This is a genomic window from Eubacterium sp. AF19-12LB (genome assembly GCF_003479125.1).
Lineage (GTDB): Bacteria > Bacillota > Clostridia > Lachnospirales > Lachnospiraceae > Eubacterium_U > Eubacterium_U album.
The window spans coordinates 57,672-115,342 of sequence record NZ_QUGP01000010.1 but is presented as its reverse complement, the minus strand read 5'-3'; the positions used below and the strand labels follow the sequence as shown (position 1 = coordinate 115,342).

The window sequence follows — 57,671 nt, the reverse complement described above, 5'->3', positions numbered from 1 at the left end:
TCTAATTCTTTAGCAGAATCAACAATCGCTATCGCTCCATGTTCAAGCATTTCTTTACTATTGCCAAAACCATATGATACACCTATTGTATCCAAGCCGACTTTCTTTGCTCCATCAACATCAAAGCATGTATCACCAATCATTACAGCATTATCATTATTTATGTGTAAACCGGATTCTTCAATTAAGACATTAAGAACCGCTTCTTTACTTTGTCTGTTTCCCTTGGTTTCTGCACCCATCACGTAATCAAAATACTCATATATTTCTAAATATTTAAGTACTTCTATTGCCATTTCGAGAGGTTTAGAAGTTGCAATAGCCAACTTCTTTCCTGCTTTTTTTAAAGAACTTAACATTTCTTTTGTACCTGGATAAATAGTTGTTTCATATATTCCTATCGGAAGATATCTTTCTCTATATACCTCTTTTAAATGAGCTGCCTCTTCAACCGTCATTCCGTAACTTCTCACAAACTCATCAATAAGCGGAGGCCCAATGAAATGTTCTAGCGAATCTAAATTTTCCTCTTCTATTCCTACACTCTTTAAAGCATACTGCACTGATTTAGTAATTCCTTCTTTTGAATTACTTAATGTACCATCTAAGTCGAATATCATTATATTATATTTACTCATATGTGTATGACCTTTCTGTGTTTTTTATCTATTATTTATTGCACACATACAACTTACTATATATTTCTTAATTCAAATATATTCTTTCTACACTTCTATATTTATATTCATTAATTACTTCTATAAACACATTCTATCAGCAATAAAAAGAATATTTGCCATTCCTCTTTGTGGATTATACCATAAATCGCTCTTGTTTTACATATGTTTTTGTTTTATAATAATTAAGATAAAATTAAATTTGTGAGGTACATATTAATGAGTCAGCAGAAGGTAGACAATCGCAAGAAAGAGAAATACAACCGTAAGGCAGCACCTAAAAAAGCTCAGATAAAAACAATCTTGGGGTATGTGGCAATCGCATTAATCGGAATTGCCATTTTAGTATATTTAGGATATTCAATCGCTGTTTCTACAGGTATGTACACTCCACCTGAAACAACTACTACATATGCCAGTGAAGTTTCAGCTTCTGATTTGCGTAAGCAGTTGATTGAAGCAGGCGACAGCAATGTAAAAGACATTTCAGATGAAGAAACATCTACACAGGAAGCTACAACAACAGCTTCAGAAGATGAATCTACTACTGTAGAAGAAACTACAGCTGAATAATTATAATTTATTAAATTATTCTCTAAAAAATCCGGTAGAATTTAACTACCGGATTTTTTTAATATAAATAATAATTAAATTTTATGATTACATACGTTCAGGTGCATCTATTGCAAGTAAATCAATACACTGTTCTAATACTTTCTTTGTCAATGTCAATAAATTGATATAACTCTTCTGTTTATCAGCATTTTCTTCATTCATAATATTATTTTCATGATAAAATCTGTTGAACGCATTTGCAACTTCATAAATATAAGCACATACTCTGTGTGGTGCTAATTCATTATAACTTGCCTCCATTACATCATTAAACTGTGTAAGGACTAATTTTAAGCTTCTTTCACTTTCACTTCCAAAGTCAACAATCTTTCCATTTGCAGAAAGTTCATTTCCCTGTTCAGCATATTTCTTTAAAATTGACTTGATACGTACAATTGTATATAAAATATATGGTCCTGTATTTCCTTCAAATGAAGTAAATCTGTCAATATCAAATACATAATCTTTTGTTGCCTGATTTGATAAATCACCGTATTTAATTGCTGCAAGTCCTATAATCTTTGATATTTCTCTTGCTTCTTCCTCAGATATGTCTCTATTTTCAAGGATTTTTTCATAAACCTTTTCACTTACGTCAGAAATAAGCATTTCCAATCTCATAACACCGCCATCTCTTGTCTTAAATGGCTTTCCGTCAGTTCCATTCATTGTACCAAATCCAATAAATGTAAGAGGTGTATCTTCACCAACAATTCCTGTCATTTTAGCTACTCTGAATACCTGAGTGAAATGTAATTCCTGACGTTTGTCTACAACATAAATTACATGTCCCGGATGGTAATCTTTTTCTCTTTCGATAAGAGTTGCTAAATCAGATGTTGCATACAATGCTGCTCCATCATGCTTTCTTACGATACATGGAGGAAGTTCCTTCTTGTCATCAGGTCTTGCAACATCTACAACTAAAGCTCCCTGACTTTCATGTGCAAATCCTCTTGCTACAAAATCATCAATCATATCAGGAATATATGGCTGAGCATCACTTTCACCCTTCCATAAATCAAATTCAACATTTAAATTTTTATAATTTTTCTTTAAATCAGCCTTTGACACATTCATAATATGTCTCCAAAGTGCCATATACGCTTTATTTCCCTGCTGTAATTTAGCCGTTGTATCCTGAGCTCTCTTCTTAAATTCTTCATCAACTTTACATTTACCACTACCTGTTGGATAAATATCTTCTAATTCATTAATAGAAAAGGGTGGTTCAGTTGGATATTCTCCTGTAAAGTTTTCATCAAAATAAGGCAAATCAGGCTGTCTGTCTCTTAACTCTTCTATAACCTGACCAATTGGGAGTCCCCAATCTCCAAGATGAACATCACCATATACAGTATCTCCCGCATATCTGCAAATTCTCTTTACACTTTCACCGATAATTGCCGGACGCAAATGTCCAACATGAAGAGGCTTTGCAACATTCGCTCCACCGTAATCTACTATAACTGTAATAGGTTCTTTCTTTTCATATCCTAATCTTTCATCATCATTCATGTTTGATACATATTTATCAATATAATCAGCACTAAGTTTAATGTTGATAAATCCGGGCATTACTGCCTCAATTAAATCAAATAACTTGTTGTCTTTTAATTGTTCAACTACATCGTTTGCAATCATAATCGGTGCTTTTTTGTAAAGTTTTGCACCTGCCATAGCACCATTACACTGATATTCGCATAAATCAGGTCTGTTAGAAATTCCAACTTTTCCTAATTTTTTGTCATATCCGCATTTTTCAAATGCATTTTCAAATTCACTTGTTAATACATCAAGAATTTTTTTCATTACAATGTCACTCCGTTTTCTTTTAATAATTCTCTGGCTGTGTCTACTGAATCAACGCCTGTTTTATTTTTAATTGGCGCAAATTCTTTATTTCTAACAACCTCATATGCCAAACAATCATCCATCATATGAATCATGTCTAGAACTAATGTTTCAAATTTGTATCCATTTTCAACTTCAGGTTTTACAATTTCGCCCTTAGCGTTTACATACGGAATCTTTTTCTTAACTATATGCACATTTAACTTATTATTCATAATCTCTTCTAATTTGTCAATTCTGAATAAATAATTTAAAATCACACCATCTTTATAAGCAAGTTCTCCCTGGTCGTCTTTCTGATATCTCATTTCATCTGACAATTCATAATATTCAACAATAGAAGGTTTTCCATCCTCATAGCATAACACTCCTACTCGTTCTTCAGGGTTTGCTTTCTTAACTACTTTTGCTGCTGAAGGATACTGATTCTTTATCATCGCTCCTACAAAGCATGGGTCTGCCATTCTTTGACATACATTATCAACAGCGAAAATATTTATGTATTCAACTCCCTGTTTCTTTGCTTTTTCACAAAGACCTGCTTTAACCATAGATATAAACCATCCACCATTTCCGTTTGGAGAAGTTGATACCTTTCCTTTTTCTTCAAGATAAATCTTTCCGTCAAATGTAGATGCAGGTGCCATTTCCTGAACAAAGAAATCAACGTAATCTTTATCATATCCAAAATAATTCATGTCCTTAAAAAATTTAACAGTATCATCATTATTTTTTTCACTTGTCATTACATATAAAGGAATCCATGTTCCTGTCTGATTAACTACATCCATAAGATTTCGTACAATCATCTCGAAAATATAAACATCTTTTGTAATGCCGATATTATACATTCCTTTAGGTTTATCTGAACCTAATCTTGTACCCTGACCTCCTGCAAGTAAAAGTGCTGCAACTTTTCCCTGTCTGATAGCATCTATACCAACATTAGTATATTCTTCTCTATTTCTTTCAATATCTGCAACGGACAAACCACCCTTTAACGGTGTAATAACACCTTTCTTTTTTTCTTCATTCTGATGATTTATTAAATCAAGTATCGAGAAGTCAATTTTTTCTATCTGCTTTAACAAATTTTCTTTTTCCTCATCATTTAATTCATCATAAAAATCAAGCAACTGTTCCTGCCCTACATTTTTTAACTTTGAATAAATTTCATCATAGCTCATACCTTTTACCTCCGACGTATTTTGAAATATAATCTGATTATGTATTCATTCTTTTAATAAGTACCACATTTTTTTATTATAACTTAATTTTATATTTTTTTCGTTATTTTTTTTATAATTGGATAAATTAATTTTCGAATCATTGATTTTCTGCATCTTTTCAAGTCACAAATCACATCAATAGTGCTTTGATATCTTTCTTTTGGTCTTACTTTTGTACACTTACTTATTATTTTTGCAAATGAACGTGAAATTAATGCACTATCAACTTTTCCATTATAACTTCGTCCTGTCAGCAAATAAAACATGGTCGTTCCAACAGCATAAATATCTGAACGAATATCAGTATTATAAATTCCCATCCCTTTGCTATTTCCAAACTGCTCCGGTGATGCAAATCCTTTTGTTCCATATGCATATTTGTCCGCAATCAGTTCTCTGTTATATCTTTTAGCAATTCCAAAATCAATCAATTTAATTTTACCATCATCAGATAAAATAATATTGGAAGGCTTCAAATCTCTATATACAATAGGTGGTTCAATAGAATGTAAATAATACAATCCGCTACACACCTGTTCCATAACAGACAATAGTTGCTCCTCAGATAACGCTCCTTTAGTGTCAACTACTTCTTTAAGATTTATGCCTTCCACATATTCCATAACAAGGAAGAATCTTGAATCCTCCATAAATAAATTATAGATTTTTGGAAGTACCGGGTGGGTGGTATATTTGAGAACATTTAATTCCCGCTCTATATTATCAATCAATTGATTTCTATCATTTGGATTAGACGAAATATACCTTTTAATGGCATACTTTCGTCCGTTTTTTATATCCCTTGCAAGAAAAACTTCCCCTGCTCCACCTTTTCCGATATTTTCCAAAACAAGATATCTTCCATTAATAATTAAATTTTCTTTATCCATACGCACGCTCCTTTTTGAGTGTGCATCTCTCCAAAAAGCTAAATAGCTTATTCTATTGTTGCAATATCAACTAAAGATAAATCATTCTTTGCATCACTTTCTAAGCTTGTAAGTAATGCATCAACTGTATCCAAACTTGTAAAGCAGTTTACACCTGTTTCGATTGATGTTCTTCTAATTAAGAAACCATCTCTGTTCTTATCTCTACCCTGTGTTGGAGTATCAATAACAATATCAATCTTATGTTCAAGTAATAAATCCATTACAGTTGGTGCTTCCTGATGAATCTTGTTAACTTTAATTGCATCAACACCATTTTTTCTTAAAACATCTGCTGTACTTCTTGTAGCATAAACTTCATATCCAAGTTTTTCAAATCTCTGTGCAAGTGGAACAACTTCCTGCTTGTCAGCATCCTTAACTGAAATAATAATCTTTTTATGCTTTGGAAGAACAACTCCTGCTCCAAGGAAAGCTTTATAAAGTGCTTCATTAAATGTCTTTGCAATACCAAGGCATTCACCTGTTGACTTCATTTCCGGTCCAAGGCTTGTTTCAGCACCACGAATTTTTTCAAATGAGAATACAGGCATCTTAATTGCAATATAATCTGCATTAGGCTGTAATCCCGGCTTATAACCCATTTCTTTAAGAGTATGTCCAATAATACACTTTGTTGCAAGCTTAACAATTGGAATACCTGTAACCTTACTAATATAAGGTACTGTTCTTGATGATCGTGGGTTAACTTCAATTACATAAACTTTACCATCACAAACGATAAACTGGATATTAATCATACCCTTTACGTGAAGTGAACGTGCAAGTTTTTCTGTGTAATCTTCAATTGTATCAATTATATCTTTTGAAAGTGAGTATGCAGGATATACTGAAATACTATCTCCTGAATGAACTCCGGCTCTTTCAATGTGTTCCATTACACCAGGGATTAAAATATCTTCACCATCACATACGGCATCAACTTCTACTTCTGTTCCCTGTAAATATTTATCTACTAAAATTGGATGATCCTGTGCAATTCTGTTGATGATTTCCATAAATTCTTCTACTTCTTCATCACATGTTGCAATCTGCATTCCCTGACCACCAAGTACGTATGATGGTCTTACAAGTACTGGATATCCTAATTTATTAGCTACTTTTTTTGCTTCCTCAGCAGTAAATACTGTTCCACCTGTTGGTCTTGGAATACCACACTTTTCAAGAATTTCATCAAATAATTCTCTGTCTTCTGCAGCATCTACATCTTCTGCTTTAGTTCCAAGGATAGGAACTCCCATCTTCATAAGAGACTCTGTAAGTTTGATAGCTGTCTGACCACCAAACTGAACAACTGCTCCGTCTGGTTTTTCGATGTTTACAATGTTTTCAACATCTTCCGGTGTCAATGGTTCAAAATAAAGCTTATCAGCTATATCAAAGTCTGTTGATACTGTTTCAGGGTTATTATTTACAATAATTGTCTCGTATCCTTCTTCTTTAAATGCCCATGTACAATGTACAGAACAGAAGTCGAATTCAATACCCTGACCAATTCTTATAGGACCTGAACCAAGTACAAGAACCTTCTTTGGAGGGTTTGTTTCTACTGATTCATTTTCTCCACCATATACTGAATAATAGTAAGGTGTTGCTGCTTCAAATTCTGCAGCACAAGTATCAACCATCTTGTAAGCAGCTACTATATCGTTATCATAACGCATCTGCTTAATTTCTTCTTCTGACTTACCTGTCAATCTACTGATAACTGTATCAGGGAATTCGATTCTCTTTGCTGCCTTTAACAATTCAGGTGTTAAAGGTTCACTCTTAAGAGCATTTTCCATTTCAACAATTATAGCGATTTTATCAATAAACCACTTATCAATCTTTGTAATATCATGAATGTGGTCATAACTTATGCCTCTTCTAAGTGCTTCTGCAATAACCCAAATTCTTCTGTCATCTACTACATGAAGCTGATCTTCTAACTGATCATCTGTAAGTTCTGAGAAGTTGTAATCCATAAGACATTCAACATGCTGCTCTAATGAACGGATTGCCTTCATTAAAGCACCTTCAAAGTTATTACAGATACTCATTACCTCACCGGTAGCCTTCATCTGTGTTGTAAGTTTTCTGCTGGCTGTAATAAATTTATCAAATGGAAGTCTTGGAATCTTAACTACACAATAGTCAAGTGTTGGTTCAAAACTTGCATATGTTTTCTGTGTAATTGCATTCTTAATTTCATCAAGTGTATAACCTAACGCAATCTTTGCTGCAACTTTTGCAATAGGATAACCTGTAGCCTTTGAAGCTAAAGCTGATGAACGGCTTACACGAGGGTTAACTTCGATTACACAATATTCAAAACTTTCAGGGTGAAGAGCGTACTGAACGTTACATCCACCTGTAATGTTTAATTCGTTAATAATATTTAAAGCTGATGTACGAAGCATCTGATGCTCTTTATCACCTAATGTCTGTGATGGAGCAACTACAATACTATCACCTGTATGAACGCCTACAGGGTCAATATTTTCCATATTACATACTGTAATACAGTTTCCTTCGCTATCACGCATTACTTCGTATTCTACTTCTTTCCATCCGGCAATACATCTTTCAACAAGAACCTGTCCTACACGGCTAAGTCTTAATCCATTTTCAAGGATTTCTACTAATTCAGTCTGATTATGTGCGATACCACCACCGCTTCCACCTAATGTGTAAGCAGGACGAAGTACTACAGGATAACCAATCTTTTTAGTAAACGCAATACCATCTTCTACATTTTCAACTACTAATGAAGGTGCACATGGTTCACCGATTTTTTCCATTGTTTCTTTAAATTCAAGACGGTCTTCTGCCTTTTTAATAGTTTCAGAAGTTGTACCTATTAAACGGCATCCATGTTCCTCTAAGAATCCTGTTTCAGCAATTTCCATTGCAAGGTTAAGTCCTGCCTGACCACCAAGTGTTGGTAAAATGCTATCCGGTTTTTCTTTTTCGATAATTTTCTTTAACACCGGAACTGTTAAAGGTTCAATATAAACTTCATCAGCGATATCTTTATCTGTCATAATTGTAGCAGGGTTAGAGTTAACCAAAACTACTTCAAGTCCTTCTTCTTTTAAAGAACGACATGCCTGTGTTCCTGCATAGTCAAATTCTGCAGCCTGTCCAATAACAATAGGACCTGATCCAATAACTAATACTTTTTTAATATTCGGGTTCTTAGGCATTCTTCTTCACCTCCATCATTTTAATAAATTCATCAAACAGAAGATTTGAGTCCTGTGGTCCAGGGCAAGCTTCCGGATGGAACTGAACAGTAAAAATGCTCTTATTATTATATCTTAAACCTTCTACTGTTTTATCATTTACATTTACAAACGCTACTCTGGCAATATCTTTATTAACTGTATCGCCATCTACCATGTATCCATGGTTCTGTGATGAAATATAAACATGACCACTTTCTAAATCTTTAACCGGATGATTTCCACCTCTGTGACCATATTTCATCTTCTTAGTATCAGCACCTGTTGCAAGTGCCATCAACTGATGTCCTAAACAAATTGCAAAAATCGGGATATCTGTATCGTACAATTTTTTAATCTGTTCTATCTGATATACACACTCTTTAGGATCACCGGGACCATTTGATAACATTATTCCATCAGGATTAGATGCAATAATTTCTTCAGCCGGTGTATCACAAGGATAAATTGTAACATCGCATCCTCTGTCATTTAATGACTTTCCAATATTGTTCTTAGCGCCAATATCAAGTAATGCTACCTTAAATCCTTCTCCTTTAAGATTACTCTTTTCTTTACAACTTACTTTCTTAACAACGCCTGAAACTGTGTATTCCTTTATTTTAGGAAGAATTTCATCTAAGTTATAATTTTCATTAGTTGTAATCATTCCATTCATTGTTCCCTTTTCACGAAGAATCTTTGTAAGTGCTCTTGTATCAATACCTGCTATACCAGGGATATCATTTTCTTCAAGGAAGTTTTGAATTGTATCATCACTTCTGAAATTGCTAGGCATTCTGCTTAATTCGTTAACAATATAAGCATCCGGCCATGGCTTCAATGATTCCATATCTTCATGGCAAATACCATAATTACCAATTAACGGGTATGTCATAACTACTGCCTGTCCGGCATAAGATGGGTCTGTTAATACTTCTAAATAGCCCCACATTGACGTATTAAATACGATTTCACTAATTACTTCTCTTGTAGATCCAATAGATGTACCTTTAAAGACGGTACCGTCTTCTAAGATTAGAAATGCGTTCATAAATGTGTATTCCTTTCATATGCTCAAATTGTAAAGATTATACCAAATAATTCGATATAATTCAACATAATATACAACTATTTTTATTATTATTTGTATCTTCTTGCATAACTACTATTTTAACATAAAAGAAAGAGTAAGTATATTTTAGATTATAAGTTTTTATAATGCCAGGGTCAAAAGGTCTAAGCCCACATGAGCTTGCTCATAAGTGGGCGAAAGACCTTGGGACCCGCCCCAATATGAGCATAAAAGCGGGATGATTCCCGCGATATGCGAATATTGGGTAGGATTGTGAGAGTGCGCAGCACGAAACAATCCGCAGGCATCTTATTTTGACGAGTTTCTGAACTCAATATGAGCATAAAAGCGGGATAATTCCCGCGATATGCGAATATTGGGTAGGATTTTGAGAGTGCGCAGCACGAAACAATCCGCAGGCATCATAATCTTAAGAAGTTTTGGCCCCAATATGAGCATAAAAGCGGGATGATTCCCGCGATATGCGAATATTGGGTAGGATTGTGAGAGTGCGTAGCACGAAACAATCCGCAGGCATCTTATTTTTATCTTGGAATTCCTTCTGCTATTCTTGTTATTCCAACATAAATCTGTGATATTTTGTACCATGTTGCAAAGTCCACAATTCCAGTCTGTGGTAAATCAAATATTTTTTGGAAAGCTTTTACTGCATCTCTTGTATTTTCACCATATATTCCATCTGCATTTAATCTTGGGATTTCAGTATACACCTGTGCAATTGTATCTAGCTGTTCCTGAATTTGTGCTACCTTCTGTCCGCTTGCACCAATATCTAAATCATATCCCGGCCATGAAATTGGAATTCCGGCAATTTGCTCAGCCGTATTTATATACATATCATCGCCATAATAATACCTGATTATTTCAATTGTAGAATACCCTCTCTCTCCTAAGTTGCATGATCCCCACTGGCTTAACCAATTCGGACAGGTTACTCTTTTTCCATCACAATACTGTGTAAGAATTGGCTGCCTTACATCTGGCCTTGATAAATATTGATCAAATATATTATCTACAACAAGACTAATTGATTCAAAAATGTTTCTGCCATAAATCCATTTCTGATCATATGCTGTAGATGAAGTAATTGTAAAATCGTATCCTTTGTTTCGATACCATTCTGTGTAAACCCTGTTTAAAGTAAACGACATAATTGCAAGGACATTTGCCTCAATTGTTGCAGTAGGCCAGGTTGCGTATATTTCGCTTGAAGCAACATTTTTAATATAATCACGATAATTTACATAGTAGTTTTGAGCGCTGCTATCAGATGGAATCCCATCATGTACAACAATTATTTCAGGCACAACTACTCTACTCAGAACAATTTCACCCGGTTCATTAACAGGCTTAATTTCTTCTTCCGGAACCTTTGGCGGATACTCGCCATATAAAGTATGGTCGGGAATCATTATATCTTCAGTCAGCGATGCATTTTTGCTTGTTAATCTTACATTTTGAATAGCCAACACATCCGGCAAAATTTCTGCATTTTCAATGAATTCTGTTTCATATCCTAACGCTTCTATACGAATATTGTAAGTTGTATATGGTCTGGTTGTATTTGCCTCATTCAAACTAAGTTCAATAGGTGGCGCAGGTAATTCTATTGTCTCCGTCTGTCCCGATGAATTTGTAGTAAGCCTTTCTATTATATTATTAGGGCTGTCAGAAGCTGCTATAGTTACAGTTGCATCCCTAACCGGTACATTTTCTCTTGTAACAACATTTACCTGAAGTTTTCCTGTATAAGAAGACTCTACTTCCATTTTAATAAGCATATTTTTTCCTTATTTATAATTATTCTATTATATGCTGCTAAATTTACTAATTTACCATAAATTTTAAATTTATTCTGTTAACGATTCCATACTTGTAATAACTTTCAAATTTGTAATAGTTTTCATATTTATAACAACTTTCGAATTTATAGCAACTTTCGAAATATAACAATTGAAATAATAACAACTCTGGGATAAACTATATTGTATTGTGAGGCTTAAAATTTTAACCCTCATAATAGTATTTATTTATACAAAACTGAAAGGATTTTTTGCAAATGAGAAAAAAAGATTTAGCTTTAGAAGTTATAGATAGATTAAAAAAATGTTATCCCGAATCAGATTGTACTCTTGATTACAATGAAGCTTGGAAGCTGTTAATCAGCGTTCGCCTTGCTGCCCAATGCACTGACGAAAGAGTTAACAAAATTGTTCCGAAGCTTTATGAAAAATTTCCTGACATTGAGTCATTAGCTAATGCTGATGTAGCCGAAATAACAGAAATAGTTAAACCATGTGGTCTGGGAAACAGCAAAGCCAGAGATATTAGTTTATGCATGAAAATGCTTAGAGATAAATATGATTGTAAAGTTCCTGATGATTTTGATGAATTATTAAAATTACCGGGCGTCGGACGAAAAAGTGCAAATCTTATTATGGGAGATGTTTTTGGAAAACCTGCTATTGTTACAGATACACATTGCATCCGTCTATGCAACAGAATTGGTCTTGTAGATAATATAAAAGACCCTAAAAAAGTCGAAATGGTCTTATGGAAAATTATTCCTCCCGAAGAAGGGAGTGATTTCTGCCACCGTCTTGTAGACCACGGTCGCGAAGTTTGTACCGCAAGAACTACTCCTCACTGCGATAAATGTTGTCTGAATGACATTTGCAAAAAAAGAATATAAATAAATTCCCTTTAATTAGCTTTTAAATTAGCCATATTAAAGGGAATTTTTAATATCTTATAGTTTATTATTTTGATGACGGGGTCAAAAATTCTAAGACCACATAATCCTGTTCAAATCTGTAGTACTAATTTATTTTTTTCTCTTATAAGTTCTAAAATAATATTCTATGTCAAAATAAGTACATTCATCACTTTCGTTAGCTATATACCATTCTTCTGTCAATTTATCGAGATTCGGTATAAATGTATCAGCACTGTATGAATTATCAATATAAGTTACATACGCTGTATCACAATATGGCAGCATTTGCTCATAAATGCTTCCGCCACCAATTACATATGCTTCTTTATCATTATATTTTTCAGCCTCTTTTACTGCTTCTTCAATACTATTTACAACAATTGCACCATCAGCCTTAAAATTAGCATCCTTTGTAATTACAATATTTACTCTATTCTTCAATGGCTTTCCATTCGGAAAACTGTTTAAAGTCTTTCTGCCCATAATAATTACATTTCCTGTAGTTGTTTCTCTAAAAAACTTCATATCATCAGGTATGCTTATAAGTAAATCATTTTTATATCCAATTGCCCAATTATTATCAACCGCAACTATTAAATTCATATGAAAACTCCTTTGCTATTTTCATTTTAAACTGCAACAGGAATATTTTTTATCTGTGGACCTGTTACATAATCATCTAATCTGAAATCATCAACTGTAAAATCATAAAAATTCTTAACTTCAGGATTAATCCAGAACTTTGGTGCCGGATGCTGTTCTCTTGCAATAAGTTCTTCAACGAGTGGAACGTGCTTATCATAAATGTGAGCATCTGCAATCACGTGTACTAATTCTCCTACTTCCATATCTGAAACCTGAGCAAACATATGAAGAAGAACCGCATACTGGCATACATTCCAGTTATTAGCAGTCAAAATATCCTGGGAGCGCTGGTTTAAGATACCATTTAACACCAATTTACCTGTTTTTTTATTTTTTGTAACATTAAATGTCATACTATAAGCACATGGATACAAATTCATTTCATGCAAATCCTGATGTACATAAATATTTGTCATTATTCTTCTGCTGTATGGATTATTTTTCAAATCATACAAAACTCTGTCTACCTGATCCATCATACCTTCTTTGTACTGATGCTTTACTCCGAGCTGATAGCCATACGCCTTTCCGATTGAGCCATTTTCATCAGCCCAGCTATCCCAGATATGACTGTTTAAATCATTTATATTATTAGACTTTTTCTGCCAAATCCATAAAATTTCATCGACACAATTTTTTAAATTTGTTTTTCTTAATGTAAGTGCAGGAAATTCTTTTTTCAAATCGTAACGGTTTACTACACCAAATTTCTTTATTGTGTAGGCATAACTTCCGTCGTCCCATTTTGGTCTTACTTTTTCACCTTTTGTATCTATTCCATTTTTCAATATGTCTGAACACATATCTACAAATACTTTATCTGCGTAACTCATATATTACGTATAATCCAATTATCTTCTTTTAAAGCTAATGGATTATTCTCCTTTCTGATTTTCTTACTATGGCATTATAACATTTGAATCGCAAATAATAAACCAATAAATTTTATTAGTCTATTCCAATTTCTTTTAAAAACCCTTTGCACCCCTTTAGTACATCATCATATGTTACATCAAAATCACCTGTATACCATGGGTCCGCTATATCCCCTGATTCTCCTGCAAATGATAATAATTTATATACTTTTCCTTCTAAATCATTCCCAATTATTCTGTTTATATTTCTTATATTTGCCGTATCCATTCCAATTATGTAATCAAATTCGTCATAATCCTGCTTCGTCATTCGTCTTGCCTTGTGATTTCCACATGGAATACCTACGCTTCTTAATTTATTTTTTGTACCCGGATGAACTCCGTTACCAATTTCTTCATAACTTGTAGCCGCTGAGTCTATGTAAAACTTATCGGCTACACCTTTTTTATTTACCATGTCCTGTAGGACGTATTGTGCCATTGTCGAGCGGCATATGTTGCCATGGCAAATGAATAGTATTTTTATCATTGTTGCATAACCTCGCATTTCTTAGTTTTTCTTGGTTTTTCGGGCTTTGTAAGCCTTTGTGAATTTTTCTTTTCTGGCATAACCTGGTTTATTTTCTCATAATATCGTCCGCAAAAGGTGTAAAATAAGGTGTATGTTTTTCCATTTTACACCTTGCTATTTTCAATTAAAAATCGTAATTACACAACCTGAATCCGGGCAACTTCTTCCCTGGCATCCTCAAGATTTACGTGCGTATATGTATTCAGCGTTACGCTGATGTCTGAGTGGCCCATCAAATATTGCAATGCTTTTGGATTCATTCCGGATTTTGCCATATTTGAGCAATAGGTATGCCGACATACATGAGGGGTGATGACAGGCATCTGTACTTTGTAAGTATTATTATACTTCTGAATGATGTGTTGAAAATAATGCTCCCAGTGCAGGGAATAACAGATACTTTCATTTTTATCAAAGTATAAGAATCCACTTTTTCCATCTACCATAGGTTCTGCTTTGGGCGGGTTTCGTTTTTCTATAATTTTCCGAAAACATTCCTCTACATCTGCAGTCATAGGTATCTTTCTTGTTCCGCTGGTTGTTTTAGTCTCTTGAATATAATATCCGATTTTTGATTTTTTCTGCAATTGATGATCGATGTTGATCGTATGCTCCTTGAAATCAATATCAGAAATCGTCAAACCACAAAATTCCGAGATGCGAAGGCCTGTTTTAAATAATATGTAAATTCCTTCATAATACCTGCAAAAATGAGGGTCTTCCTTCACAAACCGTAGGAACTTTCGTTCCTCAGCCCTGCTGATTGCCTCTCTTGTCACACTGTCATTCACAACCACTTCCATTAACTGAAACTGAAATGGATTTTTCCTGATCAGGTCATCATCCACTGCCAACTGAAATGCCGGACGAAGAACTCCTCGGATTGAATGGATGGAACTATAGCTTTTCTTTTCTACCTGCTGAAGATGTATCAGCCAACATTTTGCATCCGAAATCCGAACCGTATCAATCCTTCTTTTTCCAAATGGATCTTTCTTCAATAAATTGATAACTGTTCCGTATCCTGCAACTGTAGTAGGTCTGACACCGGTTTTTGTTGATATATATTTTTCAACCAGTTCCAGTACCGTCATATTTCCGCCATTTGTTGCAATCTGTTCAAAATGATCTGCCTGGATTTTCTTCTCCATCTCCCGAAGCGATAAAGCCCGGCACTTTCCTTTCGGAGTTGCATCGTTATGGTCTAAGCGCCAGCTATATACGCAGCGCTCCTTTCCCATCTCATCGACATACTTAAATCTATATCTGCCATCAGATAACTGTATTTCTCCATTGTGTAATATACGTCCTCTATGATCTCTCCTTTTTTCACTCATAATATTTCGTCTCCTTCATTAAATGCTCATTTAACTTGGAAGACCGTCTCGGTTTATTCATTATACCACAAGACCTTCTCTTCGCTAAGATAAAATGAACATTATTTTCATTACCATTTCTTCTATTCTGTCACTTAAACTGTACTGGCTGTGTCCAGATAATCTTCAAATAATTTTCTTTTGAACCGGATATGCGAACCAACTTCCAAAATAAAATCTGCTCCTTCATTTTCACCTGCGATTTGTCTCAATCTCTTTTCTCCAATTCCGTAATATTCTGCTGCTTCGGAAACATTTAAAGAATATTTCTTCCAAACAGGTATTGTTTTTTCTGTATGATTCATTCGCATTCCTCCTTCCCTCTGTTTGTGTTCAACAGCGTTTTCGCTTTCTCCATTTTCATACTTGCAATCGCTTCTCGTTTGCTTGTGCCTCCAACATACACGGGTGTACACATTTCTAAAATACGGTCATAGATACGCCTTTTATCCAACATGGTCTCGCTTTTTATTTCTTTCAGCGGAAGATTCGTTGTGATGATCAAAGGTCGTCCCGAACGGATCCTGCGGTCTATGACACTAAAAATAATTCCTAACGCATATTCTGAATTTCGTTCCACTCCAAGATCATCAATAATCAAAAGCTGATAAGACGCCAATGCATTGATATATTCCGTTTTGTCTGCCAGTGGAAATATATCATCAATAATGGTATTGAAATTTGTCATCTTTACCATTACTTCTTGCTTAAGAAGTTCATTGGCAATGCACCCCGCAATAAAACTTTTCCCGGTACCAACCGGTCCCCAGAACAAACAGCCTATATGATTTCTTTTCATTTCCTCCCAGTTATCAACATATTTTTTTGCTCTATGCATTACCGTATCTGACATATCTGCATTCTCAAATGTCCACTCTTCCATTCTGCTCTCGTCAAAACAGATGCTCGTATTTCTGCTGACTAATTCCCGGTGCTCTTTGTCTTTAAAATATTTTTGTTCTTCTTCATACGCTTTTCTGTCACAGGCACATTGCCTGGAATGTTTCTTCATCCCCATAAATCCACCCTCAGGAAAAAATGCTTCTTTCGCTTCCCCACAGACTTTACAGTATTGCAAACCATCACTGCCTACACATACAGTATCTTCTTCTCTCATCACAAACTCTCTCCTTCCCCATAGCAATAATTTACTTCATGATATTTATTTCTTTTATATTTCTCAGTTACTTTACTAGGTGCCACATTTCCGACTCCTGCACAGCCATTTTTACGACCAGATGAAGGTTGCTTTTCCGACTCTGTTGCAACCATCTTTTCAACCGCCTTATTCTCAACCAGCTGTAAACCAATCTCATCAGATGGAATTTTTACATATAAATGATTGGGTTTTGAAAAACCACCAGATCTGCGAACCAATAGTCCCACATCATCTAATTCCTTCAATGCTGTTTTTACAGAAGATTTACATTTGCCGATTTGAGCAGACAATTCCTCTATCGGAAAAATCAGATAAACATTTCCATACTTGTCTATCCAGCTATTCTTTCTCGATATCCGTGCCCGGTCATACAAAATCATATAAAGAAATTTTGCAGTTTGGGAAATGCGCAGTTTGAGCAAAAACTTCGGAAACTGGAAGTACTGAAGCATCTGCTCTGACTCCTTCATGTATTCATATTTCATTCTTTTCTCGCCTCGTTTCTGTTTCTAATTGTTGTAAAAATCATTTTTATACCGGCTCAAAAATGTCCTTACACATATTCAAAAGATGAAGGGCATAAATACAGGTTCTTGATAAAAATTTTTTAAATTTTTCCTGTCCAAAATACCCTTACATAAAACGAAACGCTGAGAGGCATTTTTACAGCCCCCTAATGAAATTTTTTTAATTTTTTTGATTAATTGAATATTTGAAAACAAAAAAACACTCACCTATTCCAGATGAATGCCTTATCAAAATTTCCTTATTTTGTTGTCTATGACGCTTATTCAGATATGCCTGCATATCTGCTAAAATGTAATTGCCAGCAATTATATTTTCACGTGGGTATGGGGACGTAATCCCCATCAAGTCTGCCACTCGTAAGTAATACAATATTGTCAAAATGACAATACTGTAATACACGGGTGGATCTTGCTCTGGTTGTAACGTATGAATTCATACAATAATAGGCCCAAATGGGCACTTTCACCATTTGAGCCTATATATTATTGATAGCTTAAAAAATAGCTGTCTAGACGGTATGTTTTTAACGTAGAATTGATTTTATGGAAGACAAGGCATGGAATGCTTTGTACCTTTAATGGAAAAATTTAATGATATTTACCATGTACAAAAAAGAAACGGCAGATAAAAAACATCACACGAATCCTTATCGTGCTGTAAACTATATAAGAGATGAGAACGGAAATCCTATATGCCCTAATGGACGTAAATTTCTTTTCAAACGAAAACAACATGTAAGATATAAAAAATATGGACGTACAGAAGAAATCTATCCAAGCTTATTAAGTGTACCCTTTTTACATAAAACAGTGACGATTTTCAAAAAACATATATTAATGTAAAGAAACGCCAGAACCAGCATTTGTCGGAACTAGCGTTTCTTTAGCAGAGACTTATTTTACAGCCCCGTTTTTTGCTTATATTATTTTCCTCCGTTGGATTTCAATTTTGGAAAGAAGATGACTATCTTAAAGCCCTTTTCCCACGGGGAAGCAGCTTCCAGACGAAGGTTTAGATCGTCAGCCATCTTCTTAACCAGGTAAAGCCCTATACCGGTAGCTTTCTTTCTGCTGTCAGTAGAATCCCCGGTAAAGCCCTTTTGAAAAATATACGGCAGATCATATTTTTTTACACCGATGCCATTATCCTCAACTGAAAGGACATCTGCGATCTCCGAATGTATCATAGAGATTGTTAGCATGGGACTATCGCTGCTATATTTTATGGCATTGCTCACGATCTGTCCCAACATAAACTGAAGCCCTCTACGGTCTGTATAGACTGTTTCAGATTGCAGTTTATTGATAATTACAAACTGCTTTTCTTCCAGAAGTGGGGCATAGTCCTCCAGAACTTCCCCCAAGCAGTCATTCAAATTGATATCCTTAAACTGATAATCCTTTGTACTGCTCTTTAACCGGGCATAGTATAACATCTGAGTGACATCCTCCTGAAGCTGACTGCGGACATAATCCAGTTTTGCTTGCAGGGGAGGAGATATTTCGTCGCTCCGATTATCCAGGAGCATGGTCAACAACGATAGGGGCGTTTTCGCTTCATGTGCCCAGCCCTCCACATATTCTTCATAGTCCTGTAGGGCATCTGCCATACTGTTACTCTCAGTTTTGTGTTCCTGTAAAACTGATGCCAGAAGCCGGATAGATTCTCCTTCTTCCCGGCTGATGGCACTGAGCAGCCGTTCCTCGTTGCAGATGGTAGGATCACTGAGGAAATCCCGGAACAGCTCTCGGCGGGTAGTCTCCCGCTTGTTTAGTACAAACAGAATCACTGAAAACAAAAGGAGGCTTGTCAGAACTACTAACCCAATCAAGGTTTGAAATGCCTGAATGTCAGAAATCCAAAGAATGATAGCACAAAAGCAATCCACGCCCAACAGCAACAATAGCCAGGGGTAGTATCGCTCTGTTATGCGCCAAAGCTGCTTCATGGAGCCACCCCCGTTTCCAGACGATAGCCCATCCCACGAACCGCAACGATTCGCTGCTTCATCTCAAGACCGGACATCGTCTTTTTCAGCCTGGTCAGATTAACCTGCAAGGCATTTTCGTCTATGTATTCCGTGGTTCCCCATAGTGCTATGCAAAGTTGCTCCGTCGTGACCAGAGCATCGCCGCCGGACAAAAGAGCAACCAACAGTTTTCCCTGATTTTTTGGAAGCACGACAGAGGTATTATGAATATAAAGCGTGTAGGTCTGCTGGTCTAACAGGAAATCTGGTCCCTCTATGAGATTGGTACGGCCTTCATACCTTTTGAGAATATTGGATACCCTGGCAAGAAGTCGATCTTTTCTGCACGGCTTCGTCAAATATTCATCGGCACCCAAGTGGAACGCTTGCAGTTCATCCTTTACCTGATCTCTGGAAGTTAGTACCAGGACGGGGATAGCGGTTTTATTCTTTAGTTCCTGGCAGATTTGAAAGCCACTGATCTCCGGCAAATTCAGGTCTAAGATCACAAGGTCAGGACGGAGGGCTGCCAGGAGCCGAGCGGCATCTTCAAACTCGGTGATTGCCTCCGCAAGATACCCGTCCTTTTGGAGCATATTGCAGAGTTCTTCCCGCATATAGACTTCATCTTCCACAACAGCAATTCTTTTCACGACAGCACCTCCTTCCAAATTATTCTTCTCTCTGTGGCTGCATCAGTGTCAGCAAATACCGATCGCTGGAGCGCTTGACCACTCTCATATAAATATATTCTATCACGCAAAGCAGCAAAATCATAGCAGCAGATACAAACATCATTTCAGCCACTGTCCCACGGGTTCGGGACGAGAGTATCCCTGTAAATAACGCCCTGACTCCAAACAAACTGCTGACAGCCGCAACCAATACAGGAAGTCCCATAAACCAGGTAATTTGCTTTCCAGCAGACTGGCAAAGGGTTTCGTAAGTAGCTCCCAGGCGGATCAGAGTCTGGTATCTGCGCCCGGTTTTCTGCTGACTCATCAGGAACTGAACACCCACGATGGTGTTGGCAACTACCAGGAAAACAATCGCAAGATAGAGGGTAATATAACTGGATGCTATGGTGTAGAAAAGCTGACGACCCATATTCTGAAGATAGCTTTCATATTCAATGTCAATTTCGTCCAGCTTCTCGTTCAAATCCAAATATGCAGTCATAAGGCTATTTCCATTCAGAGCTTGCTCACTGAGCACCGCATTGACATAGGTATCATACATTCCCTGACTATAATATAGGAATGCTTCATCCGGAAGAATCAATGCAAAGGACAAGGTTATAGAACGGTCCGTGACCAAATTCACAGACTGAACCTCTCCTGTAAGATGAATCGGACTACCATCCAGTTCCACCTTGGGCTGCCCGGCCAATACTTGGTTCAGCATTGCGGTACGGCTTGCCGTAGTAAACTCTGTATCAATATAGACAGTGGCCTCCTTTTCGCCTAATTGGAGAGCCGGATTGCCGGACAATTCCAACAAACGATTATAGTCCGATAAACAAATCAAATATGGGTATGTGGCATAACCAAGATTGTTCAGAAGGACATCCCGGTCTTCCGACTGGGGCAGGCTCCGAAGAGAGTCCATAACAGCGTCCATGCTGTAGGCATTATCATAATCTTCTGTGGTGCGAATACGCCCAACCCTCATTTCAAAAAGCTCTGAAAATTGATTTTCCAAACTGTTTTCTTTCAGGACTGCCTTTATATTCGGAAGAACCTGCGATGAATCTTCTGCAGTATGATCTTCAAAAGTATAGTCGATTACATGGCCAGAAGACAGGTTATTCGTTCCTGCAATTCCTACGCCCGCACCAAAACAACACAGCGCCGCCAGAATCAGCAGGGAGCTGATGGCCATGGAGTTTGACTGATGAATGACATTCTCCTGAATCTGCCGGAAGGTAAATACATGAAGCTGCTTATTTCCTTTTCCTTTCTTAACAATCAAAGCAATCAGCGCACGCATCCCATAGAAAAGCAGCATCGTACCAACTATGCCCAACAGCAAAGTCAGTCCCATCATACTTACCTTTGTCCATGCAATTCCCTGAATCGCCATGTAGTAAGCCACTGCCAACATCACACTTCCGCATATAGCAGCCAGTCCATAGATAACAGATGGCATTTGCTTTTTGGGGCGGTTCGTTGGCTGGGATAGCAAAGTACCGATCTCCTGGCGGCTGATTCGTCCACTCAAAATCAGAAGTGCCGTCAGCTTAATTGCCAGAAATCCTGCCAGCGTCCATTCAATCGCAGACCAGGATAAAGAAAACTGATGACCGATGATCCCCATGCCTACCAGCTTGGCGGTGACAAGACTGACAATTTCTGAAAGCACCACAGCCACAGGTAAGCCTATGAGCATGGCAAGAATACTGGTCAGGAAATCTTCCGCCAGAAGCATACCAAACAGTTTACTTCTACGCATCCCCAACATTAGATAAACACCAAACTCATGCCGTCTGCGCTCGAACTGATACTTGCAGGCAAAATAGATCAAAAAGAACAGAATACCGAGGGTCATCCCATAAAACGCAGGAATCAGAAGCAGGAGTTTGTCAACTGCGTCACTCTCCATTTTCTGCAAAAAGAGCATCACATCTTGAGTGGAGATGGAAAGAATCATGTAAAAGGCAACAATAGAAATCACCAGGGAGCTGAAAAACAGACCGTTTTCCTTTCGGCTGCGGCGGCTGTTCCGAAGAATGAGATTAGAGAACATTTGCGCTGCCCCCTCCCAGTTGCGCCATCACCTTCAGGATGCGCCCGTAGAACTCCTGCTGGCTTTCGTCTCCACGCCGAAGCTCATGAAAGATCACGCCATCCTGGATGAACAGGATGCGCTTACAGAAGCTGGCGGCATTGGAATCATGGGTTACCATCAGGATCGTAGCTTGTTCGTCACGATTCAGGCCGGACAGCTTCTCCATAAGACTTCTTGCGTTCTTAGAATCCAGCGCACCCGTCGGTTCATCGGCAAGGATCATTTGGGGATGTAAGATCAGAGCCCTTGCTGCCGCAACACGCTGACGCTGGCCGCCGGACATCTTGGACGGAAACTTATCCAGAACATCAGTGATTTCCAGATAGTCAGCCAACTGCTTCAGCCGCTGGCTGCTTTCTGCTTCGGATACCCCATGCAAGGAAGTCGGGAGCAGGATGTTTTCCCTGCCAGTCAGGTTGTCCAGCAATTCAAAGTTCTGGAATAGATAACCAACTTTTTTGCCACGGTACTCTGCAAGAGCCTTTCCCTTGAGGGATTGCAGAGTATCGCCTTCCACCTGAATGCTCCCACCGGTGGGCTGAATCACAGTTGCAATACAGTTGAGAAGCGTGGATTTACCGGAACCACTGCTTCCCATAATGCCGAGAAACTCTCCCGGCATCACCTGGAAGGTGATCCCATTCAGTGCCTTTGTTTGACTTGGCACATTGCCATAGATTTTTGTTAAATTTTCAATATTCAAAATGGGTTTCATGTGAATACCTCCTATCCATTTCTGGGTAAATGATAGCACAGAAGCACAATAAATAACACTTACAGTCGCTGTAAGGATTCTGTTCCTGTTTTCAGAACAAGAATGACGCATCAAGCGGAATAAGTATATGTTTTGTAAAAACGTCGGGTGACAATGAAAAAATATACTGGACTACCGGATTGGCTAACTTGCATTTCTTTGTCAATTCTGGTAACCGCTTCAAACATGGAAGTTTCTGTTCTTACTTTTATTATACTCAATCAATAAAATCAACACGGTTCAGCAAATTTTAATTATTTCCAATATGACAAAATTGCTTCCTGTTATATTTATCTATTTCTTTATTTCTCTATTATTCCGATCCGGTCTTCCAAAGGTATAAATAAGGTGTAAATTATTCGTCAATCATCAAAAAATCCTTTAAAGCCTAGGCTTTCACAGCATCCATTAAACACTGCCGTGGCAGATGAATAGGATTTTTGTCATAATTTCTTATTTCCTTTCAAATGTTCTCATATGCCGATTAATACAGGCTTTATAAGAAATATATTATATATTTTTTCTTTGCAAAAACTTGTATAACTCAGCATTTTATAATATTTAAATGAAGTAAAAATTGAAGTAAACCTCTTTCTTTTACCTCAAAGGTTATTTCCAGCAACTCTTTTCATTTCATCAGCAGCTTCATCAAAACCCAAATGTGTGTATGTATCTAATGTAACTGAGATATCAGAGTGTCCCATTATATACTGCAATGTTTTTGGATTCATTCTAGCTGCTGCCATCCTGCTACAAAATCTATGTCTACATACATGAGGTGTCACATTAGGCATTTGAACTCTATAGACTTTATTATATTTTTCACATATGCGATTAAAATACTTTTCCCAATGTAATGCTACTAAGGGCTTACCATTTTTATCCAGAATTAGGAATCCTGTATAGCCATCAATCATTGGCTCAATCTTTACCTTCTTCCTTTAATGTATCTACACTCTTTTCTGCTTTTTTCTTTTCTACCAGCCATTCAAAGCAACCAAGTTCTGAATATTTTTTATAATGATCATATCCTACATCATGTAACAGATAATAGTCGAAATATTCTACACCTGTTTTACGTAACTGCTCATTGAAAATATTGTCTGCTTCATTTTAGTTTTTAAGTGGTAATCTCATCAAGCCAAAACCTAACTTTTTCTGATTCATAATACCCTCCTGGTTTTCTCAAAATATTGCTTTTATTTTAATTGTTTACGGGCAAAATAGCAATAGACCGTTATACATAAAACTTCATCATTATAATGAAATTTTTATAATATAACGGTCTACTTTATTTTTTAATTATTATTTCTTTAAAATTCTAACTTTTTTAGGTTTTGACCACTTCTTGCAGCCAACGGCTCTAACTCGTACAAAAAGTTCCTTTCTCTTTTCAAATGCTTTTTTAGAAATTGTTACTTTTTTATATTTCTTTACTGTCTTTGTTACAATAACTGATGTAAACTTTTTATTCTCAGAAACCTGTACCTGATATCTTTTAGCACCTTTAACTTTTCTAAATGAAAGCCTGATTTTCTTTGCATTTTTCTTCTTTGTTGCTTTCTTTACAACTGTTGTTTTTAATGCTTTGTTTGGAGTCTTTTTCTGTGTTTTCTTTGTTGTTGGAGAGGCTGTTGTTCCTTCAGGTTTTGTTTCACCTGAAGCTGTTGTTCCCTCATGTTTTGTTTCACTTGGATTTTTTGTTCCCTCAGGTTTTGTTTCACTTGGATTTGTTGTTTCTGGAGTAACCGGCGTTACACCTTTCCCAATCTTATAATCTCCATAAAGACCATCCTTTGCTCCATTTGTAGAAACTCCTGCATTATTGTCTGCCTTCTCGTCTTCTCCTGCCTTAACCATACGCTGGTAAACACGAACATAATCAACTAACATTGTTCCTGATGTAAAACTGCTGTCAGGTACATAACCACTGTCAAATGTTCCACCTGCTGCAAGATTTAAAATAAGGTAAAATCTCTGGTCAAACGGTGCATATGCATTTCCTCTGTCTGAGCCTGAATACCACTCACCATATGTACATTTGAAATAGCATTTGCCATCACAGTAAATCTTAATATTTTCAGCATCCCACTGAACACTGTATACATGCCAGTCGTCAATGCCTGTCTTTTTATTACCGTCTCGTGTTATGTTAAATGCATCTGATGTATTAATATTATTTGGCCACTGTGCACCATAATGTAATGTACCAAATACCATATTTGGTGTTCTTCCACGTCCTTCAAATACATCTATTTCACCTGATAATGGCCATGAACCATAACGTGAGTCATTTGGAAGCATCCACATAGCAGGCCATATGCCTGTACCTGTAGGCATTTTTGCTCTGAAATCAACTCGTCCGTATTTCACTGAGAATTTATCTTTTGTTGTAATCTTTCCTGATGAATACTGAGCAGTTGCTTTCTTAGATGGATCACCTTTTTCTGTAAATACCTTTGACTGCTTTTTCATAAGAATATTTAATGCACCATCTTTTACTGATACATTGTCTCTTGTGTAGTATTCAAGTTCCTGATTTCCCCAACCGGCTGTGTTAATATCGTCTTCTTTAAGTAAGAATCCTTCATCATATGACCACTTGCTTGTGTCAAGAGATGCACCATCAAATTCATCATTGAAAATCATCTTCCAACCTGCCGGTGTATATGCATTTGAATTGTCATTTACTTTAATATCTGACATATCTGATGGAAGTGTTGGCTTATAAGATGTATTTCCTTTAATTGTATACAATACATAGTTATTACTTGCATCTCCACCTTTTTTACCATCAATAGGATATGTGACTTTTATTTCTGTATCCTGTCTTACAGGCTGGAGCCAAAGTCCATAAACATGATCAACAAAATAACCCCACTGACTGCTTAGTGAATATTTGTTGTAACCACTTCCTTCATATACCCATCCACAGGCTGCAACATCTGTAAGTGGAATCCACTTTCCATCTACCTTAACTTCGTATTTAAATAAATCCAAATCATCTTTTATAGCTTCTGTTCCACCAATTTTTGGAAGTGGAATACCAACTGATGCTGTACCACTTGTGCTTGCATCGTATGATGTGCCATTATATGCTGTGATTTTGTAATTTGATCTGGTTGGCTTTGTATATGTAACTTTTACATCCTGATGTACATTTGGATTTGACTTTGATGCAAATCTTAATGTAAATGACCAACTGATATTTGTAAACCAATATCCACCATCACCATCTGAGTAATATCCAAAGTTCTGATCCCACAGAAATCCTGATGCTGCATTGCCTAAAAACTGAACAAATCCTTTTCCGTCATTGTTGTCTACTGTAATGTTAACATCATCCTGAATCTGTTCATACTTGATACTCTTGTCTCCATTAAATGTCCATGCTCCCCAATGTGTAGCTGAACCACCTGTTGTATCTGCCTGAATATTTGTTTCTGTTGTAGAAATACTTGTAAGCTTATACTTTGAAAGTTTGTTAAGTTCCAATTTGTAATCAAGATTTATGTTATTTGTTTTTCCATGGAAACGGAAATATGTTGTTTCTGTAAGTTTCATCCAGCAAATCCAGCCACCCCATGACTGATATTCCCATGCCCAAGTGTCATTCCACTTGAAGTAACTTACATCTTCAATTTTCTTCCATTCACCATTTGTTCCGTTTTCCTGTTTAACATAAACCTGAATGTCTTTTTCCACATCTGCAATGGAAAGTTCACTACTGGCTTTTCCGTTAAACTTTGGCATTACAAATCCATAGCTGACTGTACCAACTCCTGAATGTGTAATTGTTGGTCCAGCATTTGTTGAATAATAATCCATTGATGAAACAACTTCTGCCGCTGCTCCCTTTACATCACTACCTGAAAAAATTACTCCTGCTGAAGTAAGCAACAATGCCAGAGACATTACAACAGAAATTAATTTTTTCATAGTTTTTCCCATACTAAAAAATTCTTTCATAATACTTCCTTTCTTTTCCCTTACGGAAATAATCTCGCTATACTGCCTTTTAATTATATGAATATTCATTTTTTCTTTAAATGGTCTGTATTTTTATATGATATTCAAATTTTATAAAAACGTTTTAATTATTATAATAACTTTTTACTTTCCTTTTAGTTGCTCCAAACAAATCTTTTGGGGTATCTCTTAAACTAGCTTGCTTAGAACGATTACAATGCTTACAAATACATTGTAAATTTAATACGGAATCTCTTCCACCATATTTCTGTGGAATAATGTGGTCAATATCCATATCACCTTTTCTGAAACTACGTCCACACTTAATACATTTATACCAACCATTGTTGTTATCATATGCATCATTTTTATCAAAATAATTGCTTCTATAACCCCTATCTTCTCTCCTTTCTGCTTGTTTTTACTCTGTGGCTAAACTTTTTTATAGTTTTGGATTATTATACTACAGCTATAAAAATATTACAATTATATATCATATAATATGAGGTGATTTCATGAAGGATATTGATTTCGATTCTATTGGCAAGAAATTAAAAGAAATGGTGTGCTACCTGTCAATAGGACAATAAAAAATAATAAATTTTTGTATCGTCAGCCGATTTACGGCTGGCGATATTTTTAAGCTACTTTTATATATTGATTATGATATTCCATTGGTGTCATCACATTTAACTTTCTTTGTAATCGTTGGTTATTGTAGTAATTAATGTAATCGGTTATAGCTGCAATTAAGGCAGTTCTATCATTGAAATGTTGGCAGTAATACATCTCTCGCTTTAGAATCCCCCAAAATCCTTCCATCGGTCCATTATCAATACAATGGGCGACTCTTGACATGCTTTGTTTCATATGATGTTTCTTTAATCTGGTACGGAACTGCGCACTTGTATATTGAAATCCACGATCAGAGTGGAAGAGTGGATGTGCATCAGGTTCCAAGCGAACTGCTTCATCAAAAGTATCCATAACTAATGGATTATCATTATGGTCACTTATTTTAAAAGTTACAATTCTTCGATCGTATAAATCTAAAATGGCACTCAAATATATCTTGTGGACTTCATTTCCAATGTAATATTTAAACTCGGACACATCAGTGAGCCATTTCTCGTTCGGCTTATCCGCATGAAAATCTCGATGCAAATAGTTTTTTGCAATGTGATCGGGATTCCGGTCTCCTCTGGTACAGCTTTTGGGTTTCCATTTAATATTTGACTTTATATCATATTTTCTACAGATGCGGAGAACTCGTTTATCATTCACATGAATTCCTTTGTGTCCATCTAATTCATCTCGGATTCTACGATATCCCATATCCGGATGTTCTTTATGTATCTTTTGAATTTCAACAGATAACGTTTCATTCTGCAATTCATTATTGCTTTCCGGATGCTTTAGCCAGTTATAGTATGCAGAGCGTGTAATATTAAGATACTTACAAAGTTTATCTATAGGATATCTCTTGTCAGAGGATAATTCTTTGATTGCCTTATATGCAGCTAAACGGTGAACTAAAGATAACGGTCCCTCCTTTCCAGTTCTCTGACTTTTTTTAACAGATTATTTTCCATTTGTAAATCAAGATTTTTTCTTTCGAGTTCAGCGATTCTATCACGTAATTCTTCCTCAGGTGTACGACTTGGTAATGATCCGACTCGTCTACCACGGCGGTCTTCCAGACCTTTACTTTCCATTTTTTCGTACCGTTTTACCCAGTTACGAACTTATTGACAAGAACATTGATATTTCAAAGCCATTGCTCCATAATTCTTATCATTTGTCAGGCATTCCATAACTATTTTTAATCGCTCATCAAGAGTCGTTGATTTTGCTTTTTTCATGCAAGCACCTCCAGTGGATGTTTTTAATATTCCACCAGAATTATACACCTTAATCCACTTTAAAAGTTGTGTATGTGAACGGATTCCATATTTTGAGCAAATATCATCAAGAGAACCTGCTCCATTAAGATAATCATTTACCGCAGATATTTTTAGTGTTTTTGAGTAACTCTTGTTTTTGGGCTGATTAAGTAAACCTGCTGGTCCATTGCATTGGTATATAGAAATACATTTTCTAATACTTTGGGAGGCAACTCCAAGTTTTTTACTTGCCTGACTCAGTCCAATCTCTCCATCAAAATATTGCTCAACTATTTTTACTTTTACTATTGGATCTATTTTGCTTTTTCTGGACATAAAAATACCCCCATATAGGACTTTTATATTTTATTGTCCTATATGAGGGTAGCATATCATTCTATCATTTTAATACGACAGTCTTTATAACTTACTTACATCTCATTTTATGCAACTTCTTTTTCTTCATTCTTTTCAAATAACTTCTTTACACCCTGTACGGCAACAATTACACCAAGGATTAAAAGTAATACTGCAAAGATTAACTGTAATGTATTTCCAAGTGATAATCCTGTTGTAGCAAATGCTCCACTTAATTTGTAAATTGTCATTCCAAGGGCTGTAAATGTAACTGCCATCATAAAGAACATTGGTACCCATAACATCCAACCCTGACGTTTTGTTTTCTTTAAGAATACTGCACAAGCTACTAAAGCAAGTACTGATAACAACTGGTTTGCTGAACCAAATAATGGCCAAATTTCTGCATAACCAACTTTTGCAAGTAAGAATGCAAGAACTAATGTAATAACTGTAGCAAAATACTTATTTGTTACTACCTTCTGGAATGGTGTCATATTATCATCAGTTACTCCTTCATCTAAGAAGAATTCCTGGAATGAAAGACGACCAATTCTTGCAACTGAGTCAAGTGATGTTAAAGCAAAAGCTGAAACAGCAAGGTTAATTAATGTAAATACTAAATTATGTGGTAAACCAACTGCTGATAAGAAGTTTGCAATTGCACCTGCAAAAATCTGTGGCTGTGTTGTTAAGCCCTGTGCTGCTGCTTCTCCTTTTGCAAATGAAGCAACTGCGATTAATGCGATTACACCAAGCATACTTTCCATAAGCATTGCACCAAATGATACAGGTAACATATTCTTTTCATTTTTAATTTGCTTTGAAGCTGTTCCTGATGAAACAAGTGAATGGAAACCTGATACGGCACCACATGCTATTGTTACAAATAAAATTGGGAACATATACTGTCCATCTACGTTGAAACTTGTAAATGCCTGTAAGTTACATGAAGGATTTGAAACAAATATACCTACAACTGCACCTACAATCATAAAAATTAATAAATAACTGTTTAAATAATCTCTAGGCTGCAATAATGCCCATACAGGAACTACACTGGCAATAAATATATAAGCGAATATAAAAAGATGCCATGTTTCTCTTGTTAAATAAACAGGGAAGTTTAAACCAATTACTACTGCTACTACTAACATTGCAATTGCTATTACTGTATTTACCCATTTATTTAATTTTGCATATTTTAAAATCATTCCAAGTGCTACTGCTTCAAAAATAAATAAAATTGAAGTCATTGCTACTGCACCGTTTGCTGAGATTTTTTCTACTGCCTGTCCTGCAACTTCAGGTACTGTAAATCCGTTAAATGTTCCAGCTACAACATCTGCAAATGCTGCAACTACTAAAATACAGAATAACCAACAGAAAAGTAAAAATAATTTCTTTCCTAATTTTCCAATATATTCTTCAATTATGTAACCAATTGTACGACCTTTGTTTTTAACTGATGCATACATTGATGCAAAATCCTGAACAGCTCCGAAGAACACACCACCTACAAGCAACCATAATAAAACAGGAAGCCAACCAAAAACTGCTGCCTGAATAGGTCCATTAATAGGACCCGCACCTGCTATTGATGCAAACTGATGTCCAAATACCACATTTGTATCCGCCGGTACATAATCAACTCCATCCTGTAATTCATATGCCGGAGTTTTTGCATTAGGGTCAATGCCCCATTTGTTTTGAAGGTAACGACCATAAAGAAGATACGCTCCTCCAAGTACTACAATCGCAATTACCATCATTAAGATTCCATTCATTTGTATTACCTCTCTTTTGTTATTATTTAGCTAGTTTATTCTTTTATTACAAAAGAAAAAGCCTTCATTGTCTTACGACAACAAAGGCGAAAATATCAATTTCGTGGTACCACTTTGTTTGAAATAATTATCACTAATTAAAACCACTTATCACTGTCACATCCAACAGCTTCTTCTGTAACGTGAAGACTACGTCTCTGCCTACTCACTATAAAAAGTTTTGGGAGAGATGCTCCAGGGTGATGTTACAACAATTCTTTTCTTCCGATTCTCAGCTACCTCGGTTCTCTGTAATCAAGACACTTTATTGCAATGTATCCCTTTCTACGCAACTAACTATTACTTTTTACAAATTCTGTTTTATCACTTATTGTTAAATCATGCAACAATAAATTTATTATTTTTCTACAATTTAATTATTTAAACTATGTGCAAATTATTTGTATAATTATATTAAGCATTATTTTAATAATTTTAACATTTCAGCTGTTTTTCTTATATTTTTTTCGTCTGTTCTATAAATTTCATATTCACTTAACCCGGAAATTCCCATATTAACATCATCATTTCGATATTCCATTTTGCTGTTTTCTACAACCTTACCTGTCATATGAAAGCTTTTTGCCCCGGTTATTTTAGCTATTTCCATAATATTATCTGAATTTACACCTGCACCAACTAAAATCTCTATACCACTTGATCTTTCAACTAGTTTTTTAATTAACTTTGCACCTTCAATACAACTATTTTTTTGTCCTGAAGTCAATATTGTATCTACGCCTAATTTTCTAGCGGTCTCAAATGCTTCAAATGGATTTTTGCACATATCATATGCTCTATGAAGAGTAACTCTGCATCCTGTTGCCATATTCATAATTTCCTTCATATATGCCTCATTCAAACTTCCATCAGGATTAAGACAACCTATAACAATGGCATTTGCTCCTTCTCTTGCAAATTTTTCACTTTGTCTGCACATTATCTCAAATTCCGATTCTGTATAGCAAAAATCTCCAAATCTTGGTCTTATCATAACATTTATTGGAATTTGAATTTTATTTCTTATTATTTTAAATAACTCTAAATCAGGCGTTGTTCCTCCTATAATAATATTTGAACATAATTCAATTCTGGTTGCCCCTCCATTAGTTGCCGCAATAGCTGATTCTACAGAATCCACGCATACTTCTAACACATAGTGATTCATTCTTTTTTCCTCTTTTTATAATATATTTATTTTTATTCATGACTATTATTAAAAACAGTTATCAAAACGGAACAATTTTTGTATTCCTTAAGTTTTACATCTTCGTCAATATATCTATTATACATAAAAGACAGCATATATACTATGCGTATTTAAATAATTACGCTTCTAAATGTTTATCCTAATTTCTTCCATATTATTCGATATAAACTATATTATCTTACATACTCTTCTATTAAATTGAAATCATTTATTTTCATATTTTTACTGTTCATTGCAAAATAATCGCCTTTTGCATTAATATTTTTGCTATACCATAATGGATATTTCCATTGAAAGCTACTATTTGAAAATTTAATATTTTCACTCTACGTATAACTAATTTATGGCATATAAAAACTCCCTTCACGCATCGGCAAAGGGAGTTTTATTCAAATCATCTTCTGATGATTCATCTTCTGATGATTCATCTTATGCTATTTTATCCTTCAATAGCAATGTATTTACTTTTTGGTTCTATCTTCTCCTGTTCTTTTGGAACATTGAATGATAAAATACCATTTTCATATTTAGGGTGTATATCTTCGACTGTTACATTATCACCTACATAAAAGCTTCTGCTCAAACTTCCTGCATAACGTTCACGTCTTACATATTTACCCTTCTTATCTTTCTCATCCTTATCAAGACCTTTAGCGGCGCTGATTGTTAACATACCATCTTCCAGTTTCATCTGGATTTCGTCCTTTTTAAATCCCGGAAGGTCTATATCTACCTCATATCCGTTTTCAGTATCTTTTACATCTGTTTTCATCAAATTCTTTGCATGTTTACCATACAATTCTTTTCCTGCATCAGCAAATGCCGGGAATGCAAAATCATCTGTAAAATCATTCATAAAATCATCAAATAAGTTTTCTCCAAAAATACTAGGCATCATCATAAGTCATATCTCCTTTCAAATCAGATATAAAAATTATATTTGCACTATCGGAGAAATCCGAGGTGTAGTTTTTATATTGTAAACTAAGGTTTTGGTTAAACACTTGGATTTTTACTGATTGCTGAATCATCATTCACTAAAAACAATTACCTGAATTATCATTCATTAATCTTTAAATCCTTATCTTTTAACTCTCTTCCTTTGTTCTGACTACGTTATAACTCGTTTTATTAGCACTGTCAAGAGGTGAGTGCTAATTTTTTTGTGAAGATTTTGTGAACTTATATTACCATCTCTGTATAATATCTATTTTCCATAACATACACCTTAATTTTTCCGTTGTACTTCTTAACAATATCATATATAATAGCCTGTCCCATTCCATGTTCCTGCTTGTTTTTCTTAGTTGTATCACCAATTGTAATCGGACTTTGTTTTAAAGTTTTATTATTAATTTTAATTTCAAGCACTTCCATATTACATTTACAATAAAATTCAATTTCCCCTTGTTTTAATTTTTTACTTTCTTCTATCGCATTGTCAAATAGGTTTGCTATTATTGCTATTAAATCAATTTCACTTACTAAAATCTGTTCATTTACATCAGCTTCAATTTTTATATTAATTTCATTTTGCCCGCATTGTCTTACTTTATTTTCAATAACTGAATTAATCAATATGTTATTACAATAATTATACAAATTATTATCGCTAATCATTGGCATTTCGCAAATGCCTTTTTCAAAAGAATCAATTTCATTATTTTGGCTTAATAACGTTCTGATTTCTTTCATTTTAATCTCAATATCACGTTTAATCTTTTCGGTATTTTCCATCTGATATTTAAGTGTCCGATAATATTCCTTCATTACTGTATTTTCTATATTTAAAATTTTATTTTCCTGTGCTATTCTTTTTTCATTTTTCTTGCGGATTATCCAAGATACACTATACATAATTAAAATAGCTGTGCAAATTCTAAAAACATATAAAACAATAACAAACATGATTTCTTTAGTCACAAAAGATTTCGCAGAATTAACAAAAAACGCATACATATCAAAAACAATCAATAGCATCCACCATATAATAGGATACTTTATTCTCTTTTCATAAAAGTTTCCAAAGCATTTCTTTATAATTGTTGTCATTATAAAAATTTCAAATATAGATATTAATAATGCGACAATTGCTATTATAATGTTTTTACTATCCATATTTGTTTTTACAAAATAAGGTAGCATATCATTCTTTCCACCGGTTATCACAACCGTAGGCATAACTATAAATGCAATTCCAAATGTCTCGACAATAAAATTTGCTAACATAATTTTTAAATATGGTTTACCTGTGAGTAATTTTAATAGGGCAAAAAATATCAATATGTATATTCCATTAATAATAGTTATTGTATTAGTCTCATCTTGCGTAAGTATGTGTGTATATTTATAAAACACAATTGTCAAATTAAGAAAAAATAATTTCATTAAAATAATGCAAAACAATTTTAATCTTTTATCTTTTTGTACCCCAAGTAATATTTTAATTGCATAATATGTTGCAATACTTACCAGCAATTCTAAAACTGCTGCATTTATCATATTTATAACTAATTCTTTTCCGCTATACATTAATCTACCTTTTCATTTGTATTATATTTTATTTTCAAAATACAATCTTTCTTTAAATAATAACCGTAATCTCATTTGCTCCATTCAAATATTTATCATCAAATACTCCCTGGTATTTCTCTGTAATTTCTTTTATTACACTAATTTTCATCTTATCTTTATTTTTATTAAAATTACCATCAAATTTAATGCAGATTAAGAAATTATTTTTTTCTTTAGAGCATTTAAAATCTAAATTTTTCACATTTGTAACTTCACTATTTTCTATTACTAAATCAAATATATTTGAGAGTAACGCCACTAAATCCATTTCAGAAATTTGTTTGGCATCAAAATTTCCTACTTTAATTTTAATATTAATTCCCTGATTTTCACATTGCTCTCTTCTATTTACAAATATTGCATTTATAACAGGATTTCCGCAATAATCTATCGTTTTAAGATTATTATATTGTTCCTCAATTTGTCCTACATATTTTAAAATATCCTGCTTACTTCTTTTAGATGTTTGTATGTCTTTTATCAAATTCATGTGCTTTTCAATATCATGTCTAAACTTTCTTGTTCTTTCCATCTGAAATTTTAATGTATTATAGTATTCTTTCATAACTGCATTTTCAATACTTAAAATCTGATTTTCCTTCTTTATCTGTTTTTCTTTTTGCAAACGCATAAACCATGAAACTGCATATAACACAGAAAACATTATTATAATCATAATAATATTCATTGCAATAAAGATAGTACTTCCACTTTGAATAGCTGTTGTAGTTAATCCGCTTATGGTAAATATCAATACAATAATCCACCAAAATATTCTATGTTTTATTTCACTTTTAAAATAATCATCAAAAAACCTTTTAAGCACATATTTTTCTATTGCAATCAATACAATCATTATCACTAATACTGTTGCAAAGGTAATTATATTATTTAAACTCAATTCTAATGTTATAAGAGTTCTTTGTTTTTTCCCAAGTATATGAGCTATTATTGTAATTGGGCTAAATGATATAACAATAGATATTATCTGTGCTATCATGTCTGAAATAAATATTTCCAAATATTTTTTCTTTGTTATCACTTTTAATGTACAAAAATAAATCAGAGTATTTATTCCCTGAAGCATCAAAATAATGCACTTACTATTAACAGAGTCATCTCCAAAATATGTATAATACATTATTGTTAAATTAAAAGTAAGCATACTAGCAAAGAATATTGGTAAAAAAATTCTTCTTTTGCTTTTCTCTATTCCAAGTAAAATCACGAAACTATAGTACATTGCAAAAATCAAAAAGATTTCATAAAACCCGCCATTTATCAATGTTATGATTACATCATTTGTTTTTTCCATAATATCTCCCTGTTGTTCGTTTAATATTTTCTGCCTTTGTAAATACTAATACCAATATTAACTTTAACATATAAATAAGAATAACTAAATCAAAAAAATGCCAAATCTTACTGTTTTTTCTCACAATAAGATTTGGCATTTTTGTCTCATAACAAAATAAAATAATATGTTATTTGTTAATCTTTATTTTTTTAATTTTTGACCAAGGACCGTAAACAGTTTCATTTCCATTTTTCTTATACGCACGGACTCTAACATAATATAATTTCTTTTTCTTTAATCCTTTTATTGTCATCTTTTCTTTAACGAAACCTTTTACATTTTTATTCTTTAATTTCTTAGTAAACTTTTTATTAGTTGAATACTGTATCTGGTATCCATCAACTCCTCTCTGTGCTTTCCAATTAACAAAAATTTTCTTTTTACCTTTGTTTATAATCTTCTTGATTGATGCCTTTGCTATAACAACATTATTCATTGATTCTTTTGTTGTTATAGAAACACTTGTTGTACTTTCTTTACTTATAGCTTGTTGTGACATTGTAGTTGATGATTTTTCAACATTTTCTGTACGAATTGTTGCCAAATTTTCTGTTGTTTCTTTCTGTATATTACTTATTCCCGTTGTAATACCATCCGAACTCACTTCCTCGTTTTCAACTTTATATATAACAACAGCTCTATCAGATGCTCCAATATTGTTTACTGCTTCTACTTCAATTTTATATTCTCCATTATTAGTAAAGTACGATGCTGGAATTCTATAATTTGTTGATATAGTATTACCTACGTTTTCTCCATTCACATAGATTTGATAATACATTACATTGTTTCCGGCAATCCAATAAATATTGTAGTTATTATTTTTATCAACTATTGCTTGCAAGCCTGATGGTTTTGTTGGTAGTAATTCTTCTCTTTGAGTTGTTGTTTCTTTTTCAGTAATTTTTTCAGTCGTAGTATCCTTATTTGTTATTTTCTCTGTTGTTTCTTGTGCCGTCACTACTTCTGTTGTTGTATCCTTTGATGTCAGTTCACTATCTGTTGTTGTTTCTTCGTTAATTTTAATATCTACTCTTTCTAATTCACTCGAATTAGCTTCTCTTCCAACTGCATACGCTAATATAGTTGACGTTTGTGATACGCTTATCGGTTCATCGTATTTTTTAAAACTACCTTCATTTAGGCATGCGACTTCTGCCCATTCACCACTTAAAACTGTATAATATATATCAGTATTAGAACTTAAGGAATATATACCAACTTTTTGTTCTCCTTCATAATTTCCAGATTGCTTTGTAAAAATTGGTTTATCTGTATTTTTTATATATTTTGCAACAGGTGACAATGCTACATCCTGTGTAACATACATAGCTTCTTCATATCTATTCCAACATTCAAATACAGATATATCATTTGGTGCTTCTGGATTTTCTGGCAATTTTGCCTCTCCACCGTAACTTATTTCTTGTTCACTTATTATGTCTCCATTCCAATCCAAAAACTTAACGGTGTATTTCGTATCCTTATATGAAGCTTGAACTATCATATTGGATTTAACCTCTTTAACTTCCTGTTTTTCTTCATCAACCCATTTATCAAATATCTGTCCGGCTTTTTCAGGTATATTATCAATTGACAATATATCCCCATAATTAAATTCCTTTATTTCAATGGATGTTTTATCCCAATCAACAAATATTACAGTACATTTCTTCTTTTTATATTGTGCTGTAATAACCATGTTCTCTCGTATATTCTTTAAGCCAGTGTCCCAACCTACAAAATCCATTCCTTCTTTTTCAGGAACTTCCGGTGCATCTACAGTTCCACCATCAACAACCTTCTTTTGCTCACCAATACTATTTCCATCATTATCAACAAAGTCAACCGTATATACTTGTTTTGGTGCTTCAATTTTTCCAACTATCTGATAATTAGTTGAGCCTTCAATTCCTAAGGTTATAACAAAATCACCTGTTTTTACCGATGGTTCTTCCTTTGTTACATAGTCAAATTTATAACTTCCATCTTCATCTATTGTAACCTGACCTATATATTCAATTTGACTAGCAATAGGATCCGTATTTTGTCCTTTATAAACCATTAATGTTGCAACTTTGCCCGCTGCACCTTCCGCTTTTCCCTCAAATTTACGATGTGTTCCTTTTTGATCTTCAAGTGATGATTTTGTTTCAAAAACGGTGCTTGTTCCCTCGTTATTAACATCTGCTTTATACCATGAATTCTCTCCTGTTCCATTATATAATTCGATGTTATCATCTACTATCGCTATTTTTTTAAGTTCTTCAAATTCTGTCTTGTATTCCCATTCGCCCGGATAGTCCATTCCATCTGCATAAATACTTGTATAACTATATACAATCTTTCCATTATTAATATTTGTATATTTATATCGTTTGTAATTATAACATGGGACCTCTGTAGAATTTGTTTTGAATCTATATGCCTTTCTTTTTTCTACCTCTCTTGTATCAGAAGTTTCTACTTTATCTGGTTGCCATTCGCTAAATTCATTTTGTTTATATATATAATTATAGTATTCACTTCTTGTACGATACCTATATTGTGTCTTATAAGAACCCGCTACCTGTCTAGTCCATGGATAATACCAACATGGGGCACTTCCATAAAGCTTAAAATATCCTGCCTGGTTAGAATTTTGACCGCCAACGCAAGTCAATTCTCCTCCCCATCCTCTTTCTTGATAAATATTGCATGCTTTTCCACCCCAAGTTCCATTTGTAGGTCCCGATGTTCTACCATCAGCTGATACCCATCTCTTATAATTCCATTGTGTAACATAACTAGCCACTACAGATTGTGTTCCTACATCCTTTAAAATATTGCCTGAAATAGGTGAATCACTCCATCCACTCCAACTTCCCCATTGAGTATATGTTCCTGTCGAATTTTTAGAAATTAAATTATAACCTTCCGGGGTAGTTGGTTGTGTTGCTGATTTTATAATCTTACTATCTTTATATCTATACTCATCTCTACTTTCAGTAATAATATCATCTCCTATAGGTACTGTTGTCATCCAGTCTGACCACTTATTACCAACATCTACAGGTGCTGTCACAGCTTTTGCCTTCGGTGTTCCTGTTGTTTCATCATCAACTACACCAATCATCGATACTTGAACTCGCGAAACCAATCCCGAATATAAAATAGTTGCCGTTTCACTTATTTCTTTTGTTTCCGGCATACTAATGGACTTAATTTCTGATGCAACCATTTTTCCTTCTTTTGTTATTAATGCAAAAACCAACTTTCCTTTCGTGAAATCATTTGGAAAATTTGTCAGTTTAACTTTTATATCATAACCTGTTGCTTCTTCATTTCTTTTTGCCGATTCAATTTCTGTAATTATTGGAAGATTTGTGTTTTCCCAAACATATGTTGCCTTAACAGTCAACGCTTTCTTTACACATTTATATTCGCTAGTGTCCCACCCTGTAAAAATATATCCTTTTTTTGTAGGAATATTTGTAGGTTCAATTGCTGAAGATGACCATTCCACTTTTTGTACTTTATCTATAACATCTCCGTTATAATCTACAAATGAAACAGCATATGTATTAATTTTATATATTGCTTCAATCACTACATTAGATTTAATATTTTTTCCGTCTGAACTCCAATTTTGAAATGTATAGCCTTCTCTTTCCGGTGCTATAGGTGCACTTGCATTTCCTCCCCACTTTACACTTTGTTCTTTTCCTATTATGTCACCGTTCCAATCCACATATTTGACTATTACATTTTCATGTGCTACACAATTTGCGGATTCTGTTGCAGAACTTGTACCAGCAGAATTCTTTGCTCTTACATTAATTTTATACGTTCCGACCTTTGTTATTGAAAAGGATGCACTTGTTCCACCTACTGATTTTGATTGATTATTTGCACTATTAGTTATGCATACCAAATTAACATCATAACTTGTAGCTCCAGATGACGCATTCCATGTTACACTCAATCCATCATTCAATCCTATATCGTTTTTATTTAAATTAACATTTGATGGAGCATTAGGTATCACTGGTTTTGGTGCTGGAACATCTTTTAAATATATAAATCCTGCCAATGTATTATATTTTTCTCCAGACCATTCTGCACTTCCTATATTTGATGGAACTCTTCTTGCATATGCCACACCTTGAGAAGATGTATGATCTAAGTCTTTTCTTCCTCCTTCATCAACATACATTATATTCCCACTTACAGATGTCACATACGCAACATGTCCCCAATCAGATCCGTTATGATTATAAACTGCTATAGAATTTGCTCTTGCTACTGTACCCGTTGATAGTCCACTATTTTTAGCATTTTTTAGCCATGAACCCGCATTTCCAAACTTCGGTAACACTACACCCGTTCTGTCATATGCACACTGCCATGCAAACCATGTACAACGAATTTCCGGAATTCCATCTCCACCTTTATCACCATACTCTGTATCCTGCCATTTTCCATATGGGTTTGATGCAGCCTGCACTTCTTTTTCAAAAATTAACCCATCCATTATTCCTACTATTAATATAACTGTAAGAATCCAAGATATAATTTTTTTTACCTCTATTTTCCGTACTATTTTATTTTTTTTCAACTAAATCGCCTCTTTTCTATTTTTCAATTTTCTTTATGCTATCTATGTCATATATTCCAAATGGTGTACAGTAATACGCTGAATTGTCCGTCATAGTTCCTTTTATTTTAACTTTTTTATTTTTATATTTTTTCCATTGTTTTTTATCTATATATACACATATTCTACTTTGAATAGGTGCATCATCGTACATATATGAATGCTCAACAACAAATTTAGGTTTAACATATAAAACATAATTAATCTGATATTCACCTCCATAATAATACTTAACCTTCTTTAATTTGCCTTTCATTGTTACATTGTCATTAGAACTGTATACACTCTTAACTTTCGCGTTAACACAATTACTGTTACCTGTATACCAAAGCATTCCCAAAATCATAACTAGAATTAACACTTTACCTACATTTTTTCTTTTCATATTTTCTCCTTTCTCAACACGTTAATTATTAAATTTCTTCCTTTGATATCCCGCCCAACATTTACATAATTCTTATTAATATTTTACCATTTCCATCCACATCCATTTTTGCTATTTATGTCGTTTTCGTGTCGATTTTTGCACATTTTTATTCCAGATAAAAAAAGAACATTTATAAGTCATTATTAACTTACAAATGTTCTCTGCCTTTAAATTATTTATAAATATTTTTATATCTGTTCCTTGCTCCATTTTACAAAAGCTTCTTTAAAAATCGGCTGATATTTTCTGCTTATTGGAATCTTTTCATCATTAACCATAGTGCATAATTCCCTGATATATTTCTTTATGTAATTCATCGAAACCATAAAACTATTATGGCATCTTATTATGCTGCTATCTTCTATTAGTTCTTCTAATTTATTAAGTGGCAAATATGTCTCCCACTCCTCTTCTTTTCCATGAATAAAAGTAGTTCTTCCCTTTCTTTCTATGTAAACTATATCAAGATATTTTATTGCAATAAACTTATTTCTCTTTCCTTCAATTCTAAGAGTCTTCTGGTGTTCTTTCGTTTTATTAATCATTTTGATATAAATTTCAGGAAGCCTTTTTTCAAGTTCTGACTTTAAAACGAAATACAAATGCTCTGTTTGAAATATATCGGGTGCATATTCAAGATAATTCGTTAAATAAACAATATGACTTTGTGGTGCAAGAACATTAATTTTCTTTGCAATATCAATTCCATTATACTCTTCTGTTTCCATATCAACATCGCAAAAAATCATCGTAGGTTCAATTTCACTCTTTTCTATATCATTTATTAATTTTTTCCCATCAGTATATATAACCATATTCCAACTTGTACTATTAACTATATCTCTAAAAAATCTACATAATATGAATCTTGTTTTTTCTGCCTCGCTTTGGCAATCATCTAATATTACAATATTTTTGTTCATAAATTCCTCACCGCTTCTTTTAGTATATCCACTCTTAATATTTTATCATTTATTCAACAATATTCACTGCAAGTTATGTCGATTTCTTGTCGATTTATGTCGATTTTGTCTCTTTTTATTTTTAAAAAAAATAATTTTCTTTGTATTCGATTATAATTCTATTATTCAGTTTTTAATATAATATGAGTTTCATATATATTGTCCTGAATCTTTCTTTCCATTTTTCCATTATATCTTTTAGTAATTTCTTCAACAATTTCTAAACCTACTCCATGAGCATATTTATCCGACTTAGTTGTTACTCCTTTCTCTAGTATTTCCTTTTTAGTCGTTGAATTGTCTATAGTTATTAATATATTATTAGATTCATTTTTCATCTTGAACTTTATTTGTGTATCTGAATTTTCCTTTGCAATTGATTTACATTCTTCAATAGCATTGTCAAATAAATTCGATATCAAAGCTATTAAGTCAATTTCTTTAATTTTATCGTTATTGAATTTTTCTGCATCAATATCTAATCTAATATTCCAATTCTTACATTCATTATTTCTATTTATCAGTATTGAATTTAGTATTGGATTGTCACAAAAATATTCGTTTTTTAAATATCCATAATCAAAATTAACCTTATCTGCAATATTTTCAATTTCTGCATTATCCTCATCCTGTGCAATCATATCATTTATTACATTCATATGCTTTTCTATGTCATGACGAAATTTTCTTGTCATTTCAATTTGATATTTTAATGTATTGTAATATTCCTTCATAACGGCATTTTCTATATTTAAGACTCTGTTTTCTTCTTTTAGTTGCTTTTCCCTGTTACGGCGTACAAGCCATGCAATTTCATATAATACTGCTACAAAAAATGCTGCCATCAAAACTGAAGAAAAAATAACATCATACTTTCCATAAAATACAGGAGTCAATGTAACTGTTCCCATTAAATTAAATACAATAACTACTGTCCATAGAATCCATCTGTGTTTTAAAGGTTTCTTAATAAAAAATGAAAGCTTTTTTCTAAAAAATTTCCCTAATAATCGTAAAATTACTGTATACACTGCAATTAGTATACATATTAGTAGAATATCTTTTTTACCAAACGGTATATGTAAAAAATCTTTTTCTGTTCTTCCTGCAAGTCTTGCTATTGCAACATACGGCATTCCTATTGTTGTCCCCATAACTATCTGTGCACACATATCGGCTATAAAAATATAAATATAATCTAAATTAGTAAGGATTTTTAATGCCGAAATGTATATAACTGTTATCAATGCCATAATCGCTCCCATGACAGCGCTCTTATTTGGCAAATCATTAACATAATACTGTATATAAAATCTCAGTAAATTTAGAGGTAACATACTCATAAAAAATACCACAAAGAATATCTTTCTTTGTTTCTTATCTAAACACAATACTTCTGCAATAAACGTGTACATTCCTAATATCGCTAAAGTTTGAAATATAGCACTATTAAAGAAAACCTGTCCTACATTATAATCAACTCCCATTGTACCTTCTCCTTCTTTTCTTTATATATTTGATAACATTACAATAACTTCTTCTTTATTATCATCTTTATTTACAACAATTGCACCATCATACTTTTCCACAACTGAATTAATTACAGTTAATTTGTCTTTATTGCTATTTGAATTAACAGCTTTATATTCTACATCTATAATTAAATCTTCTAAATTATTTCCACAATTAAACTCAATAACAGGCTGTACTTTATCTACTCTAAACATTGCATATTCAATTATTTCTGAAATAACTGCTATTAAATCCATTTCACGTATATTTTCAATATTAAATTTCTTTATGTTTATTTTTAATTCTATTTCTCTATTTTCACATTCTTTTTGCTTATTCAAAAAAATAGCATTAAATACAGGATTTCCACAATAATTGATATTTTTTAATGAATGATATTGTTCTTCAATTTGTGTAACATATTTCTTTAAATTTTTCTGCTCATTTTTATTTAAAATCAATTCGCTTATCACATTCATATGCTTTTCTATGTCATGACGAAATTTTCTTGTCCGCTCTAATTGATATTCTAATGTATTGTAATATTCCTTCATAACGGCATTTTCTATATTTAATATTTTATTTTCTTCCTTTATTTGTTTTTCCTTTCTCAGTCGAACAATCCATGATATTTCATACATTATAAAAATAAAACATATTATTAATCCTATTGATGTTATCATAACATTTCTTTTAGACAACTCCCCGGCCGTTGTAGCTATAAATCCACCTACATTAAATATTACAACTATACCCCATAGTAACCATTTATATTTTAGTTTTTCTTTGCAAAAATTTTTGGTATATTTTAATATCAACTTTTTTAGGATTAAACAAATAAAAAGTGTAATCAGATTAATACTTAAGAAAATAATTACATTTTGTATAGACATCTTTAATTGCACCAACATTTCCCATGGTCTGTTAACGATTTTTGAAGATAATATAAACATACCTCCTACAAATGTTCCGGCAATTATTTGTGCTCCCATATCCGCAATAAAAATATGTAAATAATCTAAAGTGGTAATTATTTTCAAAGCTGATATGTATATAACCGTAGTTGCAAACATTATCAAAAGGATTACTATTGTTTTATTTGTTAATTCTTCATAGTAATACTGCACTATAACTCTAAACATATTTAATGGAAACATACTGGCAAAGAATATTACCAAAAAGACTCTCTTTTGTATTTTATTTAATTCAAGAATATTTGAAATAAATATATACATTACAGCTATCACAAATATTTCATATATCGCACTATTAAAAAGTACAACATTTATGTTGCTTTCATTTAATAACATACTCTTCTCCTCTTATAAAACATCCCAAATAAATACTACTTATTGATTTTATCATACTTTCAATAAATAATCAGTACCTATATAAAGATAACCTATATGGTTATGAATTTTTTCAGCTTCCGATTTTATATTTTTTGCAACTAATATTTTTGCATTAACAAAAAAAGATTCTCTTTTGTTTATATAAATTTGATTTACACTAAAGAGAACCTTATTTTTTATCTATAAATTTTTCAATCCTAAAATTTCCATTCCATACTTTTCATCTGAGTTTCTAGCATATGATGATATATTCCACCATTTGCATCTAAATTTTCAGGTGTTCCTTCTTCTGCAACAACACCATATTACAAATTTTCATTTTTATATCATTTTTTTACTATTAGCATAAACGCCTGTCTTTTTATCTCTCATAAAAATCATAATCTTCTTCTAATTTAATTGACTTAGCATCCATTCTTTCTATTAGAATAAATCTCTGATTTTCTAAAAACATTATCAGTTCGTCTATACTTCTTTCCTCTCCCTGGACTTCCATTTCTACTGAGCCATCATACAAATTTCTCACCCAGCCTGTAAGTCCTAATTGCCTTGCTTTATAAACTGAATAATATCTAAATCCTACACCTTGAACTCTTCCATAAAAAAATATATGTTTTCTAATCTTTTCATTCATAAAATTATCCACCTTGTCTTTTTATTTTTAATTCTATTTTTTATCATTTAAATTTTAATCTTGTTATATTCTTTGTGTTTTATTATAAACTAAAAGCTGCCTACTTACCAATCAAACCTGTAAATAGACAGCTTTTTTATTATAATATTTTTTATTGTTCTTTTTCTCTTTCGTAATCTATAAACATTAGTATAAATGCAAAAAATAAAAGTGCTGAGCAACATAATATTGCTTTCTCTGCAAATATTTTTATAAAGAAATTTCCTATTATAGCTCCACAAATAAAGCAGATAATAATTCCATAATATAATAAAGCTTTCTTTAAATTCTCAATATCTCTATCCTGTAAATAATTACATAAATTCTGAGTTCCACTTCTCATATTTCCAATACACATTGTCGTGGCAATTCCGTTTCCTCTTATTTTTCTAAAGCTCTCAACCTGTATTCCACATGCAAATGATGTTAATGAATTTGCAAGCAGATTCATATTTTGTGGAAAGAATGCTACTCCAAGTAATATAAGTGCTTCTACCAAAACTGCTGCCTGTCTCCAATGAAGTAAATTCAAATCTTTTTTATGCACAATCTCAGCTAACGCAATCCCTAATGCGAAAGCTAATACCGGGAGGAAATATCTCATTGCCACTGAAAAATTTCCCTCAGATAAATTTACACCAAATAACAACATATTTCCTGTCTGTGCATTAGCAAATACCTGATCTCTTTCTATGTATGAGTATGCATCCATAAATCCACCTGACACAGCAAGAAGCATTCCAAGTCTTATTGTTTCTGACATTTGCCTAGTCTTATTCATTTCAATCACTCCTATAATTGTATTTTCATCACATTTATTTGATGTTTTTTGAATAAATCCGTTAAAATCTAATTTGTTTATTTTATTTTCTTATATGGTATTTAAATAAAAAATTTTTACCAAACACGATTATAGATATCTTATAAGCATACGTCAAGCCATATGCTTATGCTATTTTGAAAATATCAATTAAAAACATCATTGAAAGACCATAATATGTTACTACAGCTACTAAATCATTTACCGTAGTAATTAAAGGTCCTGAAGCTACTGCCGGGTCAATTTTTATTTTGTGGAAAAACATTGGTATAACCGTTCCAACCATACTTGAAATAACCATTGCAACGATTAAAGCTGCTCCTACACAACCTGAAATCATAAATGAATTTAACCATCCATAGTTCTTAAATAAATGTATGTATACTCCAAGAAATGTAAGTGCCATTATTGCCAACAGTACTCCATTTAATAGCCCTATTTTTATTTCTTTGCTTAGTAATCCTATCTTCTGTTTTCCCGTTAGGTTTTCGTCCATTAAAACACGAATTGTAACTGCAAGAGACTGTGTTCCAACATTACCTGCCATATCTAGTACTAAAGATTGAAAGCATATTACTATCGGAAGTATCGCTACGACAGATTCGAACATTCCAACAACTGAAGATACAGCCATTCCAAGAAACAGTAAAGCTATAAGCCATGGAAGTCTCTTTTTTGTACTTTTAATTACACTTTCCTGCAAGTCATCCTCTTCTGTTAAACCGGCTAACTTAGCGTAGTCATCCCCCATCTCATCATCAACCATTTCTACAATATCTTCTGACGTAATTACACCAATTATAAATCTGTCTGCTGATAAAACCGGTATGGAATCTTCAGCATATTCAACTATTCTATCTATGCAATCTTCAATTTTCTCATGTCCATATACAAACGGATACGAATGACTAATCAAATCATCTAACTTATCATATTCTCTGGCAATAATTAGATCCTTTAAGTCTATTGCTCCAAAAAATTTCTTATTTTCATCCATAACATATATTGTTGTAATATTATCATTTTGTCCGGCTTGCTTCACAAGCTCACTCATAGCCTGACGAATTGTAAGTTTATTATTTATACATATAAAATTAGTTGTCATGCAACTGCCTATTTCACTATCGTCAAATGACAAAATCATTTTTACATCTGCAACTGCATCTCCGTCTAATTTTTTTACAATTTCTTTTCTTTTTGAATCCTCTAAATGCTCAAGTACATCAACAGCATCATCAGAATCCATAAGGGAAATTACCTTAGCCGCACTCTCCACTGATAACTCATCAAAATATTGTCGGGTATTTTCTTCTAAATAGCTAAATATTTCAGAAATTCTTTTTGCACCTAAAATCGGATATAATTTTTTTCTTTCATCTTCCGATAATTTTTCCAACGCATCTGCAATATCATTTTCATGATAATTAGATATTTGTTCAAGTAATTCTTCTTTATCTAAATCACTTCTTATTAAATTTACAAGTTCTTCTACATAATTATTTCTTACAACTGTCTTTTCCACTTCAGCCTCCTCTTTACCTGCTTAATTTAAGCATACAAAAAACACTACTCCAGATTTCTCTTAAGTAGACCGTTTAGTTACATTGCTGTGACGTAAAGGCATAAATCTGATGCAGTGTTATTAAAGGCGTATATCTATATTATGTAGCTAAATAAGTCTCATAGATAGCCACATATTTATATGCCATCGCTTTTCACTGCATATATAACTTCGCCCTGTACTATCGCAACTATCCATGAAACTCACCTCCATTTACTTTCTTTTTCTCCGATATTCTAACACCGGATTCTGATAAATTCAACTTTCAAATAAATATTTACATAAATTTAACACATTCTTTTTATGATAATAATTTACATTTTACATTACTGATTTCTGCTGGGCAGAATAAATCGAAGCATTTCCATTAACTATGTACGCAACTGCACACACGATAACAAACGGTAACATATTTGTTCCTCCAAATACTTCTATTCCTATCATTATTGGTGCAATTAAAGTATTTGTCGCACTTCCAAATACCGCTGCATAACCAAGCGCACCACACACTATAGGAGATATTCCAAATAAGCTGCCTAAAACCACTCCTAATGTTGCTCCTATTGAAAACAGCGGTGTTACTTCCCCACCCTGAAATCCTATTGATAAAGTTATGATTGTAAATAGTAATTTTAAAATCCAATCATAATAATATACTTCATTTCCACCTAATGCCTCTGATATAAGATTTGTACCAAGTCCTGTATATCTTCCTGAAAGGATAAATAAAAGGCATAATGCAAGTGGAATAGAAATTACACCAATTCGTATATATGGATTTGCTATTTTTTCACTCATAAATATCTTTGATTTCTGTAATAATACAGAAAAAAGTCTTCCTACAATACCAAATGCAATTCCTAAAACAATTATAGCGATTACATTTTTTGCATCCGTCATATTTATTGTCTGATTTAAATTGACTTCAAACTTTTCAAGTCCTAAAGTATGCGATGTGAAAGAAGCGACAAATGCCCCTATCATTGCAGGAAGCATAGCTTCGTAATCCATATAGCCTGTAACTATTACTTCCATCGCAAAAAATATAGCTGTAAGTGGTGTCTGAAAAAGTCCACCAAATCCTGCTGCCATACCTGTTATAAGCATTACTTTACTATTATCAGGCATTTTTAATTTTTTTCCAAAAGCATGTGATAATGTTGCTCCTATCTGTACTGCCACACCTTCTCTTCCGGCACTTCCGCCAAACAAATGTGTTATCCATGTTCCAACCATTACAAGTGGTACAAGTGCTAACGGAATAGAATTTCTCTTTTGCTGCCTTGTTTCAAACACAAGGGTCATTCCTTTTAAACTAAGTTCATTAAACTTATGATACATCCATGTAATAAATAATCCGGCAATTGGTAAAAAAGGAAGTAAAAACTTATAATTTTTATTTCTAAAATCAGATATTTCTATCAATCCTCTTCCAAAAATTGTATCAATTATTCCTACAACTATCCCTACAATTATAGCCATTATTATGTACTTAAATACCAGTATTATTTTTATTTCGGCTTCGTTTTTATCTTTCTGTATGCCAATTTTATTTTCGGATTTCATTTTTCTTTGCTCCTTAATTTGGAAAGTATTTTAACTTCCAGTTACTTTCAATTTTTCTTCATTCTTTTCAATTCAGGCATTACTGTTGCAAGCATTGTAATAAAACACATACTTCCACCTATTACATTTGATATTGGTTCTGCCATAAACACACCATCTGTTCCCATATTAAATACATAAGGAAGTGTATATGTAAGCGGAGCTACAATAATTACCTTTCTTAGCAAAGAGAAAAATATTGCCTGTTTCTTTTTGTTTAATGATTTAAACACTGTCTGTCCTATGTACTGTAAATCCATAAATATGAATGCAGCAAAATATATTTTAAGTGCAGGCACTGCATCTTTAAATAATGTTTTATCAGAACTAAATATACCTATTAGAAATTCTGGTTTTGTTATAATAATTCCCCACATAACAGCTGTATAAGCTAGTACTAAACACATCATTACCTTAATAGATTTTTTTACATTGTCAGGTTTTCCTGCACCATAATTAAAACTTAATATAGGTGATGCTCCTTCATTTATTGCATAAATAGGTGTTTCTATCATTTGTCTTGCACTTGATATAATTGTCATTACTGACACATATACATCTCCACCTGTAACAGATAAAACATTATTACAGCAAATTGAAACAAGACTATTTGTAAGTTGCATAATAAAGCCTGCCGTTCCTAGGCTTACAATATTCTTTGCAAAATAAACACATTTTTTAAATTCATTCTTTCTAACAAACCTTATTTTATATTCTGTTCTTTTTCTCAAAATATAAAGTACAAATATTGCAGACATAAACTGTGAAACAACTGTTGCAATTGCTGCCCCTTCAATTCCCATATTTAAAGCAAATATAAATATAGGATCAAGCACTATATTTGCAATCGCTCCTATGGCAACCGATATCATTCCCGTAGTTGCATATCCCTGTGCATTAATAAAGGGATTCATTCCTGTTGAAAGCATAGATGGAATCGTTCCTATCATATAAATTATCATGTATGGATACGCATATACAATTGCACTGTCTGATGCACCAAATAAATATAAAATTGGCTTTGCTAATAAAATTCCAACAGCCATTAAAATTATTCCGCCAAAACAAAGCATGGAAAAAGAAGTATTCATTATAATTGCAGCTTTTTCATTTTCTTTCATTCCTCTTTTAATTGAGAAAATTGGTGCTCCACCACTTCCAAACAAATTACTGAAAGCTGTTATTATTATAATTATCGGAAAACACAATCCTACTGCTCCTAAAGCAGTTGTTCCTATTTTAGGAATTCTTGCAATATAAATTCTATCAACAATGTTGTACAAAAGACTTAAGATTTGTGCAATCAGCATTGGAATGGCAGCATTTAAAATATTACTTGTTATTTTTCCGTTTTCAAAATCTATTCGTTTCATAAAATAAAATTCCTGTTTTCTTCAAATTTTAATGTGTAATACTATTTAGTTCTAAAATAATTAGCATTAATCAATACATAAAAACTTAATTACTTTTAGCCTAAATTTATTTTTCAATTTCTTTAAATATTAATACCGGCTTTGCATTTTCTTTATGCTCTCCGATTATTTTTTCCATCCAAACCATATTATACCATCTGTTAAACTTATAACCACATTTTTTAAACTCTCCAACAAATCTATATCCTAAATGTTCATGATAGCCTACACTGTTTTTAGTAAGATATTCATCTTCAACTTCAGGATATCCGATACATGCATATAAATTAGTAATATTTTGCTTTATAAGTGCCTTTTCAAGCGTTTCATATAATTTTTTGCCACTCCCCTTATGTCTTGAATCTTTATCCATATATATTGTCATCTCAACCGCCCAGTCATAAGCTGCTCTATCTTTAAATGTATTTGCATATGCATATCCGATTATTTTTCCATTTTCTTCATATACAAAATATGGGTATTTTTCTGTTATTGTTTCTATTCTTTTTCTAAATTCATCTACCGTTGGTACATCATATTCAAATGTAATTGCTGTATTTTCTACATAATATGAATATATTCTTAATAGTTCTTCCGCATCATCTAATCTTACTGTTCTAATCATTTTATTCTCCTGTAAAATATGTATAGCCCCCGCCCTTCGGTCGGCGGCTATTCGTCGGAAACATTTATATAAAATGAACTTCGTTCATTTTGTTTTCTCCTAAAATTACTAACTATATTTATTTTTATTATTGTAAAATCGTGACATAATTAAAAAAAGTGCATTTGTCACCGCCGGTCCAAATTTCCAAAGATATTTTACTTTAGAAGTGGAACTTATAATAGTAAAATATCTTTGAAAATTCAGGACTGTTGCGAGTGGCAAGCAGCGAGAGCGTTCTTTCTTTAATTATGTCACGATTTCACTTATAATTAAATTTTCAAATTATCATAAATACATTTTTTCAAAATCTCTCCATTATCTTTTTCTAATACTCTTCCTATTCCATCAGAAATGAATATATTTCCTTCTTTTCCTTTGGTATACATTGCGTTTAGTTTCTCCCAATCAACTACACATATCGGTTGTATGATATTTTCTTCTTCTCCATTTGTTATTAATGTATCTTCAGATGCATACGGACCATAGTCCTCTAAAAAATATGCAAATACTCCTGAAATTTCTTTGTTATGGTCATTTTCAATTCCATATAATCCTACAAATTTAAAACTCTCTATTTTAGGTATAAACTTTTTTCTTTTACCATCTTTATCTAATCTTAAAAGTTCTTCTGATAATTCTTTATAGGCACATTTTATATAAGTATCTATACTTAATCCTGTGTCAAATTCATCTTTTGGAACACTTTCATATGTCATATGGCCTCCGAAAGTATCATATATATGACTATTCTTTTTGACATTCCTTCCTTTTTTTATTTGTTTTTCTGTTTTATCAGTTAAAATAATTTTCCCATCAGGAAGTACAGCTACAATAATTGAAGTAGCATGTAAAACAGGCGGATTTGTGTGTGCCTTTGTTCTATCTATTTTTCCTATTGTTAATATTTTATTGTCTTTTTGTTCTAAGATAGGTAAATATTCTATTACCATTTTATCCTCCACCATATATTCATAATTACAAACATTACTTTTATTTGTAATAAACTACTTGTTTTTATTCGTCATCTCTTCAATCAACAAAGTTCTAACAATTATCCAATACTTATACATTTTTATGCTCATTATAACACACTTTCATTAATTTCAATTGCTAAACTCCTTCTTAAATTTTCCTCTTGACACGAGTCCGTAATCGGACTATACTTCTACGAGTACGAAATCAGACTTAAATTTAAAGAAGAGGATGGTAAATAATGAAAACAGATAATTATCCAAATATGAGTCCTGCACTCATCGAATTTAATCATATCTACAAAGATTTTAATGATATTTATCATGATTTAGCAATTAAGCTTAATATGTCAGACAGCATTTTTGATATATTTTATTATCTTTGCGAAGCCGGCGACGGTTGTATGCAGCGCGATATTTGCCGTTCCTCATGTCTTCCTAAGCAAACTGTTAATTCATCAATCAGAAAACTTGAACAACAGGGCTATCTTACATTAACACCCGGAAAAGGTCGTGGAATGTATATTTATTTAACTGAAACCGGGAAGCAATTTGTTTCTGAAAAAATATATCCCGTCATAGAAATGGAAAATAACGCTTTTTCTTCTCTTAAAAATGAGGAATGTGAATTAATGCTTAAATTATACCAAAAATACAATTCTGCTTTAAGAGAAGAATTGTCAAAACTATAAGGAGATTATAATGCAAATACAATTATCAGATCATTTTACATTAAATAAATTATTAAAATTTGTTCTACCATCAATAATAATGATGATTTTTACATCCATTTATGGTGTTGTAGATGGTTTATTTGTTTCAAATTTTGTTGGGCGAACTGCTTTTGCAGCAATTAATCTTGTTATGCCTCTTTTAATGGGACTTAGTGCCATTGGTTTTATGATAGGTACCGGAGGCAGCGCCATTGTTGCAAAAACTCTTGGTGAAAATGAACCTGAAAAGGCAAATGAATACTTTTCATTTCTCGTTTACGCTACATTAATTGGTGGTTTACTATTCTCACTTTCAGGTTTCTTTTTCGTTAAACCTCTTGTAACCGCCCTTGGTGCCGAAGGTGAATTACTTAATAATTGTGTTTTATATGCAAGAATCAGTTTTGCATCATTAACGTTTTTTATGTTGCAAAATGTTTTTCAAAGTTTTTTCGTTACTGCTGAGAAACCAAAGTTAGGTTTATTTGTTATTATAGCTGCGGGTGTAACAAATATGATTCTTGACTTTTTATTTATTGCTGTTCTTAATTTTGGTCTCGCAGGTGCAGCTCTTGCTACTGTTTGTGGTGAATGCATCGGTGGACTTATCCCTATTTTTTATTTTTCAAGAAACAACAGCAGTAAATTAAAATTAGGAAAAACACATTTTAATTTAAAAATATTGATTAAGACCTGCACAAATGGTTCTTCTGAGTTAATGACAAATTTATCAAGCTCAATTGTTAATTCTATCTACAATTATCAGTTGATGAAATTTGCCGGAGAAAACGGTGTTGCAGCATATGGAACCATTATGTATGTTAATTTTATATTTATTGCAATATTCCTAGGCTATTCTATTGGAAGTGCTCCTATAATAAGTTTTCACTATGGAGCTAAAAATGATAATGAACTAAAGAATTTATTTAAGAAAAGCATTAGTCTTATTGGCTCATGGGGTATTATGTTATTTGTAATCGCACAATTAATTGCAGGACCTCTTGCCAAATTGTTTGTCGGTTATAACGCTGACCTATTTCTCATGACTAAACATGGTTTCCAAATATTTTGCTTTGCTTTTTTAATTAATGGCTTTAATATATTTGGTTCATCATTCTTTACTGCTTTAAATAACGGTTTAATATCTGCTGCAATTTCGTTTTTAAGAACGCTTGTATTCCAATTATCTGTAGTACTTATTCTTCCTATGATTTTGGGAATAAATGGTATATGGATTTCAGTAGCAATTGCAGAATTATTAACATTATGCGTAACTGTTACATGTTTAATTAGAAAAAGAAAAGTTTACCATTATATTTAAATATTTTTTACACATCAAAGTTTTCTTCTGGCCAAACCCTTATACAATGTTCTATGTTGGCAAAAAATATTCTAAATATGTAATTGTAAATCCTATGTATTCCCAATATACGCATATATAAAAAATACGGATATTCTAAGTTTATGATATGTGTTCTAAGTTTTTGCACATATCAGTTGAAACCTGAATATCCGTATTTTTATTAATTTGTAATTATATCTTTTACATAATATTTTATTTTTAATAACTAATTACATTTTATTAAAACTATTTATTTGTAATCATTTATTAACTTACTTTCTTTACTTTTGAATAAGCACCGTATGTTACTTTGCCATCAATAAGTTTATAAGCTCTTACTTTAACATAGTATGTCTTTTTAACATTTATTTTCTTAACTGTCACTGTAACTTTTGATGTAGTTACTGTCTTTGTTTTCTTAGCTGCAAATTTCTTTGATGTTGAATATTTAATCTGATATCCTTTGACACCGGACTGTTTTCTAATGGCAATCTTCATAGACTTCTTCGCTTTTTTAATCTTTGAAATCTTTGCTTTTGCTGGTGCACTTACAGTTTCTGTTGTAGGTGTTGTTACAGTAGATGTATTTGCTGTAGGTGTTTTGTCTGTTACAGGTGTTGTTACTTTTTTATTTGCAAGTAATTTATTCATTAATGAATCGTAAGCCTTTGCCAAATCATATGTAGCTTCATATGTTTCATATACATCGCTTCTGTCAACTTCTGTAGCCTCTGCATATTTATTTAACAATACATTTACCTTACCATTTGGATAAACTGTGTACTCGCTAAAATCAATGCTGTCAGTTTTATCAATTAATTCATCTAAGAATTTATCAACGTTCTTATCCTCTAATGCAGGAACTGTAGATGGCTGTTTTCTTATGCTCTCTCCTGCTGTCTGTTCATAAGAATATGCAATTTCAATAAGCTTTTCTTCATTTCCATAACTTATAAATAATGACATACCAAGTGGCATTTCTGTTTCATATCCATTATCCGGGTCAGCTTTAGCAAATCCCATTGGAATCATCATATCAGGTAATCCTGCTACAGGTCCAAAGTAATTTATATATGAAGCTGCATTATTTTTGTTGTTAGAAGTTGTTTCAATATCTGCCACATCTGTCTGTGATACATATGCAACTGCATCAATATCTTGCTCTTTCAAAATGTTAGAAATTGTTGTTCTGAAATTAACCATTCCATTCCAGCATGACTGCCAGTTTTCTGTAGTTCTTGGATTTGTCATTGTCGAAAAATCTTCAATTGGATTTCTAATACTTATATTAGTATAATCTTCTCCATATTTATAATTATTGATTAATTCATATGCAGTTTTAATAGGTGCTGCAGGTCCAAGCGATGTAAAATATGTATCTAAATCCCATTCAAATACATTTGCATAAGGTGCTGCCTGTCTAAGAAAAGTAATAAGTGATTCAGGAATATACTGTGAAATATCTACTAATTCAGCGCCTCCTGCTTCCAAATTTTCCTTTGCTTTCTCAACCATGTCACTAATTTTACTGTCTAATTCTGTAGTTCTTTCACCCGCATCAGAATCATCATTTGCCACATAATATCCAAATGAATTTGACAAATAACCTATTTTCTTTCCTTTTAAGCCATCTGCTTTAAGTCCTGATTCATATCCGTTTGCAGGTTTTAATGAATCTGCATTTGCATCAACTGTATAACTGTCATTAGCATCTGTTCCCGCAATTGCTGTCATAATTGTTGCCAAATCTTCTGCACTCCTACAAATAGGTCCTGTTACATCTCTATCTCCATTAAGCGGAACAACGCCATCAATTGATGTTAATCCTTTTGAAGGTCTTAAGCCATACAAATTAGAGAATGATGACGGACGTCTAATTGATGAACCTGTATCTGTTCCTAAACCTGCTGTTGCAAAATTTGATGTTATGGCAACTGCTGTACCTCCTGAAGAACCTGCTGCTGTTCTTTCTGTATCGTATGCATTATGAACAGCTCCTCCTAATGTTGAACGGGAATTTGAACCACTTGATGCAAACTCAGACATATTTGCCTTTGCTAATATAATTGCGCCTTCTTCTTTTAATTTTTTAACCGCATAAGAGTCATCAGGTGCAATTGAATCTTTTAATGCCTTACATCCTGCACTTGTCGGCATACCTTCAACATCGTAATTATCTTTTACAATAATTGGGATACCATAAAGTTTTCCTTTTATTTTTCCTGCCGCTCTTTCCTTATCTAATTCTTTTGCCTCATCCAAAGCTTTTGAATTAATTGTAATAATGGAATTTAAATTAAGCGATTTATCGTATGCATTTATTCTGTCTATATACATCTGTACTAACTGCTCTGCAGTAAGTTCTCCTTTTTCCATTGCCGTTTCCAATTCACTAATGGAAGCATCCATTAAATCAATTGTAGTGAAAATACTTTCAAGTTTTCCTACTTCATTTGATGATACACTTACTGTAGTTGCAACATCTGCATTTACTTTAACAGGACTAACAGTAACGCCGGGTATTGATGTTCCTACTAAAGCAATTGTCATCACAATTGTTCCAATACTTTTCTTTAACATTTCTTTTCTCATAGGCTTTTTTCTCCTTGTATAATATGTATTGTCGCATCACTTTGGTCAGCGGCTAATCATGGGAAACATTTGAAAATAAACTTCATTTACATTTGTTTCTTTCATGATTTAATAACGAAAAAAATAAGACGTTTTTCATTACACAATGTGCAAATCCAAACGTCCTTGTTTGTTATTTATTTCGTTAGGCGGTACTATAACATCATATTTTTTAATTGTCACTAATTTTTCATACTTTTTTTA

At 33.1% G+C, this 57,671-nt stretch carries 46 protein-coding genes and 1 other annotated feature (1 of these 47 only partly in view); of the genes, 4 read left to right on the top strand and 42 right to left on the bottom strand.

Annotated features, from left to right (window positions below):
• Positions 1 to 638 carry the 5' portion of an HAD-IA family hydrolase gene (locus DWX29_RS10625; protein WP_022087843.1) on the bottom strand. Its footprint begins 19 nt before the window's first position, so 638 of the gene's 657 nt are visible here — the first part of the coding sequence; it begins with the start codon at positions 636 to 638; its stop codon lies beyond the left edge, outside the window.
• Between the two features lie 258 nt (positions 639 to 896).
• On the opposite strand from DWX29_RS10625, the gene DWX29_RS10620 reads away from it, so the two are divergent.
• Positions 897 to 1,250 (top strand): hypothetical protein, encoded by a 354-nt coding sequence (locus tag DWX29_RS10620; RefSeq protein ID WP_022087844.1) that lies wholly within the window; start codon positions 897 to 899, stop codon positions 1,248 to 1,250.
• A gap of 87 nt (positions 1,251 to 1,337) precedes the next feature.
• Here the strand turns inward: DWX29_RS10620 and argS are convergent, their stop codons facing one another.
• The 6 genes from argS to DWX29_RS10590 form a co-directional block, all read right to left on the bottom strand.
• Complete coding sequence (gene argS / locus DWX29_RS10615; protein ID WP_117909204.1) at positions 1,338 to 3,104, bottom strand: arginine--tRNA ligase; 1,767 nt, start codon at positions 3,102 to 3,104, stop codon at positions 1,338 to 1,340.
• Entirely contained in the window at positions 3,104 to 4,333 is a 1,230-nt protein-coding gene (locus DWX29_RS10610) for a UDPGP type 1 family protein (protein ID WP_022087846.1), read from the bottom strand. The genes argS and DWX29_RS10610 overlap by 1 nt, the downstream gene beginning before the upstream one ends.
• Positions 4,334 to 4,422: 89 nt before the next feature.
• Complete coding sequence (locus tag DWX29_RS10605) at positions 4,423 to 5,265, bottom strand: serine/threonine-protein kinase (RefSeq protein WP_117909202.1); 843 nt, start codon at positions 5,263 to 5,265, stop codon at positions 4,423 to 4,425.
• Positions 5,266 to 5,312: 47 nt separating this feature from the next.
• On the bottom strand, positions 5,313 to 8,513 hold the full coding sequence (gene carB / locus DWX29_RS10600) for a carbamoyl-phosphate synthase large subunit (RefSeq protein ID WP_022087848.1): 3,201 nt from the start codon (positions 8,511 to 8,513) through the stop codon (positions 5,313 to 5,315).
• The gene (locus tag DWX29_RS10595; protein WP_022087849.1) at positions 8,506 to 9,585 is read right to left on the bottom strand and encodes a carbamoyl phosphate synthase small subunit; all 1,080 of its coding nucleotides are present in this window, start codon (positions 9,583 to 9,585) and stop codon (positions 8,506 to 8,508) included. Before DWX29_RS10595 ends, carB begins: the two co-directional genes overlap by 8 nt.
• 566 nt (positions 9,586 to 10,151) lie before the next feature.
• On the bottom strand, positions 10,152 to 11,408 hold the full coding sequence (locus tag DWX29_RS10590) for a peptidoglycan-binding protein (RefSeq protein ID WP_022087850.1): 1,257 nt from the start codon (positions 11,406 to 11,408) through the stop codon (positions 10,152 to 10,154).
• Positions 11,409 to 11,686: 278 nt separating this feature from the next.
• Here DWX29_RS10590 and nth point away from each other — a divergent pair, with 278 nt between their 5' ends.
• On the top strand, positions 11,687 to 12,319 hold the full coding sequence (gene nth / locus DWX29_RS10585) for an endonuclease III (protein WP_118565821.1): 633 nt from the start codon (positions 11,687 to 11,689) through the stop codon (positions 12,317 to 12,319).
• Positions 12,320 to 12,451: 132 nt separating this feature from the next.
• Here nth and DWX29_RS10580 read toward each other — a convergent pair whose 3' ends face one another.
• From DWX29_RS10580 to DWX29_RS10410, 34 genes are all read right to left on the bottom strand, one after another.
• A complete protein-coding gene (locus tag DWX29_RS10580; protein ID WP_022087852.1) occupies positions 12,452 to 12,946 on the bottom strand; it encodes a dihydrofolate reductase in 495 nt (164 codons plus the stop codon).
• A gap of 26 nt (positions 12,947 to 12,972) precedes the next feature.
• A complete protein-coding gene (gene thyA / locus DWX29_RS10575) occupies positions 12,973 to 13,821 on the bottom strand; it encodes a thymidylate synthase (RefSeq protein ID WP_118565820.1) in 849 nt (282 codons plus the stop codon).
• A gap of 115 nt (positions 13,822 to 13,936) precedes the next feature.
• A complete protein-coding gene (locus tag DWX29_RS10570; RefSeq protein WP_118565824.1) occupies positions 13,937 to 14,392 on the bottom strand; it encodes a low molecular weight protein-tyrosine-phosphatase in 456 nt (151 codons plus the stop codon).
• 179 nt (positions 14,393 to 14,571) lie between these two features.
• Entirely contained in the window at positions 14,572 to 15,771 is a 1,200-nt protein-coding gene (locus DWX29_RS10565) for a site-specific integrase (protein WP_117900527.1), read from the bottom strand.
• Positions 15,772 to 15,905: 134 nt separating this feature from the next.
• Positions 15,906 to 16,115: an excisionase gene (locus DWX29_RS10560; protein WP_004844954.1), complete on the bottom strand. Its 210-nt coding sequence runs from the start codon at positions 16,113 to 16,115 to the stop codon at positions 15,906 to 15,908.
• Complete coding sequence (locus DWX29_RS10555; protein WP_109216668.1) at positions 16,112 to 16,927, bottom strand: ATP-binding protein; 816 nt, start codon at positions 16,925 to 16,927, stop codon at positions 16,112 to 16,114. The genes DWX29_RS10560 and DWX29_RS10555 overlap by 4 nt, the downstream gene beginning before the upstream one ends.
• Positions 16,927 to 17,454, bottom strand: coding sequence for a replication initiator protein A (locus DWX29_RS10550; RefSeq protein ID WP_055218792.1), 528 nt, complete (start codon positions 17,452 to 17,454; stop codon positions 16,927 to 16,929). Before DWX29_RS10550 ends, DWX29_RS10555 begins: the two co-directional genes overlap by 1 nt.
• 965 nt (positions 17,455 to 18,419) lie before the next feature.
• Complete coding sequence (locus tag DWX29_RS10535; RefSeq protein ID WP_117971063.1) at positions 18,420 to 19,445, bottom strand: sensor histidine kinase; 1,026 nt, start codon at positions 19,443 to 19,445, stop codon at positions 18,420 to 18,422.
• Positions 19,442 to 20,119, bottom strand: coding sequence for a response regulator transcription factor (locus DWX29_RS10530; RefSeq protein ID WP_033121503.1), 678 nt, complete (start codon positions 20,117 to 20,119; stop codon positions 19,442 to 19,444). The genes DWX29_RS10535 and DWX29_RS10530 overlap by 4 nt, the downstream gene beginning before the upstream one ends.
• A 19-nt stretch (positions 20,120 to 20,138) precedes the next feature.
• Positions 20,139 to 22,211: an ABC transporter permease gene (locus DWX29_RS10525; RefSeq protein WP_118144834.1), complete on the bottom strand. Its 2,073-nt coding sequence runs from the start codon at positions 22,209 to 22,211 to the stop codon at positions 20,139 to 20,141.
• Entirely contained in the window at positions 22,201 to 22,968 is a 768-nt protein-coding gene (locus DWX29_RS10520; protein WP_033121505.1) for an ABC transporter ATP-binding protein, read from the bottom strand. Before DWX29_RS10520 ends, DWX29_RS10525 begins: the two co-directional genes overlap by 11 nt.
• A gap of 641 nt (positions 22,969 to 23,609) precedes the next feature.
• Positions 23,610 to 23,924 (bottom strand): tyrosine-type recombinase/integrase, encoded by a 315-nt coding sequence (locus tag DWX29_RS10515; RefSeq protein WP_117909196.1) that lies wholly within the window; start codon positions 23,922 to 23,924, stop codon positions 23,610 to 23,612.
• A gap of 388 nt (positions 23,925 to 24,312) precedes the next feature.
• Positions 24,313 to 26,976, bottom strand: coding sequence for a glycoside hydrolase family 16 protein (locus DWX29_RS10505; RefSeq protein ID WP_158574538.1), 2,664 nt, complete (start codon positions 26,974 to 26,976; stop codon positions 24,313 to 24,315).
• 124 nt (positions 26,977 to 27,100) lie between these two features.
• The gene (locus DWX29_RS10500; RefSeq protein ID WP_243003013.1) at positions 27,101 to 27,271 is read right to left on the bottom strand and encodes an HNH endonuclease signature motif containing protein; all 171 of its coding nucleotides are present in this window, start codon (positions 27,269 to 27,271) and stop codon (positions 27,101 to 27,103) included.
• Positions 27,217 to 27,351 (bottom strand): hypothetical protein, encoded by a 135-nt coding sequence (locus DWX29_RS13065; RefSeq protein ID WP_260978328.1) that lies wholly within the window; start codon positions 27,349 to 27,351, stop codon positions 27,217 to 27,219. Before DWX29_RS13065 ends, DWX29_RS10500 begins: the two co-directional genes overlap by 55 nt.
• Positions 27,352 to 27,615: 264 nt before the next feature.
• Entirely contained in the window at positions 27,616 to 28,482 is an 867-nt protein-coding gene (locus DWX29_RS12845) for an IS3 family transposase (RefSeq protein WP_260978324.1), read from the bottom strand.
• A 239-nt stretch (positions 28,483 to 28,721) separates the two neighbouring features.
• Complete coding sequence (locus DWX29_RS12840; RefSeq protein WP_199522669.1) at positions 28,722 to 29,195, bottom strand: helix-turn-helix domain-containing protein; 474 nt, start codon at positions 29,193 to 29,195, stop codon at positions 28,722 to 28,724.
• Between the two features lie 107 nt (positions 29,196 to 29,302).
• The gene (locus DWX29_RS10490; protein WP_022089485.1) at positions 29,303 to 31,003 is read right to left on the bottom strand and encodes a carbon starvation CstA family protein; all 1,701 of its coding nucleotides are present in this window, start codon (positions 31,001 to 31,003) and stop codon (positions 29,303 to 29,305) included.
• Between the two features lie 79 nt (positions 31,004 to 31,082).
• Positions 31,083 to 31,339 (bottom strand) — a binding site (T-box leader).
• Between the two features lie 124 nt (positions 31,340 to 31,463).
• A complete protein-coding gene (locus tag DWX29_RS10485) occupies positions 31,464 to 32,210 on the bottom strand; it encodes a copper homeostasis protein CutC (RefSeq protein ID WP_117909190.1) in 747 nt (248 codons plus the stop codon).
• A gap of 481 nt (positions 32,211 to 32,691) precedes the next feature.
• The gene (locus DWX29_RS10480; RefSeq protein WP_117909188.1) at positions 32,692 to 33,153 is read right to left on the bottom strand and encodes an Hsp20/alpha crystallin family protein; all 462 of its coding nucleotides are present in this window, start codon (positions 33,151 to 33,153) and stop codon (positions 32,692 to 32,694) included.
• Between the two features lie 281 nt (positions 33,154 to 33,434).
• Positions 33,435 to 34,784, bottom strand: a complete 1,350-nt coding sequence (locus DWX29_RS10475) for a GHKL domain-containing protein (protein WP_117909186.1) — start codon at positions 34,782 to 34,784, stop codon at positions 33,435 to 33,437.
• 52 nt (positions 34,785 to 34,836) lie between these two features.
• The gene (locus tag DWX29_RS10470; RefSeq protein WP_117909184.1) at positions 34,837 to 36,141 is read right to left on the bottom strand and encodes a hypothetical protein; all 1,305 of its coding nucleotides are present in this window, start codon (positions 36,139 to 36,141) and stop codon (positions 34,837 to 34,839) included.
• Positions 36,142 to 36,310: 169 nt separating this feature from the next.
• Positions 36,311 to 40,780 carry an InlB B-repeat-containing protein gene (locus tag DWX29_RS10465; RefSeq protein WP_118565817.1) on the bottom strand — a complete coding sequence of 1,490 codons (4,470 nt, stop codon included), beginning with the start codon at positions 40,778 to 40,780 and terminating at the stop codon, positions 36,311 to 36,313.
• Positions 40,781 to 40,796: 16 nt separating this feature from the next.
• On the bottom strand, positions 40,797 to 41,204 hold the full coding sequence (locus DWX29_RS10460) for a hypothetical protein (RefSeq protein ID WP_118565816.1): 408 nt from the start codon (positions 41,202 to 41,204) through the stop codon (positions 40,797 to 40,799).
• 230 nt (positions 41,205 to 41,434) lie between these two features.
• The gene (locus DWX29_RS10455) at positions 41,435 to 42,169 is read right to left on the bottom strand and encodes a LytTR family DNA-binding domain-containing protein (protein ID WP_117909180.1); all 735 of its coding nucleotides are present in this window, start codon (positions 42,167 to 42,169) and stop codon (positions 41,435 to 41,437) included.
• Between the two features lie 161 nt (positions 42,170 to 42,330).
• Positions 42,331 to 43,695 (bottom strand): GHKL domain-containing protein, encoded by a 1,365-nt coding sequence (locus tag DWX29_RS10450; RefSeq protein WP_117909179.1) that lies wholly within the window; start codon positions 43,693 to 43,695, stop codon positions 42,331 to 42,333.
• A gap of 21 nt (positions 43,696 to 43,716) precedes the next feature.
• Positions 43,717 to 45,030 carry a hypothetical protein gene (locus tag DWX29_RS10445; RefSeq protein ID WP_117909177.1) on the bottom strand — a complete coding sequence of 438 codons (1,314 nt, stop codon included), beginning with the start codon at positions 45,028 to 45,030 and terminating at the stop codon, positions 43,717 to 43,719.
• A gap of 403 nt (positions 45,031 to 45,433) precedes the next feature.
• Complete coding sequence (locus tag DWX29_RS10440) at positions 45,434 to 45,706, bottom strand: acylphosphatase (RefSeq protein WP_117909175.1); 273 nt, start codon at positions 45,704 to 45,706, stop codon at positions 45,434 to 45,436.
• Between the two features lie 151 nt (positions 45,707 to 45,857).
• On the bottom strand, positions 45,858 to 46,526 hold the full coding sequence (locus DWX29_RS10435; RefSeq protein WP_117909173.1) for a YoaK family protein: 669 nt from the start codon (positions 46,524 to 46,526) through the stop codon (positions 45,858 to 45,860).
• A 166-nt stretch (positions 46,527 to 46,692) separates the two neighbouring features.
• Positions 46,693 to 48,087 (bottom strand): magnesium transporter, encoded by a 1,395-nt coding sequence (gene mgtE / locus DWX29_RS10430; protein WP_117909171.1) that lies wholly within the window; start codon positions 48,085 to 48,087, stop codon positions 46,693 to 46,695.
• A 360-nt stretch (positions 48,088 to 48,447) separates the two neighbouring features.
• Entirely contained in the window at positions 48,448 to 49,692 is a 1,245-nt protein-coding gene (locus DWX29_RS10425; protein WP_117909169.1) for a chloride channel protein, read from the bottom strand.
• A gap of 47 nt (positions 49,693 to 49,739) precedes the next feature.
• Positions 49,740 to 51,104: an MATE family efflux transporter gene (locus DWX29_RS10420; protein ID WP_117909167.1), complete on the bottom strand. Its 1,365-nt coding sequence runs from the start codon at positions 51,102 to 51,104 to the stop codon at positions 49,740 to 49,742.
• Positions 51,105 to 51,210: 106 nt separating this feature from the next.
• Positions 51,211 to 51,768 carry a GNAT family N-acetyltransferase gene (locus DWX29_RS10415; RefSeq protein WP_199522668.1) on the bottom strand — a complete coding sequence of 186 codons (558 nt, stop codon included), beginning with the start codon at positions 51,766 to 51,768 and terminating at the stop codon, positions 51,211 to 51,213.
• A gap of 311 nt (positions 51,769 to 52,079) precedes the next feature.
• Positions 52,080 to 52,760, bottom strand: a complete 681-nt coding sequence (locus tag DWX29_RS10410; RefSeq protein ID WP_117909163.1) for a hypothetical protein — start codon at positions 52,758 to 52,760, stop codon at positions 52,080 to 52,082.
• A gap of 263 nt (positions 52,761 to 53,023) precedes the next feature.
• On the opposite strand from DWX29_RS10410, the gene DWX29_RS10405 reads away from it, so the two are divergent.
• Together DWX29_RS10405 and DWX29_RS10400 are read left to right on the top strand one after the other, a co-directional pair.
• Complete coding sequence (locus tag DWX29_RS10405) at positions 53,024 to 53,473, top strand: MarR family winged helix-turn-helix transcriptional regulator (RefSeq protein ID WP_118565815.1); 450 nt, start codon at positions 53,024 to 53,026, stop codon at positions 53,471 to 53,473.
• 10 nt (positions 53,474 to 53,483) lie between these two features.
• Positions 53,484 to 54,815, top strand: coding sequence for an MATE family efflux transporter (locus DWX29_RS10400; protein WP_118565814.1), 1,332 nt, complete (start codon positions 53,484 to 53,486; stop codon positions 54,813 to 54,815).
• 288 nt (positions 54,816 to 55,103) lie between these two features.
• Here the strand turns inward: DWX29_RS10400 and DWX29_RS10395 are convergent, their stop codons facing one another.
• The gene (locus tag DWX29_RS10395; RefSeq protein WP_118565813.1) at positions 55,104 to 57,428 is read right to left on the bottom strand and encodes an amidase; all 2,325 of its coding nucleotides are present in this window, start codon (positions 57,426 to 57,428) and stop codon (positions 55,104 to 55,106) included.
• Positions 57,429 to 57,671: the final 243 nt, after the last annotated feature.

Bases quoted from the DNA above. Each gene is read 5' to 3' on its own strand.
- DWX29_RS10420 (WP_117909167.1), bottom strand. From the start codon at position 51,104: ATGAAACGAATAGATTTTGAAAACGGAAAAATAACAAGTAATATTTTA.
- DWX29_RS10520 (WP_033121505.1), bottom strand. From the start codon at position 22,968: ATGAAACCCATTTTGAATATTGAAAATTTAACAAAAATCTATGGCAAT.
- DWX29_RS10560 (WP_004844954.1), bottom strand. From the start codon at position 16,115: ATGAATCATACAGAAAAAACAATACCTGTTTGGAAGAAATATTCTTTA.
- DWX29_RS10410 (WP_117909163.1), bottom strand. From the start codon at position 52,760: ATGGTAATAGAATATTTACCTATCTTAGAACAAAAAGACAATAAAATA.
- DWX29_RS10435 (WP_117909173.1), bottom strand. From the start codon at position 46,526: ATGAATAAGACTAGGCAAATGTCAGAAACAATAAGACTTGGAATGCTT.
- DWX29_RS10460 (WP_118565816.1), bottom strand. From the start codon at position 41,204: ATGAAAAGAAAAAATGTAGGTAAAGTGTTAATTCTAGTTATGATTTTG.
- DWX29_RS10500 (WP_243003013.1), bottom strand. From the start codon at position 27,271: ATGGATATTGACCACATTATTCCACAGAAATATGGTGGAAGAGATTCC.
- DWX29_RS10455 (WP_117909180.1), bottom strand. From the start codon at position 42,169: ATGAACAAAAATATTGTAATATTAGATGATTGCCAAAGCGAGGCAGAA.
- DWX29_RS10405 (WP_118565815.1), top strand. From the start codon at position 53,024: ATGAAAACAGATAATTATCCAAATATGAGTCCTGCACTCATCGAATTT.
- DWX29_RS10515 (WP_117909196.1), bottom strand. From the start codon at position 23,924: ATGATTGATGGCTATACAGGATTCCTAATTCTGGATAAAAATGGTAAG.
- DWX29_RS10595 (WP_022087849.1), bottom strand. From the start codon at position 9,585: ATGAACGCATTTCTAATCTTAGAAGACGGTACCGTCTTTAAAGGTACA.
- DWX29_RS10480 (WP_117909188.1), bottom strand. From the start codon at position 33,153: ATGATGATGCCTAGTATTTTTGGAGAAAACTTATTTGATGATTTTATG.
- DWX29_RS10415 (WP_199522668.1), bottom strand. From the start codon at position 51,768: ATGATTAGAACAGTAAGATTAGATGATGCGGAAGAACTATTAAGAATA.
- DWX29_RS10610 (WP_022087846.1), bottom strand. From the start codon at position 4,333: ATGAGCTATGATGAAATTTATTCAAAGTTAAAAAATGTAGGGCAGGAA.
- DWX29_RS10425 (WP_117909169.1), bottom strand. From the start codon at position 49,692: ATGAAATCCGAAAATAAAATTGGCATACAGAAAGATAAAAACGAAGCC.
- DWX29_RS10440 (WP_117909175.1), bottom strand. From the start codon at position 45,706: ATGAATGAAAAGATTAGAAAACATATATTTTTTTATGGAAGAGTTCAA.
- DWX29_RS10605 (WP_117909202.1), bottom strand. From the start codon at position 5,265: ATGGATAAAGAAAATTTAATTATTAATGGAAGATATCTTGTTTTGGAA.
- DWX29_RS10475 (WP_117909186.1), bottom strand. From the start codon at position 34,784: ATGTATAGCGGAAAAGAATTAGTTATAAATATGATAAATGCAGCAGTT.
- DWX29_RS10450 (WP_117909179.1), bottom strand. From the start codon at position 43,695: ATGGGAGTTGATTATAATGTAGGACAGGTTTTCTTTAATAGTGCTATA.
- DWX29_RS10445 (WP_117909177.1), bottom strand. From the start codon at position 45,030: ATGTTATTAAATGAAAGCAACATAAATGTTGTACTTTTTAATAGTGCG.
- DWX29_RS10590 (WP_022087850.1), bottom strand. From the start codon at position 11,408: ATGCTTATTAAAATGGAAGTAGAGTCTTCTTATACAGGAAAACTTCAG.
- DWX29_RS12840 (WP_199522669.1), bottom strand. From the start codon at position 29,195: ATGTCCAGAAAAAGCAAAATAGATCCAATAGTAAAAGTAAAAATAGTT.
- DWX29_RS10395 (WP_118565813.1), bottom strand. From the start codon at position 57,428: ATGAGAAAAGAAATGTTAAAGAAAAGTATTGGAACAATTGTGATGACA.
- DWX29_RS10580 (WP_022087852.1), bottom strand. From the start codon at position 12,946: ATGAATTTAATAGTTGCGGTTGATAATAATTGGGCAATTGGATATAAA.
- DWX29_RS10555 (WP_109216668.1), bottom strand. From the start codon at position 16,927: ATGAGAGAAGAAGATACTGTATGTGTAGGCAGTGATGGTTTGCAATAC.
- DWX29_RS10400 (WP_118565814.1), top strand. From the start codon at position 53,484: ATGCAAATACAATTATCAGATCATTTTACATTAAATAAATTATTAAAA.
- DWX29_RS10620 (WP_022087844.1), top strand. From the start codon at position 897: ATGAGTCAGCAGAAGGTAGACAATCGCAAGAAAGAGAAATACAACCGT.
- DWX29_RS10565 (WP_117900527.1), bottom strand. From the start codon at position 15,771: ATGAGTGAAAAAAGGAGAGATCATAGAGGACGTATATTACACAATGGA.
- carB (WP_022087848.1), bottom strand. From the start codon at position 8,513: ATGCCTAAGAACCCGAATATTAAAAAAGTATTAGTTATTGGATCAGGT.
- thyA (WP_118565820.1), bottom strand. From the start codon at position 13,821: ATGAGTTACGCAGATAAAGTATTTGTAGATATGTGTTCAGACATATTG.
- DWX29_RS10535 (WP_117971063.1), bottom strand. From the start codon at position 19,445: ATGAAGCAGCTTTGGCGCATAACAGAGCGATACTACCCCTGGCTATTG.
- argS (WP_117909204.1), bottom strand. From the start codon at position 3,104: ATGAAAAAAATTCTTGATGTATTAACAAGTGAATTTGAAAATGCATTT.
- nth (WP_118565821.1), top strand. From the start codon at position 11,687: ATGAGAAAAAAAGATTTAGCTTTAGAAGTTATAGATAGATTAAAAAAA.
- DWX29_RS10505 (WP_158574538.1), bottom strand. From the start codon at position 26,976: ATGAAAGAATTTTTTAGTATGGGAAAAACTATGAAAAAATTAATTTCT.
- DWX29_RS10570 (WP_118565824.1), bottom strand. From the start codon at position 14,392: ATGATAAAAATACTATTCATTTGCCATGGCAACATATGCCGCTCGACA.
- DWX29_RS10490 (WP_022089485.1), bottom strand. From the start codon at position 31,003: ATGAATGGAATCTTAATGATGGTAATTGCGATTGTAGTACTTGGAGGA.
- DWX29_RS10525 (WP_118144834.1), bottom strand. From the start codon at position 22,211: ATGTTCTCTAATCTCATTCTTCGGAACAGCCGCCGCAGCCGAAAGGAA.
- DWX29_RS10470 (WP_117909184.1), bottom strand. From the start codon at position 36,141: ATGGAAAAAACAAATGATGTAATCATAACATTGATAAATGGCGGGTTT.
- DWX29_RS10485 (WP_117909190.1), bottom strand. From the start codon at position 32,210: ATGAATCACTATGTGTTAGAAGTATGCGTGGATTCTGTAGAATCAGCT.
- DWX29_RS10550 (WP_055218792.1), bottom strand. From the start codon at position 17,454: ATGAAATATGAATACATGAAGGAGTCAGAGCAGATGCTTCAGTACTTC.